The organism is Arthrobacter cryoconiti, from assembly GCF_020905375.1.
Classification (GTDB): Bacteria; Actinomycetota; Actinomycetes; order Actinomycetales; family Micrococcaceae; genus Specibacter; species Specibacter cryoconiti.
The window spans coordinates 1-56,669 of the sequence record NZ_JAJJBU010000017.1; the positions used below are offsets into that span (position 1 = coordinate 1).

At 57.2% G+C, this 56,669-nt stretch carries 56 protein-coding genes and 1 pseudogene (1 of these 57 running past the window's edge); 18 read left to right on the top strand and 39 right to left on the bottom strand.

Annotated elements, in window-relative coordinates; genetic code table 11:
- Nucleotides 1–174: 174 nt before the first annotated feature.
- Genes pgsA through LOH53_RS08945 form a run of 5 tightly spaced genes read right to left on the bottom strand, consistent with a single transcriptional unit; the run spans nt 175 to nt 7,479 of the window.
- On the bottom strand, nt 175–801 hold the full coding sequence (gene pgsA, locus LOH53_RS08925) for a phosphatidylinositol phosphate synthase (RefSeq protein WP_230067397.1): 627 nt from the start codon (nt 799–801) through the stop codon (nt 175–177).
- A 27-nt stretch (nt 802–828) separates the two neighbouring features.
- Nucleotides 829–1,395 carry an HIT family protein gene (locus LOH53_RS08930; RefSeq protein ID WP_230067398.1) on the bottom strand — a complete coding sequence of 189 codons (567 nt, stop codon included), beginning with the start codon at nt 1,393–1,395 and terminating at the stop codon, nt 829–831.
- Nucleotides 1,392–3,401 (bottom strand): threonine--tRNA ligase, encoded by a 2,010-nt coding sequence (gene thrS, locus LOH53_RS08935; protein WP_230067399.1) that lies wholly within the window; start codon nt 3,399–3,401, stop codon nt 1,392–1,394. The genes LOH53_RS08930 and thrS overlap by 4 nt, the downstream gene beginning before the upstream one ends.
- 36 nt (nt 3,402–3,437) lie before the next feature.
- Nucleotides 3,438–7,040 carry a DNA polymerase III subunit alpha gene (locus tag LOH53_RS08940; RefSeq protein ID WP_230067400.1) on the bottom strand — a complete coding sequence of 1,201 codons (3,603 nt, stop codon included), beginning with the start codon at nt 7,038–7,040 and terminating at the stop codon, nt 3,438–3,440.
- On the bottom strand, nt 7,030–7,479 hold the full coding sequence (locus tag LOH53_RS08945) for a DUF6504 family protein (protein WP_326832758.1): 450 nt from the start codon (nt 7,477–7,479) through the stop codon (nt 7,030–7,032). Before LOH53_RS08945 ends, LOH53_RS08940 begins: the two co-directional genes overlap by 11 nt.
- Nucleotides 7,480–7,748: 269 nt before the next feature.
- On the opposite strand from LOH53_RS08945, the gene LOH53_RS08950 reads away from it, so the two are divergent.
- From LOH53_RS08950 to LOH53_RS08960, 3 genes are all read left to right on the top strand, one after another.
- On the top strand, nt 7,749–8,255 hold the full coding sequence (locus tag LOH53_RS08950) for a GNAT family N-acetyltransferase (protein ID WP_230067401.1): 507 nt from the start codon (nt 7,749–7,751) through the stop codon (nt 8,253–8,255).
- 111 nt (nt 8,256–8,366) lie between these two features.
- The gene (locus LOH53_RS08955; RefSeq protein ID WP_230067402.1) at nt 8,367–8,834 is read left to right on the top strand and encodes a pyridoxamine 5'-phosphate oxidase family protein; all 468 of its coding nucleotides are present in this window, start codon (nt 8,367–8,369) and stop codon (nt 8,832–8,834) included.
- Between the two features lie 52 nt (nt 8,835–8,886).
- A complete protein-coding gene (locus LOH53_RS08960; protein ID WP_230067403.1) occupies nt 8,887–9,585 on the top strand; it encodes a response regulator in 699 nt (232 codons plus the stop codon).
- On the opposite strand, the gene LOH53_RS08965 is transcribed toward LOH53_RS08960, so the two are convergent.
- The 6 genes and pseudogenes from LOH53_RS08965 to LOH53_RS08990 all read right to left on the bottom strand — a co-directional run bounded on the left by LOH53_RS08965 (nt 9,579) and on the right by LOH53_RS08990 (nt 16,389).
- Nucleotides 9,579–11,360, bottom strand: a complete 1,782-nt coding sequence (locus LOH53_RS08965; RefSeq protein ID WP_326832759.1) for a GAF domain-containing sensor histidine kinase — start codon at nt 11,358–11,360, stop codon at nt 9,579–9,581. The genes LOH53_RS08960 and LOH53_RS08965 overlap by 7 nt on opposite strands.
- Before the next feature lie 79 nt (nt 11,361–11,439).
- Entirely contained in the window at nt 11,440–13,089 is a 1,650-nt protein-coding gene (locus tag LOH53_RS08970; RefSeq protein ID WP_230067520.1) for an HAD-IC family P-type ATPase, read from the bottom strand.
- Nucleotides 13,090–13,146: 57 nt separating this feature from the next.
- A pseudogene (locus tag LOH53_RS08975) lies at nt 13,147–14,118 on the bottom strand (HAD-IC family P-type ATPase); the annotation flags it as partial.
- Nucleotides 14,119–14,131: 13 nt separating this feature from the next.
- Nucleotides 14,132–14,584: a universal stress protein gene (locus tag LOH53_RS08980; protein ID WP_230067404.1), complete on the bottom strand. Its 453-nt coding sequence runs from the start codon at nt 14,582–14,584 to the stop codon at nt 14,132–14,134.
- A gap of 99 nt (nt 14,585–14,683) precedes the next feature.
- Nucleotides 14,684–15,571 (bottom strand): class II glutamine amidotransferase, encoded by an 888-nt coding sequence (locus tag LOH53_RS08985; RefSeq protein ID WP_268251064.1) that lies wholly within the window; start codon nt 15,569–15,571, stop codon nt 14,684–14,686.
- 101 nt (nt 15,572–15,672) lie between these two features.
- Complete coding sequence (locus tag LOH53_RS08990) at nt 15,673–16,389, bottom strand: SOS response-associated peptidase (protein ID WP_230067406.1); 717 nt, start codon at nt 16,387–16,389, stop codon at nt 15,673–15,675.
- A 98-nt stretch (nt 16,390–16,487) separates the two neighbouring features.
- Here LOH53_RS08990 and LOH53_RS08995 point away from each other — a divergent pair, with 98 nt between their 5' ends.
- From LOH53_RS08995 to LOH53_RS09005, 3 genes are all read left to right on the top strand, one after another.
- Nucleotides 16,488–16,745, top strand: a complete 258-nt coding sequence (locus LOH53_RS08995) for a mycoredoxin (RefSeq protein ID WP_326832763.1) — start codon at nt 16,488–16,490, stop codon at nt 16,743–16,745.
- A 160-nt stretch (nt 16,746–16,905) separates the two neighbouring features.
- Complete coding sequence (locus LOH53_RS09000; RefSeq protein ID WP_230067407.1) at nt 16,906–17,991, top strand: S-(hydroxymethyl)mycothiol dehydrogenase; 1,086 nt, start codon at nt 16,906–16,908, stop codon at nt 17,989–17,991.
- Nucleotides 17,991–18,599, top strand: a complete 609-nt coding sequence (locus tag LOH53_RS09005; protein WP_230067408.1) for an MBL fold metallo-hydrolase — start codon at nt 17,991–17,993, stop codon at nt 18,597–18,599. Before LOH53_RS09000 ends, LOH53_RS09005 begins: the two co-directional genes overlap by 1 nt.
- A gap of 62 nt (nt 18,600–18,661) precedes the next feature.
- Here the strand turns inward: LOH53_RS09005 and LOH53_RS09010 are convergent, their stop codons facing one another.
- From LOH53_RS09010 to LOH53_RS09025, 4 genes are read right to left on the bottom strand one after another with little or no spacing between them, the layout of a single operon-like run.
- Complete coding sequence (locus LOH53_RS09010) at nt 18,662–19,369, bottom strand: lipoate--protein ligase family protein (protein ID WP_230067409.1); 708 nt, start codon at nt 19,367–19,369, stop codon at nt 18,662–18,664.
- Nucleotides 19,366–20,184 (bottom strand): thioesterase family protein, encoded by an 819-nt coding sequence (locus LOH53_RS09015; protein ID WP_230067410.1) that lies wholly within the window; start codon nt 20,182–20,184, stop codon nt 19,366–19,368. Before LOH53_RS09015 ends, LOH53_RS09010 begins: the two co-directional genes overlap by 4 nt.
- A gap of 20 nt (nt 20,185–20,204) precedes the next feature.
- Entirely contained in the window at nt 20,205–20,783 is a 579-nt protein-coding gene (locus LOH53_RS09020) for a DedA family protein (protein WP_230067411.1), read from the bottom strand.
- Between the two features lie 55 nt (nt 20,784–20,838).
- Complete coding sequence (locus LOH53_RS09025) at nt 20,839–21,414, bottom strand: hypothetical protein (RefSeq protein ID WP_230067412.1); 576 nt, start codon at nt 21,412–21,414, stop codon at nt 20,839–20,841.
- A 260-nt stretch (nt 21,415–21,674) separates the two neighbouring features.
- On the opposite strand from LOH53_RS09025, the gene LOH53_RS09030 reads away from it, so the two are divergent.
- A complete protein-coding gene (locus LOH53_RS09030; RefSeq protein WP_230067413.1) occupies nt 21,675–23,321 on the top strand; it encodes an AMP-binding protein in 1,647 nt (548 codons plus the stop codon).
- A gap of 9 nt (nt 23,322–23,330) precedes the next feature.
- The gene (locus LOH53_RS09035) at nt 23,331–23,960 is read left to right on the top strand and encodes a class I SAM-dependent methyltransferase (RefSeq protein WP_230067414.1); all 630 of its coding nucleotides are present in this window, start codon (nt 23,331–23,333) and stop codon (nt 23,958–23,960) included.
- Here LOH53_RS09035 and LOH53_RS09040 read toward each other — a convergent pair whose 3' ends face one another.
- The 5 genes from LOH53_RS09040 to nrdH form a co-directional block, all read right to left on the bottom strand.
- Entirely contained in the window at nt 23,961–24,449 is a 489-nt protein-coding gene (locus LOH53_RS09040; protein ID WP_230067522.1) for an NUDIX domain-containing protein, read from the bottom strand.
- Nucleotides 24,450–24,509: 60 nt separating this feature from the next.
- Nucleotides 24,510–25,487, bottom strand: a complete 978-nt coding sequence (gene nrdF / locus LOH53_RS09045; RefSeq protein ID WP_230067415.1) for a class 1b ribonucleoside-diphosphate reductase subunit beta — start codon at nt 25,485–25,487, stop codon at nt 24,510–24,512.
- Between the two features lie 107 nt (nt 25,488–25,594).
- Nucleotides 25,595–27,715 carry a class 1b ribonucleoside-diphosphate reductase subunit alpha gene (gene nrdE, locus LOH53_RS09050; protein ID WP_230067523.1) on the bottom strand — a complete coding sequence of 707 codons (2,121 nt, stop codon included), beginning with the start codon at nt 27,713–27,715 and terminating at the stop codon, nt 25,595–25,597.
- A gap of 14 nt (nt 27,716–27,729) precedes the next feature.
- Entirely contained in the window at nt 27,730–28,212 is a 483-nt protein-coding gene (gene nrdI / locus LOH53_RS09055; RefSeq protein WP_230067524.1) for a class Ib ribonucleoside-diphosphate reductase assembly flavoprotein NrdI, read from the bottom strand.
- 213 nt (nt 28,213–28,425) lie between these two features.
- The gene (gene nrdH / locus LOH53_RS09060; protein WP_230067416.1) at nt 28,426–28,671 is read right to left on the bottom strand and encodes a glutaredoxin-like protein NrdH; all 246 of its coding nucleotides are present in this window, start codon (nt 28,669–28,671) and stop codon (nt 28,426–28,428) included.
- Between the two features lie 417 nt (nt 28,672–29,088).
- Between nrdH and LOH53_RS09065 the strand changes: the two genes are divergently transcribed.
- A complete protein-coding gene (locus LOH53_RS09065) occupies nt 29,089–29,685 on the top strand; it encodes a hypothetical protein (RefSeq protein WP_230067417.1) in 597 nt (198 codons plus the stop codon).
- Between the two features lie 63 nt (nt 29,686–29,748).
- Here LOH53_RS09065 and LOH53_RS09070 read toward each other — a convergent pair whose 3' ends face one another.
- On the bottom strand, nt 29,749–30,399 hold the full coding sequence (locus LOH53_RS09070; protein WP_230067418.1) for a maleylpyruvate isomerase family mycothiol-dependent enzyme: 651 nt from the start codon (nt 30,397–30,399) through the stop codon (nt 29,749–29,751).
- 315 nt (nt 30,400–30,714) lie between these two features.
- Here LOH53_RS09070 and LOH53_RS09075 point away from each other — a divergent pair, with 315 nt between their 5' ends.
- A complete protein-coding gene (locus LOH53_RS09075; protein WP_230067419.1) occupies nt 30,715–31,302 on the top strand; it encodes an RNA polymerase sigma factor in 588 nt (195 codons plus the stop codon).
- Nucleotides 31,277–32,311 carry a CU044_5270 family protein gene (locus LOH53_RS09080; protein ID WP_230067420.1) on the top strand — a complete coding sequence of 345 codons (1,035 nt, stop codon included), beginning with the start codon at nt 31,277–31,279 and terminating at the stop codon, nt 32,309–32,311. Before LOH53_RS09075 ends, LOH53_RS09080 begins: the two co-directional genes overlap by 26 nt.
- Nucleotides 32,312–32,476: 165 nt before the next feature.
- Here LOH53_RS09080 and LOH53_RS09085 read toward each other — a convergent pair whose 3' ends face one another.
- Nucleotides 32,477–33,394, bottom strand: coding sequence for a LysR family transcriptional regulator (locus tag LOH53_RS09085; protein WP_230067421.1), 918 nt, complete (start codon nt 33,392–33,394; stop codon nt 32,477–32,479).
- Nucleotides 33,395–33,467: 73 nt separating this feature from the next.
- Between LOH53_RS09085 and LOH53_RS09090 the strand changes: the two genes are divergently transcribed.
- Nucleotides 33,468–34,415, top strand: coding sequence for a DMT family transporter (locus LOH53_RS09090; RefSeq protein WP_230067422.1), 948 nt, complete (start codon nt 33,468–33,470; stop codon nt 34,413–34,415).
- A gap of 15 nt (nt 34,416–34,430) precedes the next feature.
- Here LOH53_RS09090 and LOH53_RS09095 read toward each other — a convergent pair whose 3' ends face one another.
- The 3 genes from LOH53_RS09095 to LOH53_RS09105 form a co-directional block, all read right to left on the bottom strand.
- Nucleotides 34,431–34,685 carry a hypothetical protein gene (locus LOH53_RS09095; RefSeq protein WP_230067423.1) on the bottom strand — a complete coding sequence of 85 codons (255 nt, stop codon included), beginning with the start codon at nt 34,683–34,685 and terminating at the stop codon, nt 34,431–34,433.
- Between the two features lie 317 nt (nt 34,686–35,002).
- Entirely contained in the window at nt 35,003–35,686 is a 684-nt protein-coding gene (locus LOH53_RS09100) for a DUF4166 domain-containing protein (RefSeq protein ID WP_230067424.1), read from the bottom strand.
- A gap of 2 nt (nt 35,687–35,688) precedes the next feature.
- Nucleotides 35,689–36,492 (bottom strand): SRPBCC family protein, encoded by an 804-nt coding sequence (locus tag LOH53_RS09105; protein WP_230067425.1) that lies wholly within the window; start codon nt 36,490–36,492, stop codon nt 35,689–35,691.
- A gap of 403 nt (nt 36,493–36,895) precedes the next feature.
- Between LOH53_RS09105 and LOH53_RS09110 the strand changes: the two genes are divergently transcribed.
- The 3 genes from LOH53_RS09110 (at nt 36,896) to LOH53_RS09120 (ending at nt 39,478) form a co-directional block, all read left to right on the top strand.
- Nucleotides 36,896–37,081 carry a phosphotransferase-like protein gene (locus LOH53_RS09110; RefSeq protein ID WP_230067426.1) on the top strand — a complete coding sequence of 62 codons (186 nt, stop codon included), beginning with the start codon at nt 36,896–36,898 and terminating at the stop codon, nt 37,079–37,081.
- A gap of 118 nt (nt 37,082–37,199) precedes the next feature.
- Complete coding sequence (locus LOH53_RS09115; RefSeq protein WP_230067427.1) at nt 37,200–38,228, top strand: S66 family peptidase; 1,029 nt, start codon at nt 37,200–37,202, stop codon at nt 38,226–38,228.
- 485 nt (nt 38,229–38,713) lie between these two features.
- Entirely contained in the window at nt 38,714–39,478 is a 765-nt protein-coding gene (locus LOH53_RS09120) for a formylglycine-generating enzyme family protein (RefSeq protein WP_230067428.1), read from the top strand.
- A 35-nt stretch (nt 39,479–39,513) separates the two neighbouring features.
- On the opposite strand, the gene LOH53_RS09125 is transcribed toward LOH53_RS09120, so the two are convergent.
- Both LOH53_RS09125 and LOH53_RS09130 read right to left on the bottom strand, forming a co-directional pair.
- Nucleotides 39,514–39,915 carry a hypothetical protein gene (locus LOH53_RS09125; RefSeq protein ID WP_230067429.1) on the bottom strand — a complete coding sequence of 134 codons (402 nt, stop codon included), beginning with the start codon at nt 39,913–39,915 and terminating at the stop codon, nt 39,514–39,516.
- A gap of 54 nt (nt 39,916–39,969) precedes the next feature.
- Nucleotides 39,970–40,761, bottom strand: a complete 792-nt coding sequence (locus tag LOH53_RS09130; RefSeq protein WP_230067430.1) for a hypothetical protein — start codon at nt 40,759–40,761, stop codon at nt 39,970–39,972.
- Nucleotides 40,762–41,204: 443 nt separating this feature from the next.
- On the opposite strand from LOH53_RS09130, the gene LOH53_RS09135 reads away from it, so the two are divergent.
- Nucleotides 41,205–41,606: a DUF1304 domain-containing protein gene (locus LOH53_RS09135; RefSeq protein WP_230067431.1), complete on the top strand. Its 402-nt coding sequence runs from the start codon at nt 41,205–41,207 to the stop codon at nt 41,604–41,606.
- A 47-nt stretch (nt 41,607–41,653) separates the two neighbouring features.
- On the opposite strand, the gene LOH53_RS09140 is transcribed toward LOH53_RS09135, so the two are convergent.
- Both LOH53_RS09140 and LOH53_RS09145 read right to left on the bottom strand, forming a co-directional pair.
- Nucleotides 41,654–42,469 (bottom strand): class I SAM-dependent methyltransferase, encoded by an 816-nt coding sequence (locus LOH53_RS09140; protein WP_230067432.1) that lies wholly within the window; start codon nt 42,467–42,469, stop codon nt 41,654–41,656.
- On the bottom strand, nt 42,466–43,530 hold the full coding sequence (locus tag LOH53_RS09145) for an NAD(P)/FAD-dependent oxidoreductase (RefSeq protein WP_230067433.1): 1,065 nt from the start codon (nt 43,528–43,530) through the stop codon (nt 42,466–42,468). Before LOH53_RS09145 ends, LOH53_RS09140 begins: the two co-directional genes overlap by 4 nt.
- Before the next feature lie 121 nt (nt 43,531–43,651).
- Between LOH53_RS09145 and LOH53_RS09150 the strand changes: the two genes are divergently transcribed.
- Nucleotides 43,652–44,236, top strand: coding sequence for a helix-turn-helix domain-containing protein (locus tag LOH53_RS09150; RefSeq protein WP_230067434.1), 585 nt, complete (start codon nt 43,652–43,654; stop codon nt 44,234–44,236).
- A gap of 121 nt (nt 44,237–44,357) precedes the next feature.
- Nucleotides 44,358–45,290, top strand: coding sequence for a LysR family transcriptional regulator (locus LOH53_RS09155; RefSeq protein ID WP_230067435.1), 933 nt, complete (start codon nt 44,358–44,360; stop codon nt 45,288–45,290).
- A 37-nt stretch (nt 45,291–45,327) separates the two neighbouring features.
- Here LOH53_RS09155 and LOH53_RS09160 read toward each other — a convergent pair whose 3' ends face one another.
- The 10 genes from LOH53_RS09160 to LOH53_RS09205 all read right to left on the bottom strand — a co-directional run.
- Nucleotides 45,328–46,773 carry an aldehyde dehydrogenase family protein gene (locus tag LOH53_RS09160; RefSeq protein ID WP_230067436.1) on the bottom strand — a complete coding sequence of 482 codons (1,446 nt, stop codon included), beginning with the start codon at nt 46,771–46,773 and terminating at the stop codon, nt 45,328–45,330.
- Between the two features lie 128 nt (nt 46,774–46,901).
- A complete protein-coding gene (gene metE / locus LOH53_RS09165; RefSeq protein ID WP_230067437.1) occupies nt 46,902–49,229 on the bottom strand; it encodes a 5-methyltetrahydropteroyltriglutamate--homocysteine S-methyltransferase in 2,328 nt (775 codons plus the stop codon).
- The gene (locus tag LOH53_RS09170; protein WP_230067438.1) at nt 49,226–50,200 is read right to left on the bottom strand and encodes a methylenetetrahydrofolate reductase; all 975 of its coding nucleotides are present in this window, start codon (nt 50,198–50,200) and stop codon (nt 49,226–49,228) included. Before LOH53_RS09170 ends, metE begins: the two co-directional genes overlap by 4 nt.
- 378 nt (nt 50,201–50,578) lie before the next feature.
- Nucleotides 50,579–51,343 carry a hypothetical protein gene (locus LOH53_RS09175; protein ID WP_230067439.1) on the bottom strand — a complete coding sequence of 255 codons (765 nt, stop codon included), beginning with the start codon at nt 51,341–51,343 and terminating at the stop codon, nt 50,579–50,581.
- Nucleotides 51,340–52,335 (bottom strand): vWA domain-containing protein, encoded by a 996-nt coding sequence (locus LOH53_RS09180; RefSeq protein WP_230067440.1) that lies wholly within the window; start codon nt 52,333–52,335, stop codon nt 51,340–51,342. Before LOH53_RS09180 ends, LOH53_RS09175 begins: the two co-directional genes overlap by 4 nt.
- On the bottom strand, nt 52,332–53,315 hold the full coding sequence (locus LOH53_RS09185) for a vWA domain-containing protein (RefSeq protein WP_230067441.1): 984 nt from the start codon (nt 53,313–53,315) through the stop codon (nt 52,332–52,334). The genes LOH53_RS09180 and LOH53_RS09185 overlap by 4 nt, the downstream gene beginning before the upstream one ends.
- On the bottom strand, nt 53,306–53,806 hold the full coding sequence (locus tag LOH53_RS09190; protein WP_230067442.1) for a hypothetical protein: 501 nt from the start codon (nt 53,804–53,806) through the stop codon (nt 53,306–53,308). The genes LOH53_RS09185 and LOH53_RS09190 overlap by 10 nt, the downstream gene beginning before the upstream one ends.
- Nucleotides 53,796–54,680, bottom strand: a complete 885-nt coding sequence (locus LOH53_RS09195) for a DUF58 domain-containing protein (protein WP_230067443.1) — start codon at nt 54,678–54,680, stop codon at nt 53,796–53,798. The genes LOH53_RS09190 and LOH53_RS09195 overlap by 11 nt, the downstream gene beginning before the upstream one ends.
- A 6-nt stretch (nt 54,681–54,686) precedes the next feature.
- Entirely contained in the window at nt 54,687–55,694 is a 1,008-nt protein-coding gene (locus LOH53_RS09200; protein ID WP_230067444.1) for an AAA family ATPase, read from the bottom strand.
- Nucleotides 55,695–55,853: 159 nt separating this feature from the next.
- Nucleotides 55,854–56,669, bottom strand: the 3' portion of a protein-coding gene (locus LOH53_RS09205; protein ID WP_230067445.1) for an ROK family transcriptional regulator. Its footprint extends 396 nt past the window's final position; 816 of the gene's 1,212 nt are visible here — the last part of the coding sequence; its start codon lies off the right edge, out of view; it ends in the stop codon at nt 55,854–55,856.

The following is a 56,669-nucleotide window of genomic DNA, read 5'->3' on the forward strand; positions in this document are numbered from 1 at the left end:
CATCTCAGCCATACCACGCTTAACGCGGCTACTGCCAGTCACCGGTGTTACATCGGATGTAGACACAAAAACCCCTCTGGGAACGAACGATAAATTTAGTCTGCACGGTGATCGTGATACACCACACAGGTGCGTTCATTGTATTCCAACAAACCGCCCGGGCTGAAACCGGAGTTACTTGGCGGCCGGCTGACTTCCCCTTTGTGCCTGACGGCGGACCGTGCCCACTCGCTGGAAAATGGTGATCAAGCTGGCAATAGCCAGTAAAACGAGTACGACGGCGAGGACGGCCTCCGGCACACCCAAACCAACCAGCCCGGTCGCCACGAGCACGACGACCAAGCGCTCGGAGCGCTCCGCAATACCGACGTTGGCCGTCATTCCAAGGCCTTCGGCGCGTGCTTTCGCGTAGGAAACAACTGAGCCAAGCACCAAACACGTCAGGGCCATAGCGGCAATGAAGGAGTTATGTCCACCCGTGTAGAACCAGATGACAATACCAGCGAACACGGCGCCATCACCCACTCGATCAAGGGTGGAATCAAGGAACGCGCCCCATGGTCCGGTGCGTTCAATCATGCGCGCCATGAGCCCGTCGACGATGTCAGAGAAGACAAAGACGGTAATGACCACTGTGCCCCAGAACAGTTCCCCCCTGGGATATCCGATCAGGGCGCCAGCCGCCACACCCAGGGTGCCGACAATTGTGACGGCATCCGGGGAGACCTTCAACCTCACCAGCAGTGCTGCCACCGGAGTGAAGATGGCAGCAAAGAGAGCGCGAGCATACTTATTCAGCATTGGGTGGGCCTTTCCAACGTCTGCTCCCTAGTCAACTGTGTTCCAGGCGGCAGCCACCTGCTCGCGTGTGTCCGCGAGTGTTTGCGTAATGGCTTTTGTTCCCGCGATGATGGGCAGGAAGTTACCGTCCCCACCCCAACGAGGGACGATGTGTTGGTGCAGGTGAGCGGCGATGCCCGCTCCCCCTGTCACTCCCTGATTCATGCCCAGATTGAACCCTGACGGGCTTGAAACGGATCGGAGTACTCGCATTGCCTGCTGGCTCATCGCAGCAAACTCCGCCGTTTCGGCCACAGTGAGATCCGTGTAGTCCGGCACGTGCCTGTAGGGACACACCAAGAGATGGCCTGGGTTGTATGGAAAAAGATTTAACACCACAAAACCCAACTTTCCACGGTGCACAATCAGCGACTGTTCGTCACTTCGCTCGGGCGCTTCGCAGAAGGGACAGTTATGTGAGCCCGTTACTTTCTCCTGGCCACCTTTGACATAGGCGAGCCGATGCGGTGTCCATAATCTCTGGAACGCATCCGGCACGCCGGGCAGTTCAAAATTATCCACCACCGGCTCCGGTGCCGCGCTTTGTTCACTCACTCCGTGCGGTTCCTCACAGCATCGACAATACGCGCGACGGCGTCCGCCACGGGTACGCCGTTGTCTTGGCTACCGTCTCGGAAGCGGAAGGAAACAGCGTTGGCATCGGCGTCGTCTCCCCCTGCAATCAACACAAACGGGACCTTGTCCTTAGATGCTGTGCGGATCTTCTTGGGGAATCGGTCGCTGGAAATGTCCACCTCGGCGCGAATCCCTTCCTTCTTTAGCTGCGCCACAACGTCAAACATGTAGTCGTTGAACGCTTCAGCCACCGGTATCGCAACCACCTGAACGGGAGAGAGCCAGGCCGGGAAAGCTCCGGCGTAGTGCTCGGTCAAGACCCCCATGAAACGCTCCACCGTGCCAAAGAGGGCACGGTGGATCATCACCGGACGCTGGCGGGTACCGTCCGCTGCCTGGTATTCAAGTTCAAAGCGCTCGGGCAGGTTGAAGTCCAGCTGGATGGTTGACATCTGCCAGGTCCGTCCCAGCGCGTCCTTGACCTGCACGGAGATTTTAGGGCCGTAAAACGCCGCCCCTCCCGGATCTGCCACTAGTTCCAGCCCGGAGGCTTCAGCGACCTCAGCTAGGGTGTTGGTTGCTTCCTCCCAGGCGTCGTCGGAGCCCACAAACTTTTCCGGATCCTTGGTGGAGAGTTCCAGGTAAAAGTCTTTCAGCCCGTAGTCCTTGAGCAGCGATAGCACAAAGTTCAACGTGTCGGTGAGCTCTTCCTTCATCTGCTCCCGAGTGCAGTAAATATGAGCATCGTCTTGTGTCATGCCACGGACTCGGGTCAGGCCATGGATGACACCTGACTTCTCGTAGCGGTAGACGGAGCCGAATTCGAAAAGACGCAGCGGAAGTTCCCGGTAGGACCGGCCCCGCGAGCGGAAGATCAGGTTATGCATGGGACAGTTCATGGGCTTGAGGTAGTAGTCCTGGCCGGGCTTGCGCACGGTGCCGTCCTCATTGAGTTCCTCATCCACATGCATGGGGGGGAACATCCCGTCCCTGTACCAGTCCAGGTGTCCTGAGACTTCATACAGGTTGGACTTGGTGATGTGCGGGGTGTACACAAAGTCATATCCCGCCTCAACATGGCGCTTGCGGGAGTAATCTTCCATCTCTTTACGAATAATCCCACCCTTGGGGTGGAAAATCGGCAGACCCGAGCCCAGCTCGTCCGGGAAAGAGAACAGATCCAGCTCCACACCTAGCTTGCGGTGGTCGCGACGCTCGGCCTCGGCAACGCGCTCCTGATACGCTTTTAGCGCTTCCTTGGTGGGCCAGGCCGTGCCGTAGATGCGCTGGAGCTGCTGGTTTTTTTGGTTGCCCAGCCAGTACGCGGCAGAGGTACGGGTCAGTGCGAAGGCATTGGAAATCAGTTTGGTATTGGCCAAGTGCGGTCCCCGACACAGGTCACACCAGATCTCCTCACCGCTCTTGCGGTCAATATTGGCATAGATGGTGATCTCACCCGCACCGACCTCGATGTTCACACCTTCGCCAGCAGAGTCCGCTGTGGACTTTTTGCCGAGCAATTCTAACTTGTAGGGCTCGTTGGCCATGGCCGCGCGGGCTTGATCTTCCGAGACCACGTTGCGGGCAAACTTTTGGTTCTGATTGACGATCTTTAGCATCATCTTCTCAAGCGTCTTCAAGTCTTCCGGCGTGAAGGGCTCGGCGACGTCAAAGTCGAAGTAGAAACCGTCAGTAATATAAGGGCCGATGCCAAGTTTGGCATCCGGGCGCAGTTGCTGGACGGCCTGAGCCATGACGTGGGCGGTGGAGTGACGAAGCACGTCCAGGCCGTCCGGAGAGTCGATCGTGACAGCTTGAACATCGGCGTCGGCAGGAATTTCGGCGCTGAGGTCCTTCAGCGTTCCATTGACGCGCATGACAACAACGTCGCGACGTTCAAAAAATAGCTGCGCACCTGTGGTGCCGGGGGCCACCGTGGTCGTCTCGCCGTCTACATACAAAGTGATCTGCGTATCCACTGGCACTGGTAACTCCCTGATTCGTTATGTACGGCTCCTTGTCTAAGCAACGTACGGGGGTTGCTGTGAGCCACCATGATCGTATCGGTTTCCCGGTGCGCCAACCAACACCGGCAGTGTCTGCGGCTGGGCCAAGTCCCAGGCTTCCAAAGCCTGCAGGCTAATACCCCGCGGACCGGTGCGCCGGGTAAGCCCCCGAATCAGCAACATACGCGTGCCAAAGAGCAGCGGGCCAGACCTTTCCTGTGCCTCCGTGAAGAACGTTGCATCCACGCAACCGGTGCCATCATCAATGCTGATGAACACCACCCGCTTACCCCCGCGCATGGGCGGAGTCTGTGTAGCCACACGCACCCCCGCCACCAGCACCTCTGTGTTGTTGCGCAGGCCCAGCAGTTCTTTTGCCTTCCGCACTCCCAACCGCTCCAACAGCGGCGCGTAACTCTCCATCAGGTGCCCTGTGACATCAAGGGAGAGCAGGTCAAGTTCGGTGCGCACGGTTTCGGCCAGAGTCGGCGCTGGTAGCTCCGCTTTGAGGGTGCCAAGTTCCAATTCTCCCAGGGGCAGGTGCAGCTGTCCCTCCATGGGCTGTTTAGCTTTGGAGAGCCTCGACGCCGGCAAACTATTCACATGAGCCACCAGGTCTGCCCGGTTGGCGGTATTGGCGGTGATCTGCGCAGCGGCACGTTGCAAAGAATCTAGGGCTCCTAGTTGAGCCAACCGTTTCAAGACCGGCCGTGACACCCGGGCTCGATCACGTAGATCCGCCAAAGAGTCATAGGGCTGTCCGGCCACGATCCGTTTCAGTTCGGTACCTGAAAGCCCATAGATATCCGCAAGGCTCAAGCGGATGCCTATCAAAGAAGCGCCCTTGGAGATGGTTCGCTCAGCCCGGTAATGTCCTGTGCTGGCGTTGATGTCCAGCGGCAGGATGGGGATACTCAGGCGTCTGGCTTCGGAGACCAGCAGGCGGCGTGGATACATCCCAGGATCGTGTTCCCACAAACCGGCCAAAAACTCGGCCGGATGATGGGCCTTGAGCCAGGCCGACTGATAGGTGGGCACAGCGAATGCCGCCCCGTGCGCCTTGCAGAAGCCAAAGCTGCCAAACGCTTTCAGCGTCTCCCACACCTCTTCAATAACATCGTTCTCATAGCCGCGCGCCTTCGCCTGAACGCGAAAATACGCTTCGACGACGGCTTCCCTTTCCGTTCCCAGGGCACGCCGGTACTCGTCGGCACGGGAGAGAGAGCAGCCTGTCATGATGTGGAGGGTCCGCAGCACCTGTTCATGGAAGACCGTGACGCCGTGCGTTTCGGCAAGAGCAGATTTGAGGTCCGGATGGGCGTAATGCTCCGGGGCGAAGCCATGCCGATTTTCTAAATATGGTTTGACCATGTTCGATTTCATGGGCCCGGGCCGGAATAAGGAGATGTCGATGATGAGGTCGTTGAACACGCGTGGGGCCATCTTACCTACGAGTTCACGCTGACCGGGAGACTCAATCTGGAAGCAGCCAAGAGTGTGGGTGCTGCGGATCAATTCAAAGGTTGGTTCATCATCCAGCGGGACAGCGTCAAGATCAATCAGCCCGTCCTCCCCCACATAGGCGGGGCCGTTTCCATGGCCGTCCACTGGATGGTTACCGGCGGCTACGGCATCCGCTTTGGACGGGTGCAGACGCACCACTTCGCGCACGGCATAGGCCATCGCGCTTTGCATGCGTACCCCGAGTACGTCGAGTTTGAGCATGCCCATGGGGTCCATGTCATGTTTATCGAACTGACTCATGGGCAGGCCTAGTCCGCTGGGCTGGACGGGGGTGCGGTTAAGTAAGCTGGAGTCTCCCAAAATCACCCCGCACGGGTGCATGGAGATGTGACGTGGAAGCCGATCCAGGCGCTCGGTCAGATCAACCAGCATGTCCAGTTGCGCACCACTGCCAGATTGGAGAGCTTCTGCCCCCGAGTCGGTTTCTACCCGGGACTGTTCTACTCGTGCGGCGAAGTCGCGCAGTTCAGGTTTTTCTGCCATAGCTTCGCGGAAGGAGCTTGCTGAAAATCTCCACAGTTGCTTGGCAATACCATCTACTTCCTCCGCCTCCATGCCCAACGCTAGTCCGGCGTCGCGCACGGCACCGCGGGCCCGGTAGCCATTTTGCATGCTCATCAGCGTCACTCGTTCCGCGCCAAAGCGCTCGAAGATGCGCCGGTACACGTTGTGCCGTTGGGCGCTTTCAACGTCAAGATCTATGTCCGGCAGGGTAGAGCGGTCGCGGGAGAGGAACCGCTCAAACAGGAGATCGTTGGCAATGGGGTCCACCGCACTGATTCCTAGTAGATAATTCACAAGCGAGGACGCCCCCGATCCCCGCGCAGCCCGCCGCACCCCCATCTGCGCGATCATCATCGATACTTCGGCCACGGTCAGAAAGTATGAAGCAAAGCCGAGTCCGTTGATGGTCTCCAATTCCGTCTCTAGGCGCTCATGCACCGTATGCAGCCTTCTGCCAGACAGACCCGGGAAACGCCAGGCAAGTCCGGCTTCCGCTCGTTGGGCAAGTTCGACGCCGGATTCCAGAGAGAGACCTAGCACTTCAGATTCAGGAGTTACGGGCTTTTTCCAGCCCAAGTCCGATCCTGGGTCGAGTCGACATTTATCCGCCAGTTGGTGAGTGTTGGCCCACAGCTGTCCCAGTTCCGCGGCGCCAAGGCCTCCCTGGTGCACGATTTCTTGAGCCATGGCATGCATCTGTGCTGCGCCCTTCAACCAGCTTTGGCCCGTGGGTTGCAGATTGGATACGTGCCGCATGGGTGAGATAGCTCTGGCAGCATCAAGTACATCGGCGGTAGGGGCGTCATCAGCAGCACAGTACCGCACTGCATTGCTGAGAACGGCCGGTACGCCAAATTCTTGTGCCAGCTTCACCATGCGTACCGCATGGCTTGTACTCAAGGCCGTGCCCGGCTCACTGAAGTGGCTAATAACTTCCACCGTCAAAGTCCCTGCCGGCATGGTTTGGACCCACTCCTGAAACCTTGTCCGTGGCAGCAGATACTTGCGTCCGTCCAAGGCCTTGCCCACATTGGAAAACGGCCCAAGCAACACCGTGAGGGCAACTTCCCCGGTCTCCGGGTCAAGCACACCAGCGGCCAGCTGAGCCAGCGTTACTCCTACGGGCCCTTTGGACCGAGAGTGAGCCACTGAAATCAACCGGCACAAAGCAGCGTAGCCCGCACCGGCGGGCAGGGTACGGCTGCCGTGGGCCAAAATAACGACTCTTCCGGATTCGGCTAGGAGTTCGGATCCGCTCTGGCTTGTACGCATTCTGCCGCGGGTCACCCCATCGGGTTCAAGAGCACCAGATTGCTGCACGCCTGTCTCCGTCACCGTTGTCTGCGTCACCGTTGTCTGCGTCACAGCAGATCCAAGAACAGCGAGATTAACCCCAAGGATGGGATCAATCCCGGCAGCCATACAGGATTTGACATGCTTGACGGCCCCGTAAAGCCCATCCCGGTCCGTGGTAGCTAGAGCGTCTGCGCCATCAGCTGCCGCGGCCTGCACCAAGTCTTCCGGCCAAGACACTCCGTAGTGGGCGCTATAAGCCGAAGTGGAGTGTAAGTGTACGAAATTATGCGCCACGACCGGTCCTTTCCACGGCATCCGAGTGCATCGCCGTCGCTTTTTTCCCCGCAGATGCCTGCACCGCAGAAGAATTTCGGATTATTTGTTCTCCGTTCCCCACAGGAGAGTCTTCGCCCGTTCCCGCCCCGGGTGCGGCGTCATGAATCCTCATGATCCGCCAGTGATTTCTTGGTACATACCTCGCCAAGTCAAAGGTCAATAACTCTGCTCCGGGGGCGGCATTGTCCGCCCGGACTTGCACACGCCAGATTTCCCGCTCCACCAATCCGGCTCCGGTACCGGGTGCCGCGCGGGTTTCCTCATCCCACCAGTTGCGCCGCTCATACCAACGCAGTGGTTCAGCCGCGATGGTGTATCTGCGTCCATGCCAGAGCAGGTGTAGCGGTACCCCCGCGGTTGTCGCCACCACTTCCACGGCCTCACTGAATGTACCCATAACTCCTCACCTCCACCTGCTAGCGCACACCACGCCTCTGTACGCGGCATGAAATTCTTATAGAACATATATTCTATAAGAATTTCAGTGTACGCTCAGTCCACACGGCAAGAAAGCCGTCAATTGGGAAGAACATTCGCCAGGCGGGCATTGTTTAGCGCCTCGCGACGTTATATGGATAGCTGTCAGCGCACAGGACGTCTAGCATGGCCTTAGAGTCATCGACGTAATCACGGCGCTGGTGGACAAACGACTTTAAGGAGCGCTCCATGACTGACATGGTCACCCTCATCGCACAGACATCTCCGCTCGAGCGAGAGCTAAGAACAGCGTCCCGGACGGTGGAAGAATCTGATCTGCCCCGCTTGGGTGAGCTGTACTTCACCGCCTATGAGCCCGGAATTGCCGGAGAATCCCTACAAGCAGCCAGGGAAGACATTAAGTCTTCGATGGCTGGAAAATATGGGCAATTCTTGCCCAAGGCATCCCACGTTGCGTTGGATGAAAACGGTACTGTCGTCGCAGCCGTCTTGGTGGTGGAGCGCGCCATCGGCGATGACACTCCCGAGGCCCCCTTCATCATTGAACTCTTCACTGACAGGGAGCACCGCCGCCGCGGCCTGGCCGAGGACTTGGTTCTTGCTACCATGGATGCCCTCTTCAACGTAGGCCAAAAGCACGTCGCACTACGCGTAAAGGCAAGTAACTCCGCGGCCCTTGCCCTGTACCTTTCCTTGGATTTCCGCCGCTGGTCCCCGGAAGAAAACGAAGACTAGAGCGGTCCTGCAACCGACAATCGCAACTAAAAGACAACTAAGGGGCATCGAGATGTCACTAGGGTCTTTGGCCCCTGTCAGCAAAGACCTAGCGGCGGTAGTCTCACAACCATGGATACAGTTGGCAAGCAGGAAGTTGAATCCCTAGGGAAGAAAGAGTGCTGGGAAATTCTGGCCAGCCACGTCGTAGGGCGACTAGCCGTGATCGTGGACGGTCACCCGGACATCTTTCCTGTCAACTACGTCGTAGACGATGGTTCAGTGATATTTCGTACCGGGGCCGGAACGAAACTTCAGTGGTTGTTGGAGCCTCGACCCGTAGCTTTAGAAATTGACGGCTACGATCCCCACACTGAGCTTGCCTGGAGCGTGGTGCTACGCGGTTCTGCCCGTGAGATCACCCGGGCGCAAGGCCGAGCGGACGCCAAAGCCCTCCCCCTTGATCCCTGGCAAGGTGGTCCCAAGGATCACTTCATTAGGGTCGGTAGCCTCAACCTTAGCGGCCGCCGTTTTCACGTGACCAAAGCAGACATTTGGAAAACACCCCTTTCCGATCCCCGATTGGCGTCCTTCGAATGAGAAACCATAAGCGCAGTCTCCGGACAATCCTCACGGCTGGAGGATGAGAGCAATGGATTCGCAACCCACGCTGGAATCAAGGACGCCCAAGCCCCGGGTTGAGCCCATCACGGTGTTCATTCTCGATGACCACGAGCTGGTCAGGCGTGGGTTGAAGGAATTGCTAGAAGGCGAGGGTTTCAGGGTCATCGGTTCCACGGGTTCAGCTCTAGAAGCGACCCGCCGCATTCCTGCTTTACACCCCGATGTCTGTGTGCTGGACGCACGACTTCCAGACGGCACAGGCATTGAAGTCTGCCGCGATGTCAGAAGCGTTGATCCATCCTTGCACTGTTTGATACTCACCAGCTACGACGACGAACAAGCACTGCGCGGGGCAGTCCTTGCCGGGGCGGCTGGCTACGTTCTCAAAGAAATTGACGGTACGGACTTGTTGACGTCCCTGCGCCGAACCGCTGACGGGGAGACGCTGTTTAGTCCGGAAATCATGGCAAAGGTAGTTCTTGGCCTAACCGAACCAGAGCGCGTGGATCCACGGCTGTCAGTACTGACTCCCCAAGAAAGCCGGGTACTCAAGCTCATCGGGTGCGGGCTCACCAACCGGGAGATTGGTGCGGAGATGTTTCTGGCGGAGAAAACCATCAAGAATTATGTTTCCTCACTCCTAACGAAGCTGGGCTTCGAGCGGCGTACCCAAGCTGCAATTTTTGTTACCGACAAAAGCTGGATGACGCCGCCAACCCATCACTGAAACTCCTTCACTGGGACACACCAGACTAGACGTGTGCCCTTATTTTCCCCAGTTTCAATCTCTAGGGAACCGTCAAGGAGTTCGGCCCGCTTGCGCATATTCGCCAGCCCACTGCGATGCAGAGGCTCGCCCAAACCGACGCCGTCATCCTCGATGATGACTGTGACATTCGCGGTTGTCACATCCACAGAAACCCCAATGGTCCCCGCGTCTGCGTGCCGGACAGCATTACTGAGTCCCTCCGACAAAACCGCCAGCAGATGCTTTGCGATCACATCAGAAACTGCTGAATCAATGGGCCCGGATAAATTGAGCCGCGGTGCGAACGGCAATGGATTTGATGCGTTACGAACGGCTCTTAGAACCAGGTCGCTGAGCAGCTCACTCTGGCTAGAAGTAGCTTGCAAAGAATATATTGTGCTGCGCAAGTCACGGATGGTCCCATCAAGTTCGGCCGTGACCGTTCTGATGCGCTGCGCTGCTTCCTTCTCGGTAACAAACCGTTGCAAGCTTTGCACACTCAACCCCGCAGCAAAAAGCCGCTGAATGACAACATCGTGTAAGTCCCTGGCGATGCGGTCGCGATCGGTAAAGACCATAATTTGTTCTCGCAAGCGATGGGAGCGGGCCAGCTCCAGGGCGAGTGCGACGTGTGAGCCAAAGACCGCGCTCATCTCCACTACGATTTTGGAGTAGCTACCTGACCCCTGGCCCTTGGCTAATATCAAGAGGCCTTGGTTGGTCCCTTGAGGCCCAAGCGCTATGACAATGATCGGCCCCAAAGCAGGTCCATCCACTTCACCAAGGAGGTCTGTGGCGTCATCGAAAACTGTCGGAACACCCGTTTTTAGTACTTCCGCGATGGCAGGAGTGTCCAACGCCAGTGACCGGCCGGCCATGGCTGCCGCCCGCTCCCCTGCAGCGGCGGCTATGAACAGCTCAGGACCGTTATCTGCAGAAACCCCAATCAGGGTCAGAGCAGAATCCGACTCCCGCAAGGCGGTTTCAGCGATCATGTCCAAGCTGTTTTCGGTGATGTCACGTTCATCGTCCATCATGCGCCCGGTCACATACATGCATGCTTCCAGCCACCTTGAACGGCGCCGGGCATCCTCAAATAATCTGGCATTTTCAATGGCAACGCCCGCTGCTGCCGCCAGAGCCACGGCTAATTCCTGATCTTCAAGAGTGAAGTCTTGCCCATCTACCTTTTCCGTCATGTAAAGGTTTCCGAAAAATCTCCCACGGACACGCACCGGCACGCCTAGAAAGGACTTCATGGGCGGATGGTGCTCTGGAAAACCAACGGAGGCTGGATGGTCGTGCAAATCATGCAGACGCAAAGGACGAGGATCGCTGGTCAGCGTTCCCAGAACACCGTGACCGGTAGGCAGAGGGCCTATCTGACGAATCAATTCTTCATCAATGCCGACAGTAATGAAATGCGTCAAGGACCGATCCTCCCCAATCACCCCCAACGCTGCGTAATCAGCACGAAGCAAGGTGCGGGCAGATCTCACAACTCGCTCCAAGACTGCGTCTAGGCTCAAATCCTCGGCTACGGAGACTACAGCGGATAACAGGCCACGCATGCGTTCTTGAGTGAGGAGTAGTTCGTCTGCCCGGGCCACGAACTCCCGGAGTAGGTCCTCAATCCGTAATCCAGCAGCAGGAGCCAAAAGCGGCTCCCCTGCTCCTGTTTCGGAACCGTCCACATTGCCACCCATGATCATGAAGCACTTGCCATTGATCGGCACTTCTTGCCCGTCGGGCAATCACAGGCTATCCTTTCTTCCCGATAGATGCCCTAGAAAAGAGCTGTAGCGAGCAAGAAAATTTAGTGAGCCGCGCCGCTCAGTGCTGATTGAGAGTGGTGGCCGCGCTAAAACGGGCCGCACGGCGGTGTATTCGGTGTGCGCTTCCACGGATCCGCTGCCTTGTTGGTTCTTGCGACTGACGGGCAAAGAACCAATGCTTGGCGAATTCAATCAACACCAAGTACAGCACCGTCATGGCCAACAAAGCCAAGAAGAACGGGATGGGAAGCGGATCGAAGCCCAACACGGCACCCAGTGGTGACAACGGCAAATAGATTCCGAGTCCCACCACGCCCAATGAGGCCCAGAGCAGCCCGCCGGAGGGCCGACTGCGAAAAAATGGTACCCGCCGCGTTCGAATGGCAAAGATGATGAGGGTTTGGGTCGCGATTGATTCGATAAACCAGCCAGCCCGGAACTCTCCTGGTGCTGCGTTGAACACATAGATCATGAGACCAAAGGTGGCGAAGTCGAAGAGCGAGCTGATAGGGCCAAACAAAAGCATGAAGCGGCGGATGAACGCGATGTCCCAATGCGACGGCGCCAGAAGTTGCTCTTTGTCGACCCGGTCCCCGGGGATGGCCAATTGACCGGTGTCATAGAGCAGATTGTTAAGCAAGATTTGTCCCGGCAGCATGGGCAGAAAGCTGAGCACCACGGATGCCGCGGCGGCGCTGAACATATTGCCAAAGTTGGACGATGTCCCCATCAAAACGTACTTGATCGTGTTAGCGAAAATCCGCCGGCCTTCGCGAACTCCTTCGGCGAGTACGCCCAGGTCCTTATCCATGAGAACAATGTCGGCTGCGTCTTTGGCGACGTCGGTGGCGCTCTCCACAGAAATGCCGACGTCGGCCTGATGCAGGGCCAAAGCATCGTTGACGCCGTCGCCCAAAAATGCCACGGCGCGGCCCTGTTGTCGCAAGAGACGGATGATTCGGGCTTTTTGCTCGGGTGACACACGGGCAAAGATGCTTGATTGCCCAGCAGCTGCCGTAAGTTCGGGATCGGACAGCCCGTCGATCTGTGTCCCCAGCAGTGTCCCGCCGGACTCCAGACCTAGATCACGGCAGACTTTCTGTGCAACTCTGGCGTTATCGCCGGTCGCGATCTTGACACTGATGCCCAGTTCCGCCAATTCCACCAAGGATTCCTTTGCATTGGCTTTGGGCTTATCCAAGAAGACGAGAAAACCTGCCAGCACCAATGCTTGTTCATCTTCGGGTCCAAGGGCGCTCATGTCCTCGGCGGGACGGGATGCTACCGCAATCACCCGGGCACCGGCGTCGTACTGCACATTCAACAGGGCCTGCGCTTGATCCGGGATGTTGATGCACCGAGCCATAACGTCCTCGGGGGATCCCTTGGTAACTATTTTCTGCGCACCGCCAGCATCTGCGACTAGGACACTACTCATGCGGCGGGTGTGATCAAACGGAATGAGCCCGAGCCGCCGGTGCCGCTCCGGTTCGAAACCGACAGCCTGCGGCGCCTCCCACAACGCGGCGTCCAAGGGATTCTGGCCCACCATTGAAACAGTTCCCGACGAATAGTCTGCTTCAGTGGAAACTAGCCCCAAAACAAAGAGTTCGTCCTTGCTAACCAGCGGATCTACCGGAAGTGCGCAGGTGAAGCTGATGCGGCCCTCGGTCAAAGTCCCTGTCTTGTCCGTGACCAGGACATCCATGTCGCCTAGGTCCTCGATGCATACCAGCCTCTTGACCAGAACCTTCCGCTTGGCCAATGCACGGGTACCGGCGGCAAGGCACGTACTGACGACGGCGGGCAACAGTTGTGGAGTAATACCAACTGCTATGGCAAGAGAAAATAGTAAAGAATCCAACAGGGGGCGGCCCAGCAAAAGGTTAGCGATGAAGATCAGCGACGTCAGCACAACCGCCACTTGCAGCAGCAAGAAAGAGAATCATTTGAGCCCGCGCTGAAATTCCGTCTGGGGCGAGGACTCCCCCAAACCCAGGGCAATCCGCCCGAACTCCGCACGTGCGCCCGTAGCAACAACTACCCCGCTGCAGCTACCCGTCTGCACAACGGTGCCCATGAATACGCAGCTCGCCAAATCACCCAGAGAGACATCTCCTGAGATGGGAGCGGCATCTTTCGCCACGGGGAGCGATTCCCCGGTAAGAATGCTCTCGTCGCACATCAGACCCACAGCGCTGAGCAATCTAATATCCGCTGGAATGATGGTTCCCAGAGATAATTGAACGACGTCGCCGGGCACCAACTTCACCACGTCGATTTGGCATGCAGTACCGCCGCGAAGGACGACTACCGTGTGCGTGACTCGCGAATGCAGTGCCTCGGCGGCGCGCTCGGCGCGGAATTCATTACTGAACCCAAGACCCACGCTCACCAACAAGATGACAGCAATGACGATCGAATTCGTTGCAGCCCCCAGAAATAGGGACAGAGCGGCAGTGACCATCAAAAGGATCAGGATGGGACTGCGAAGCTGCCGCCCCAATACTGTCCAAGGGTTTGCTTTGTGTGAACGCAGAGCATTGGGTCCCACCGATACGAGACGATTTGCTGCCTCTGTTTCCGCCAGACCTGTCGGGCGGGAGCGAAGTTCCTCGAGCACTTGCGCGCTGCTCTGCCGTGCAGCTTGGGCAACGCTCAGAGCTTGTGCGCTTGAATCGGGCGCCGCAGTGGTCGCCGGCAGGCTCATGGGCCCTGTCACACCCCCACTGGGCATGCGCTAATAGCTTTCACGGGCGTTTGCTTTTCTCTGCGTGGACAACCAATACGGGACACACTGCGTGCTCTGCACAGCTGGAACTAACGGACCCGAGTAGAAGCCCGGCAAAACCGCCGTGCCCACGCGAACCCACGATCAGCATTTTCGCCTTCTCGCTGGCCTCAATCAGAACTTGGGAGGCCTGGCCGCGGAACGTCCGGGAAATCAGGCCTTCCGGCACGTCATCGCCAAACGCCTTGGCCAGTGAATCTGTCAGGATCTCTCGGGCAATCGGTTCAGGGTCCCAGTCGGGTATCTCATACGGTCCCATGGCAGTCTCCATCCGCCAGGCGGAAACAGCCATAATGCTGGCCCCAAGGGTCGGGGCCAGGGTTTGCGCCCACTGCAAGGCCAAAATAGATTCCGGGGAACCATCAACCCCCACCACGATGTGGACTGCGGCACTACTTTTTTGCTCTGTCATGGCAAAGACCGTCCTTTCAGAGTCAATCTTTCCCGCTTAGATGGCCGGCGCACAGGGCCTAAAGGCCCTAAGGAACAATTCAGTGGCGATGACCTCCGGCTAGAGGTTAGCTCCATAGGGATGTTGAGATGCCGCTGCCGCAGGATCCAAGTCTGCCAATGTCAGTAGCCGAGCTGGAACTTCCTGTAGGGGGAAGCTGGACTCCACGTTCAGCGCACTGTCCACGTGAAGAAGTTCGCCGGAGCTCATCAGTCGCCATCCGGGGTCCGCATCCATGCGCACGCTGGCCACCACCAGTGAGTCGTGTTGGGCCAAGTCGGGGAAATGTGCGGCGATTCTCGCACTGGCGGCATGAAGTTGACCTTCGCCGGTCCCACAGTGACCACCAGCGCAGCGTTCTAAAACGTGGAGCCCATGTGTCTGTGGGTAACGAAGCGCCCACAGTTCCGACTCCGTGGTGAGGATGAAGTTCAGCGCATATACGGGTATGTTTTGTGCTATCCAGGTCAGCGCGGCGCTCAGCCCTGCTCCCACGTCTCCATCGTTGTGCCGAATTTCTGCCGTGACGAGCGCAAAAATCCTTTCGCTGTCAGTTTGGCCGCGCACTAGTCCCGCGCCGCCACGGTCAGCAATGCGAACATCGAGTTCCGCAAGTCCGTGCACCACGCCGTTGTGCGCAAAGAGCCGCTGGTCTTGCTCAAAAGGGTGGGTATTTTCTAAGGTGTGTGATCCCGTAGAGGCGTACCTAACGTGGGCTAGAAAATTCGTGCCTGTCAGAGTCTTGGCGGAGCAAGCAAAGTCGGCATCCTCCCAAGCCGCCATAGGCTGCTTACTCACAGTAGGTGCGCCTACGCCGTTAAAGACACCAATCCCTGTGCCGTCCGGTGCTTCTCGGCTCTGCAGTGCCAGGTTGTCGGGGGCTTTCAAAAGCCAGAAGGTGGCTTTCACGGACTCTGTCCCCGCATGAAGCCCAAAAAGTCGGCACATCCGACACCACCTTTGCTCGTTCCCCGGTGCGGCTGATACCGCGACGGCGCACGGCCCATCCGCGCAAGTGACCCCAGTATGGCAGAGGCACCCACCAGCTTTCAGACCCGGGGAACAATCAGCTCTGCGGAATTATTGCGCACATTCCCTACCTCTGGCCCCACGGGATCCAGCTGCCAGCCATCGGCCACACCGTAGGCCTGTGCAAGGACAGTGTCCAAAAGTTCTACATTCCCTTCCCCCGGGCTCAACCATTCCGTGAGAGCGCTGCGACAAAGTGGGACCGGGAGACGATCGTGCAGTGTGGCTAGTTCTCCCTCGGGAGGAGACGCCATGGTCAAGATAGTGCACGAAAGCAGCCACTGGTCCACATCGCCGTCTAGCTTTTGCGGATCTTTCCACCATTCATAGAGCCCAGCAAAAGTGATAAGTGAGCCATTCTTCGAGTGTACGAAGTAGGGCTGCTTTACCCCGTCTGGACCTTTTTTCCACTCGTAGTAGCCATCAACAGGGACCGCGCAGCGCCGAGCTTTGGCGGCAACCCTAAAGGTGGGCTTTTCAAGTACCGTCTCGCTGCGGGCGTTGAAGGAGCGCACAGCAACGGAAGAGTCTTTAGCCCAACGTGGTACGAGTCCCCACTTTGCGACGTGGACTTCCCGGTGTATCTGGCCCTCGATGAGGCGTTCCAAGACAATAGGTACATCTGTGGTCGGTGCAACGTTCCAAGAAGCCCGCAGTTCTAAGTTGGCGTCAGCCTCTGCCTCCAGCTCAGCTACCAAGTCCCCCACAGCTCTAGCCATTACGTATCGTCCGCACATGCCACCATGCTGCCACGTTGGCTTCGCCGATGGCAGGAATAGTGTGGCGCGTCGGTAACGTTGTACACACCAGATACGACTTAGCCAAGGAGCAAAAATTGGAATATACCCCAGAAGCTGGCACCATCACCATGTTTTCCACCGTTTGGTGTGGTTATTGCAAGCGACTTAAAAAGCAGCTTGAGGCCAAGGGGATTAGCTACACGGAAATAAACATTGAGGATACTCCCGGCACCGCCGTGCTGGTCGAGAACCTCAATGGCGGCAACCAAACAGTCCCCACCGTTATTTACCCGGATGGCAGCTCCGCCACCAACCCGTCGCTGAAGGACGTCATGGCCAAGTTGGGCCTCTAGAGTCCGAAGCGTTCCGCGACGGTATCTGGCCGGACACCCCCCGGTGTCCGGCCAGATACCGTTCAACGCTCAAAAGTCACCAAGAAGCGGCCCCGGCGGGCTTTTTCTCAGCCCTCGTGATAGACAGACCTTAGTCGATTCCCCAGCCAAGGAGCACCCCATGATTCACAAAGTCAAAGGCGCTGTAGTCCGCGCCAAGAATGCCCCCGTCACCATTGAAACCGTCCTGGTCCCGGACCCAGGTCCGGGGGAAGTCCTGGTTGACGTCCTCACCAGCGGGGTCTGCCACACAGATCTGCATTACAAACAGGGCGGCATCAGCGATGACTTCCCCTTCCTTTTGGGGCATGAGGCAACAGGCGTGGTCAATGCGGTGGGGCTCAACGTGGTGAACGTGGTACCCGGAGACCGCGTGATTCTCAACTGGCGGGCTGTGTGTGGCAACTGTCGGGCCTGCGCTAAAGGCCAGCCCCAGTACTGTTTCAACACCGCAAATGCCACCACCAAAATGACTCTCGAAGATGGCACAGAACTCAGCCCAGCCTTGGGCATAGGTGCCTTCATTGAAAAGACTCTGGTGGCCGCCGGACAGTGCACGAGAGTGGATGAAGATGTCGATCCCGCAGCTGCCGGACTACTGGGGTGCGGAGTGATGGCCGGCATAGGTGCCGCCATCAATACAGGCGCCGTTAAGCGTGGGGACTCTGTAGCGGTGATTGGATGTGGTGGAGTTGGTTCGGCGGCCATTGCCGGAGCCGCGCTCGCCGGAGCCACCACTGTGATCGCTGTGGATCGCGATCTCAAAAAGCTTGATGGGGCCCGTAAGTTCGGCGCCACTCACACAATTGATTCCACAGCAGTGGATGCGGTGGAAGCAATTAGGGAGCTGACCGGCGGCTTTGGTGCTGACGTAGTCATTGATGCGGTGGGTCGCCCAGAGACGTATAAGCAGGCCTTCTACGCCCGTGACCTGGCAGGCACGCTCGTCCTGGTGGGAGTGCCCACCCCAGACATGGTTGTTGAGCTACCACTCTTGGACGTCTTTGGCCGAGGTGGCTCACTGAAGTCCTCCTGGTACGGGGACTGCCTGCCCTCCCGTGACTTCCCGATGCTTGTTGAGCTGTACAAGCAGGGGCGGCTGGACCTGGATGCCTTCGTCAGCGAACGCATCGGCATCGAAGACATTGAGGCGGCTTTTACCAAGATGGGCGAAGGCTCAGTGCTGCGTTCGGTTGTGGTGCTCTAGTGGCTGCGCGGATCCAGAACATCGTCACCTCAGGAACGTTCTCCCTCGACGGCGGAACCTGGGATGTAGAAAACAACGTATGGATGGTAGGCGATGACGCAGAGGTATATGTCATTGACCCGGCGCATGACCCTGGAGCCATTGTTTCCCTGGTGGGAACCCGCCAGGTCAAAGCAGTGTTGCTCACACACGGTCACGACGATCACATCCGATACGCCCGCGAATTTGCAGGGCTCGTCAACGCTCCGGTAATGATGAACGCTGCGGATCAGATGCTCTGGGAGATCGTTTACCCGGGCACCGTCCCAGACAGGTATATCGAAGATGGTGACAGCTTTGAGGTTGCCCAAACATCGTTACTGGCGCTGCACACGCCCGGTCACTCCCCCGGTTCTACCTGCTTTTACGCACCTAGCTTGAACGCCGTATTTTCCGGGGACACGCTTTTTAATGGCGGGCCCGGTGCCACGGGGCGTTCCTATAGCGATCATCCCACGATCATCAAGTCCATCAAGGAGCGCCTCTTGGTGCTTCCACCGGATACCGTGGTCTACACCGGCCACGGAGACACCACGACCATCGGCGCGGAGGCGTCTGGAATCAGCTGATCCGAAGCTTGTACACCGTTGCATCAAGCAGGCGCTCCATCAAGGTGCAGAGCTGACGTGTCTTAGTCAAAGTCGACGTGGGAGCTGTAAGCAGCCAGTACCGCGGCTTCCACGTCGTCGACTGTGATACCAGCAACCAGGTCCTCCGCGGCACCTGCCGTGCGCGGGTCCCAGACCAAGTCAAGGGCATCATAGGTGTCCACAAGAACGTCACGGATGGGTGCTGAGCGTTCTACTACGATCACGGAACTAAAGAACCAGGCTCCGGAAACAACCCGCTGGGCCGTACCGACTAACTTCAGCGGACTAGGTGTACCCCGCCCAAACACGCTGAACTCGCCCGGGCAATACTCTCCCGGTATCTCACCAACCCCTGCGTCCACACCCAAGGAGCGGAGAGCTTCAGAAAAGAGATCTCCAAAAAAGCTGAACCGTGTTTTCGCAGCCGCGATGGCGTCTTGTGCTGGCTGGATGTGATCCACCACCAAAGTGCCTTGGTGGTAAGCGGCTGCGCGCCCGCCAGCACGCCGAACCGCTGGGAAAAAGCCGTGCGCACGGCTGGCGGCTTGCGCACCAGCGAAGCCTGGCAGCCGAGTGTCACGCTGACCGAACGCCACGGTGGGCTGTGGACGGTACATGCGCAGTAGCGCTGGGCGCTGCCCATTTTTCACTTCCGCAAGCAAGTCCAAGCCGTGGTTGAGGTCTTCTTCTGCCCCCAAGGATTGTTTCTGGCGAAAGATCTCAAGGACCGGCGCCAGTTCGACGCTCACTTGCTCGGTGCAATGGGCCGAACGGTTAGAATTTGCTCAGCACGCCCGAAGGGACCTTGGGAATCGTGCAACACGGAGGCTGTCAAGCCGATGCCGTCCCCGGCAAACGTGACGCGTGTTGCCAAGCCCAACCATTCTCCAACGGGTTCGCGGTACACATGAATGGATAAGTCGACGTTGGGGAACATGTAGCTACCCTGGCCAGGCGTCACTCGTGAGGAGACGCCGTTGGCCGCGTCGACAAGACCAAGGAGGCGCACGAGCGGGCTGGACGGTTCGCCGTCAACCATAGGGTAGTTGGTCCGCAGCCAGGCCAGTCCACGCCCCGCTCGGTGTTCGGGGGCTGTGCGGGCCTCTAGTGAAGCGATGAACCCTCCTGGCCAAACGTTCATGCCTTCCCATTCCACGGACTCTTCCACGGGCGGCATGGGATCGTCCTCGCATCCAGCAACTTCCGCTGTTTCAAGGGTCTTCATGCGCCATGCCGTCAGCCGAACGGCTGTCCGTCCGCCAGCGACCATTTCCGCTTGCAACAACTCGATGGTGCGCCCCGGGCGAAGAACCGTGGTGTTAATGGAAAACTCACCAGCCGGTATCAGACCAAGAATGTCAAAGTTGAAACGCGTCAGGCGCATGCCCTCCCGTGGCTCGAACGCCTCCAGCTCTCTGACTAGAAGGCCTGCTACTGGTGCCATGTGCTGTTCGTGGGCGTTCCAAGCGCCTTGCGCATGGATCGTGGATTCAAAGCGGTTGCCGCCAAGGTGCCTGTAGTACGCAGACACGTCGGAGGGGACCGAGGAAGTGGATGCTTGCATGACTAAAACTCTACAGTCAGTTAGGGATTGATAACTGACGGAGAGGCTGCAGCCTCAGGATTCATGACCGGGCAGTCATTGAGTGCGGCTACATCAAGCTTTCGGCGCCGAGAGACGCGGATCAGATGAATTGCTAGCAGTGCAGCGCCGACAGTAAGGAGCAAAATAGCCAATGCCCACGGGGAACCCGCCGCAGCGGCGATCGCCGCGTCAAAGGCTGCCAGTCCGATCGTTGCGTAAATACCAGCCCACGCCATTGCACCGACCACGGTGGCCGGAATGTAGCGTCGTAACGGCATCCGTCCAAAGCCTGCCGCTAGATTGACAGCCGTTTGGAAGCCGATGGTAAGAAAGCTCACGCTGACGGCCGGGGCACCCCAGCGCGCTATTGACTGCTCTGCTCTCGCGACCGCTGGTGAGTCAAGGTACCTTTGCATCCGCGTTTTACGCCCACCGGCGGCAATGCCACGGCCAGCCCAGTAGGTGGCGTTGGAGCGGAGCATAACTATGCAGAATAGAATCACATAGGCCCACAGGAATGGTAGGGATGCGATGCTTTCCATCACGAGCTGGCTACCTCCTGGAGCAAAGTGAACCATAGAAATATTTCCTTATGGCTTCTATGCAATCTTATCGAACGCCTGTCAGTATCCCCTAATGGCCATCCATAGTGCAGTGAGCGGAAATCCAGTCGGTCAGCTCAGATTCACCCTGGGTAATCACTGGATCGTCGATGGGAGGCATCTCATGGGCATGACGAGCAATGGCTGAGGACAACGAGTTCAACAACGCCTTCAGGTCGGTGTCTGTTTGCAGATCGCTGATGTCCTTGATTGATTTGGCTACCGTAGTGGGCAGCTCGCTTCCGCTGGTTCCTGTGCCGGGAAGGTGGAGGGCTACAAGTGAAACACCGATAATCGGCATTTGAACGCACGTCCGTCGCAGTTCTGGGGCAAGACTTTCAAACCAGTCAAATTCAGCATCATCACCGGGTTCTACTTCGGCGTTTGCTGCTTCCTCAAGCTGCGCCCGCTGCGCTGGTGTCAGCTGCGCTTTCCATTGATCGACAGCCTTATTGAAGGCGGCTTTTCCAGCGTCCGTGTAGATGTCGTAGTCGTTCCCGCTGGGGGCCGGAGGCGCGTCTGCGAGTAATAAGTTTGACGAATTATCGCTGTCATCCGCTTCGATAAAGTAGCCGCTGGCTTGGCCCGTTGGGCTCTGAACCGGCATCGGAGAACTCAATACACTCGAGGACCCCGCCCCCGCAAGAGAACTTTCCTGCGGATCGGCTTCCGGCGAAGAGCATCCGGTGAGCGCTATCCCTCCCAAGCTTAGAAGGACGGATAGTGAGAGCATTCGGTGATGTATAGCCACGCGGCCAGCCTACCCAAAGACGTATCTCAATGTGAAGACCGCGCATGGTGGGTGATCTATGACCTTCAGAATGTGAGTTAGTACACATTAACTCACGGAGGTACTAGCATCGCCTTATGACCTCCGATGTTCAGTCTTCTTACACGTCAGGTACCTCCACCACGCCGTTGCTCGGTGACACGATTGGTGCGAACCTCCTGCGCACAGTGACAAAATTCCCGGACCGGGAGGCACTTATTGACGTGCCTTCGGGTCGGCGCTGGACGTACACTGCACTAAATAGCGACGTCGATGCCCTGGCCCGCGGCTTACTCGCCGTCGGTGTGAGTAAAGGAGACAGAGTCGGTATCTGGGCACCGAATGTTCCCGAATGGGTGCTCATCCAATACGCCACCGCAAAAATCGGTGCCATCCTGGTCAACGTCAACCCGTCCTACCGCAAACATGAGCTCAAGTACGCTGTCCAACAGTCCGGCATGCGCATGATCGTGGCATTACCCCAGTTCCGTGGCTCGGATTATGCTGCCATGATTGAGCAGGTTAGCCCCGAATGTCCGGGGCTGACCGAAGTCGTCTATATCGGTACAGCTTCCTGGGAAACGCTCGTAAAGGGTGGAGAGGCGTTCCCCGCTTCCGCCGTCGAGCAGGCCATGGCGAGCCTTAGCGCAGATGAGCCCATCAACATCCAATACACTTCCGGGACGACCGGATCACCCAAGGGCGCCACACTCAGTCATCACAACATCCTCAACAACGGCTATTTTGTCACGGAGACTCTCAACTTCACCGAGCAGGACAGATTATGCGTCCCCGTGCCGTTCTACCACTGCTTCGGGATGGTCATGTGCAATTTGGGCGCCACCTCGCACGGAGCCGCAATCGTCATTCCAGCCCCCTCATTTGATGGCGCAGCAACATTACAGGCCGTCCAAGATGAACGCTGCACCACGCTCTATGGTGTTCCGACCATGTTCATTGCCGAACAAAACTTGGAGAACTTTCACTCCTACGACCTCTCCAGCCTTCGCACCGGCATCATGGCCGGTTCCCCGTGCCCGGTGGAAGTCATGAAACGGTGCATGAGCGAAATGCACATGGGGGCGGTATCGATCGCCTACGGCATGACCGAGACCTCGCCTGTTTCCATGCAGACACAGCCGGACGACGACGTGGCGCACCGGACCGAAACCGTGGGCCGGGTTCACCCTCATCTTGAAGTGAAGATTGTGGACCCGGTGACAGGTCTAACAGTTCCACGCGGGGAGCCGGGCGAATTTTGCACGCGCGGTTACAGTGTGATGCTGGGGTACTGGAATGATCCGGAGAAGACCGCCGCAGCCATTGACCCGGCCCGGTGGATGCATACGGGCGATCTTGCCGTGATGTTTACTGACGGGTATGTCAACATTGTGGGCCGCATCAAGGACATGGTGATCCGTGGCGGAGAGAACCTCTATCCTCGCGAGATTGAAGAATTCCTCTACACCCATCCCGATGTTGCCGATGTCCAAGTCATTGGGGTCCCAGACACTAAATATGGGGAGGAACTATGCGCCTGGATTCTCATGAAGCCCGGTGCAACACCTTTGGATTCGGCCGCTGTGGCGCAGTTCTGCGAGGGGCATCTTTCCAGATACAAGGTACCGCGCTACGTTTTGGTGGTGGATGAGTTCCCGATGACAGTCACTGGCAAGGTGCGCAAGATGGATATGCGAGCCACCACGATGGAATTATTGGGCCTTGGCCTGCCCGAAACCCGGTAGCCTTGGCGCATGAATAGCGAGAACTTGTGGGTGGCGAAAAATCGTACGAACCCTGGCCATTCGGCTTCTTTCATGGCTCGCTTTGCGAATCTGAAGGCCGACGGTGTTGACGTGGATGGCGAGGCTCGGTTCGCCGATTCATTGGTGGCCCCGGCGTCGCGCATCTTGGATGCAGGGTGCGGCATGGGTCGGATTGGTGGGGAACTGAGTAGGCGCGGGCACACGGTGATTGGCGTTGATCTGGACGCCGAGCTCATCGATGCCGCACGTCAGGAACATCCCGGTGCCAGCTGGCGTTTAGGTGACCTGACCGAACTGAACATCCCAGGAGAGCAATTCGACTTAATCGTGTGTGCCGGAAATGTCATGGCGTTTTTGGCGCCGGGTTCGGCACCAACCGTACTCACTCATTTTCGGGAGCACCTTGCCCCGCAGGGCCGGGCAGTCGTGGGGTTCGGGGCAGGCCGCGGCTATGGTTTTCCGGACTTTTTCGCAGACGTAGAAGACGCTGGTCTCTTTGTCACGGGGAATTTTTCCACGTGGCAGCTGCATCCGTTCACGCCCGAATCTGATTTTTTGGTGGCACTTGTGGGTCCGGAATCCACAGCCGGCTATGAAGGGGCATCAACCACCTGTTAGCTAGGAGTTCAGGATATCTTCGAGCCTTTTTCGCAACGTTGGCCATGCTGTCACGAACCCTGGGTGCAGCCTCAACTGATCAACACGGTGCAGCGGGACCCACTCAAGCGCCAGGCTCTCCGGGTCGCTGATAACGGCTTCAAAAGGTGTCACCACGCTCACAGCAACGGTGGTGTAAGTCCAGTAACCAACGTCATAGACGGACGTGAAAAGAGTTTCCACGTTCTCCGCAGGAACTAGAGCCTCCTCCCAAGCCTCGCGCAGGGCGCCGTCAACGGCGCTTTCATGTTGGTGGCGGGCCCCACCAGGAAGACCCCAAGTGCCCCCGTGATCGGACCAGATGGCGCGGTGTTGGAGCAACACCCCCCGGTCGGCGTCGAACACCAAAAGACCAGCAGAGCCGAACCGGCCCCAAAATTTTCCGGCTTCCCCGTCAACCCAAGCATCCCCGGGGTCGCGGTGGCCAGTGACGGGTCCTGGACGCACCACAGCTGCAGCATCCCGGCTGAATCGGGCTGCTGCAGCTGTTGGATCAGATGTGGACAAGGGCTAGAAGTCCCAGTCGTCGTCTTCGGTATTGACCGCTTTGCCGATCACGTAGGAGGAGCCTGACCCGGAGAAGAAATCGTGGTTCTCGTCAGCGTTCGGTGAAAGAGCGGAGAGGATAGCAGGATTGACGTCTGTCACGGCGGCCGGGAACATGGCCTCGTAGCCCAAGTTCATCAGCGCCTTGTTGGCGTTGTAGTGCAAGAACTTTTTGACGTCTTCGGCTAGGCCAACGGAATCGTAGAGGTCATGAGTGTACTGAACTTCATTCTCATACAGTTCGTACATCAGCTCGAAAGTGTAGTCCTTCAGCTCCGCTTTGCGCTCCTCAGACAGGCCTTCCAGACCCTTTTGATACTTGTAGCCGATGTAGTATCCGTGTACAGCCTCGTCCCGGATGATCAGGCGGATCAGGTCTGCCGTGTTTGTCAGCTTTGCCCGTGAAGACCAATACATGGGCAAGTAGAAACCCGAGTAGAACAGGAACGACTCAAGCAGTGTCGAGGCGATCTTGCGCTTGAGAGGGTCGTCCCCGTAATAGTAAGACTCAACGATCTGAGCCTTCTTTTGCAAGTTCACGTTCTCCACCGACCACCGGAAGGCCTCGTCAATTTCCTTCGTGGAGCACAGCGTGGAGAAGATTGATGAGTAGCTCTTGGCATGCACCGATTCCATGAACGCAATGTTCGTATAGACGGCTTCCTCATGCGGGGTGATGGCGTCCGGAATCAGCGAGACGGCGCCCACGGTGCCCTGCAAGGTGTCCAGCAATGTCAGGCCAGTGAACACGCGCATGGTGAGCAGTTGCTCCTCCGGTGTCAGAGTGGCCCAGGACTGAATGTCATTGGACAACGGCACCTTCTCGGGCAGCCAGAAGTTGTTGCACAGGCGGTTCCAGACTTCTACGTCCTTCTCGTCCTCGATGCGGTTCCAGTTGATGGCCACAACGTGGCTCGCCAACTTCAGCTTTTCCGGTGTCATCGTTTTTCTCTCTCCACTAAACCTTGGGACTCCGCAGAGCCTACGTTTATCCTAAGCCGAAGGTACGACGGCGGGTGGTGCCCGCCGTCGTGCTCTTCAGTTATGCGTCACAGCATGCAGCTGACGCAGCCTTCCACTTCTGTTCCTTCTAGCGCAAGCTGGCGCAGACGGATGTAGTAGATGGTCTTGATGCCCTTCTTCCACGCGTAGATCTGGGCCTTGTTGATATCGCGCGTGGTGGCGGTGTCCTTGAAGAACAGCGTCAGGGACAGACCCTGATCCACGTGCTGGGTGGCGACCGCGTAGGTGTCGATGATCTTCTCAAACCCGATCTCGTACGCGTCCTGGTAGAACTCCAAGTTATCGTTCGTCAAGTACGGAGCCGGGTAGTACACGCGGCCCAGCTTGCCTTCCTTGCGGATCTCGATCTTCGAAGCCACAGGGTGGATTGAAGACGTGGAGTTGTTGATGTAGCTGATGGAACCGGTGGGCGGGACAGCCTGGAGGTTCTGGTTGTAGATCCCGTGCTCCATGATGGAAGCCTTCAACGCACGCCAGTCATCCTGCGTGGGAATCGTGATGCCGTCAAAGAGTTCCACAACACGCTGGGTCGAAGGGACCCATTCGCCATCCGTGTACTTGTCAAAGAACGTCCCACTTGCGTAGCTCGACTTCTCAAAGCCAGCGAAGGTGGAACCTGTCTCCATGGCAATCTTGTTCGATGCAAGGAGGCAGTGGTAAACCACGGTGTAGAAGTAGATGTTGGTGAAATCCAAGCCCTCTTCCGAGCCGTAATGGACCCGCTCACGGGCCAAGTAGCCGTGCAGGTTCATTTGGCCAAGACCAATGGCATGCGATTGATCGTTACCCTTGGCGATCGAGGGAACGGAACCGATGTGGGACATGTCAGAGACAGCTGTCAGGGTGCGAATGGCCGTATCAATGGTGCTGCCGAAGTCCGGAGAGTCCATGGTCTTTGCAATGTTCAACGAGCCCAAGTTGCAGGAGATGTCCTTGCCCGTTTCGGCGTAGGAGAGATCATCGTTGTACTTGGTGGGCGCGGAAACCTGAAGAATTTCCGAGCACAAGTTACTCATGATGATCTTGCCGTCGATCGGGTTGGCCCGGTTCACCGTGTCTTCAAACATGATGTAGGGATAGCCAGATTCAAACTGGATCTCCGCGAGGGTCTGGAAGAACTCGCGGGCCTTGATCTTGGTCTTCTTGATCCTGGCGTCGTCCACCATTTCGTAGTACTTCTCCGTGACAGAAATATCGGAGAACGGCACGCCATAGACTTTTTCAACGTCGTATGGAGAGAACAGGTACATGTCCTCGTCACGCTTGGCGAGCTCAAAGGTGATGTCCGGGACCACAACACCCAAGGAGAGCGTTTTGATACGGACTTTCTCATCAGCGTTCTCGCGTTTGGTGTCTAGGAAACGGTTGATGTCGGGGTGGTGTGCGTGCAGGTATACGGCGCCTGCACCCTGACGTGCGCCGAGCTGGTTGGCATAGGAGAAGCTATCTTCGAGGAGCTTCATGACAGGGATGACGCCGGAAGACTGGTTCTCGATCTGCTTGATCGGAGCACCCACTTCGCGGATGTTTGTCAGAGCGAAGGCCACTCCCCCACCACGCTTGGAAAGCTGAAGGGCCGAGTTGATGGAGCGCCCGATCGATTCCATATTGTCTTCAATGCGCAACAAGAAGCAGGACACTAGCTCGCCGCGCTGTTTCTTCCCGGCATTGAGGAAGGTTGGTGTGGCCGGCTGGAAGCGACCTCCGATGATCTCATCCACCATCTTCAGCGCCAGTTGCTCATCTCCTCGGGCCAGATGAAGGGCCACCATGCATACGCGGTCCTCGTAGCGCTCCAGGAAACGGTTGCCGTCAAAGGTTTTGAGCGTATATGAGGTGTAGAACTTGAACGCGCCCAAGAAGGTCTCGAACCGGAACTTTTTCTTGTAGGCGTGGTTGTACAGGTCACGGATGAAGTTCATCGTGTACTGGTCAAGGGTCTCGCGCTCGTAGTACTCGTTCTTCACCAAGTAGTCGAGCTTCTCTTCCAGGTCATGGAAGAAGACGGTGTTGTTGTTCACGTGCTGCAAGAAGTATTGACGGGCAGCGGCGCGGTCAGCTTCAAACTGGATTTTACCGTCCGCGTTGTACAGGTTCAGCATGGCATTGAGCTCGTGATAGCCCATGCTTTCCCCTCCCGTGGGCATAGCTTGCGACTTCTTCACTGCTGCGTCTGATTCAGAGACAATCGTGTCCAAAATTCTTCCAATCCTTCGTGAACGCGGTCCACGTCTTCCGACGTGCCCATCAATTCAAAACGGTAGAGATGCGGTACTTGGCATTTGACCGAGATGATGTCCCCGGCCAGACAATACGTTTCACCAAAATTTGTGTTCCCGGCCCCGATAACGCCACGGATTAGGGTACGATTTTGTGCAACATTGAGGAACTTTATGACCTGTTTAGGAACTGCTCCGTGCCCTGAGTCTCCGCCATAGGTAGGCAGGACTAGAACAAAAGGCGCCTTGGCCAACAGTGTTTCATCGCGCGTGTACACCGGCAACCGTGCCGCTTCCACGCCCAGTTTTTTTACAAACCGGTGTGTGTTTTCGGAAATCGAGGAAAAGTAAATCAACTGGCTGCTGGTGCTCGGGCCAATTTCCAGGCTGGTTGCTGATGTCGCTGCAACGGATGAGGGTGTCATCGCTTCCTGCTGTCCTGACTTTACGTGCTCCTGCTGTTGTGGGGCCAGCCATTTGACGGCCAGCCCCACGCTTGCGCCGGTCGGCGCTAATGAAATTCTTCGACGAGCGAGTGTTTCCCTACGTACTCATTTAGGAAATCCCTGATTCCGTTCCTGGGAACGGGATCTCTCAGTACGAAGTTCCAAGGTGCGACGGAGTTTTTCCGCCACGGATCACGCTACGTTCGCGGCGACACCTTGGTTAATTGCGGCAATCTTATCTGGACGGAATCCCGACCAGTGGTCGGCGTCAGTGATGACGACCGGCGCCTGCTGGTATCCCAGACTCAGTAGCTGTTCAAGCGCGTCAGCATCTTGTGTGATGTCCACGCTCTGGTAAGTGATGCCTTTTTTGTCCAACGCCCGGTAGGTGGCATTGCACTGCACACACGCAGGCTTGGTGTAAACCGTAACGGTCATGATCGAGATCCCCTTTTATACAAAAATTCATGTCCACAAAGCTGGCCTTTGCGTCCCTTTCGGGTCGCTCGCTGTTGGTGTGGCCTGACAGCTGCTGCTAGGGCCTCGCCAGCGATTTTGGGAACGTTTTTCACGTTTTCCCGTAACGCTTGTTTTGCTGTACTCGATACTACATGTTGTGATCGGACATGGAGGCAACCCCAACATGATGTATTACAAGTATGTCATTTTATGCACCAGTAGTCCACAGTTTTTTTCTCCGGAAAAGCGCGAGAATCCAATGTTTAAGCTCACGATGTCCACAGCCTGTGGAGTACTTTCCCACTTAATTTCAACGGCGTGTCTTGCGTTTGCGGCGTGTCGGCTCTGGTGGCGTTCTTGGCTATGCCAGCGTGCTCATTCATGGATAATAGCGCCATGAATGAAACTGATCAGGGTTCGCTTGTAATCCGTGCTCGAGGCATCCAACGGGTGTGGGACCCCAGGGTGTGGGGAACCTTCATTGGGGCAGCCGGGGCAACAGTGTTTGTCACGGCCTACCGTGGCGCCTTGCCGGCTCTCTGGCCCGTGGTGTCCATTATTGTCTGGGCCGTGACGTTGCTGGCCTACCTGATCGCAGTGTTTGTTATACCGAGAACTTTCCCGAAGACTTCTCGCGTCAGCGCAAGAAGCGGTTTCATCTACCTAGGTAGCGTTGTGGCAATGCTCCTAGTGATCCGGCTAGGCACCTCGCTGCTGGAGAACACGGGCCATGCCGAACTACGGTCAGCCTTGATAGTGGCCGCCGTCGGACTGCACTTCTTGCCCTTCGCAGCCGCCTTCCACACTCCCATGTTCACGTCCCTGGGAGTCAGCATGGCAGTTCTGGGTGCAATAGGACTGTTGTTGGGCTGGTTCTGGGATCCCCGAGCCGCTGCAGCTCTAGCAGTGATCAGTGGAGTTGTGATGCTGGGCATCATCGCCGCCGACGCCGTCCGAACGTTTCAAAAGCCTCTGCCCCATCCGATCGGGTGACGGTAGGTCATTCTCAGCGGAAAGGCCGTGCCGGGAGAGTTACGTTGCTTCTGGCCGGGACGACTACGCTGGGGAGCTTTCCAACCGTGAGCGAAGAGCCTCCACCCCGTGGCCTTGCAGATCCTCAAGGTACTGCCAGCGTCCGGCCATCACCATGACTAGAGCGATTGTTGGCCCAGTCACTCGTGGACCCGTCCCGGCGCTAAAAGGACCATCGTCTGCACTTAGGTGCAGCCCTTTGACACGGGTACGGCTGGCAACCGCAAAGTTTCGATTCGCGTAGAATTCCGCGACCGCCGTCGATGCCTCAATGCTCGGAGTATGGGGTAACCCCAGCACGCGGCGTATGTCCTGAGCATGAACTAGCACTTCACCCAGATAGGCCGAGGTATGAGAGGAAGGAGCAATGTTGCTGTTAATGACAGCCCTGAACCTCTCCAGAGTGGCGGCCGAGGTATTGCCGCGGTGTTCTTGGAGGCGCCGCTGGTTATGCACGTCGGGTTGAAAACGAGCCATAACCATACTGCGGAGCCATGGCCATTGAGTCAGGCTCGCTGCAGCGGTCAGATGCGCAACGACGTCTTCCACGTCCCACCGTCCGCAGAGACTCTGGTGGTGCCACTGCTCCGGTGTGAGCGCCGCCAGCTCCCGCGCAAGTGCAGCGCGTTCAGTATGCACTAGCTGCCAGAGGTAGCCATCAGAAGATTTGACCATAGCGAACGTTTCCTTGCTTCGGACTCCGTATTAGGTTATTACTTTCACTTTCGCTTGCGTGGATCCAATTCTATGCTGCCATTTTGACCTCTTACGGGACACTTTTGCATGCTATATGTGGGAGGCGTAGAGGTTTCGAATTCTAAGCAGGGCTCCTTGCTAGGGTTGGAACACTGAGAGAGTCGGGCCGGTCTGGTCCACGTACCCACTCACTTCCCGCCTATTTGGCGGCTTTTTCGCTCGTTTTCAACACCACGATTGTAAAGGTTTCTACTTCCCCGTGAACTCTTTGCCGCCCAATGGGTAATACATAGTGTGACTACAGACGCCGACATCATTCGCAGATCCAGTGAAAGCCCTCAAGCCTTCACCGAGCTCTACGACAAATACGCACGAATGATCCACCGGTACGCTGCCCGCCGCGCCGGTGAATCGGCAGCCGAGGACGTCATGGCCGAAACCTTCCTCGTCGCCTTTGAGCGGCGGGACTCCTTCGACCAGACCTGGAACGACGCTAGACCCTGGCTCTTCGGCATCGCAACGAACCTGCTGCGCAAACACCACCGGGCCGAGGCAAAAATCCTCAAAGTTCTCGCCAAATCCTCTGGCCGTGATTCCTATGCGGACAGCACAGACAGGATTGCCGAACAACTCGATGCTGCGGCAGCCACCTCAGTCTTGGCTGGTGCGCTGCGCGGACTCTCTGCGGCTGATAGGGAATGCATCCTTCTCTACGCCTGGGCGGAGCTGAGCTACGAGGGCATCGCCCTGGCAACCAAGGTGCCAGTCGGCACTGTGAGGTCACGACTCAACCGGGCCCGCCGCGTCCTCAAGGATGCGGCCGGACCTTTCCGAAACGAGAACGAGGAGGCAGAGCATGGACGAGCTGAAATTGCTACGTGAGATGAACAGTGACATTCCAATCGTCAAGGATTCAGTGATCGACGTCGGTCGTGATCAGCTGATGTCTCGCATGACCACCGCGGGCGTCAAGAAGAGCAAACGACGTTACCGGAAGACCTTGCGCATTACCGTCATGACGGCGGCAACGTTGGGACTTGTCACCACTCTGGTGGCTGGCAACGTGATTGGTTTGGCAGGCTGGCGGGGAGCCGCTAGCGCCGAGGCCGCCGAAGTCCTGAACAACGCTGCGGCCCTGACTATCCAGACGGTGGATCCCGTCGTGGGGCCGGGCCAGTACCTGAAGATTGATAGCACCAACCTGTGGCTGAGCGCCTACGGTGTACAGGACCCATCGGAAAGCGTTGGTTCGAACACCACGGTCCAGTGGCTCGACACCGAGAAGATGTCCATGTATGTGCCGGCGAACCACGACGACGAATGGGTTTGGGACCGCTCGGGGCGGATACCTACGACATTTTTCAGCGAACAGGCCAAAGAAATAGCCCTTCAACAGGCTCAGCAAATAGGTAACACCTCCGAGCATCTCAAGGCAGCCAAAGGTGCGTTCTACGACTCAACAAGCACCTTTCCCAGTAAAAAAGAACTGGCTGGATATTCTAGGGATCCAAGCATGCTGCTCAATGGGATCTACCTGAAAACTCTCGGGGCTGGCCAATCCGTGGACGGCGAGGCCCTGGTCTACATCGCCGACATGCTGCGCACAGGTTTGATTCCTGCCGATTTGCGGGCGGCACTTTACAAGGCGGCAGCACTGATCCCAGGGGTCGTGGTGACCGAAAATCAGGCTACGCTGGACGGCCAAAATGGGGTGGCAATCGGCCGGGTTGAAGGCGTATCAAACGTTCGCCAAGACATCATCATCGACCCGTCCAACGGCCAGTTGATCGGCGAACGGCAGCTCACTATGGAGGCAATGGGCTCCGTCCCGGCTGGCGCAACTATCAGCTGGACCACCATCCGAACCACAGTTGTTGACTCGGCGCCCTAATCAGCGTCAGGAACCACAGTCCACAAAAAGACTTGCCTGTGCGAGTGGTTCACGAACGGGACCACTCGCACAGGCAGACTCACGTCTAGCCTGCCCTACTTCTAGCCTGTCTTACCTCTGACTGTCCTTACCTCTAACTGTCCTCACCTCTAACTGTCCTAACCTCTAACAAGGAAGGGCTTGCGAGGTGATGCTGGCGGTTACGACTCGCAGTTGGGCTAGAACATTTTTCACGTTTGCGCGCTCTAGGGTTTCCGGACGGATGAGGCAGTCCACGTGCCGGCCTGGTTCAAGGCCGGTGATCCGTTTGAGAACCAGATTGGGGTGCAGACGCATGTCAGTGGTGTAGCGGGGCATCAGTGCGACGCAGTCGCTGGCAGCAACCACAGTCGCAGCTACGAAAAACTCGTTGATCCGATGTGCAATGCGTGCTTCGACACCTCCGATGCCGGCAATTTGTTCAAGAGCGTTCTGCAAAGGGAATCCCTCATGAACGGCCACCCAGGTTTCTCCGCGAAGGTCTGCAGGGGTGACGGAATCCTGTGCTGCCAATCGGTGGTCCTTACGAACTGCGAGGTCCAGAGGTTCAAACATGAGTGGTTCGACGCGCACCGATTCTGGCCACGGAGGACTGCCCGTTAGCCGGTGGGCTATGACCAGGTCATGGTCCTGGGTGAGAGCGGGAAAGCGTTCTTGGGCCACGTCGAAGTCGCTAAGAGCGACGACGGGGTTGCCATGGTCCATCATGTTGGCTAAAAGCGGGCTAAAAAATGCCAAGGCGGCGCTGTGGAAAGCAGCAACTGTCACAATTCCCTGAGGATCTCGGCGGAACTGCGCGAGAGCTTCCTCCGCCCGTTCAAGCGCTACCTCAACATCCACAACTGCCAAAGCCAACGCACGCCCGGCATCCGTTAGCGCGGTTCTTCGTCCGTCTTTGAATGTTAGTGGAGTCGCTGCACGGCGTTGCAGCGCACTGAGTTGCTGGGAAACTGATGACGGGGTGACATGCATCGCTGCAGCCACTGCAGCGATACTGCCCCTGTCACCTAGTTCTCTCAAAGCGCGAAGCTGGCCCAGTTCCATTAGTTCAAACTAATCCATTTCTAACAATATTGCACCCTAGTGCTAATGCTCATAGGCGGGGAATGATATGCCTATGGGTATATTTCTCTCACGGTTTCGTGTTGATCTTCTTCTTTTGCTAGTCGCCGCGTCTTGGGGATCGACCTACCTAATAGCGAAGGACCTGGTTGCTCCGGGCAAGGTGCTGGCTTTACTTTCAGTGCGGATGCTCCTTGCCGCTGGGGTCATGGCAGCCGTCGTGGGCCTACGGCGCAAGTCCCTGACGCGTGCGGAACTCATTGCGGGCATACCCATAGGGGTACTGTTGGCGGCTGTTTTTGGATTCGAAACCTTCGGAATCTTACATACCTCCGCCACCAATGCTGGACTGATCATTAGCCTCACCATCGTATTCACTCCGATCCTTGAATCCATGCTGTCGAGGAGGGCGCTACCTGCCAAATTCTTCGTAGCCGCTGTGATTGCGGTGCTGGGCGTGATCCTACTTGCCGGAAACGGGACCTTCGATTCCCCTAGTGCCGGAGATCTACTGGTGCTGGCGGCTGCCGGTTTGAGGGCGGCCCACGTTGTCTCCATGCATAAACTCACCGGGGGTAAGTCAATGGACTCCTTACACCTGACGACTGTGCAGTTGAGCACCTGTGCGATTCTCTTTACAGCCGGTACATTTCTCTACGGAGAATCAGTACCTCATTACATCTCCGATCTGAGTCTCGGGCAAGGAATCATGTTCCTCTACTTGGTCCTGGTCTGCACAGTCTTCGCGTTCTTCGTTCAGATCTGGGCGGTAAGGCGGACTTCTCCATCCCGCGTAAGTCTTCTTCTCGGTACGGAACCTGTGTGGGCCGCCGTCATCGGAGTGAGCATCGCCCGCGACCAACTGGGCATCCTCGGGTATTGCGGCATTGCACTCATTCTCATTGGAACTAGCTGGGGCCGTTCCGTAGAGCAGCGCCACCGCCAGGGAGCGAGGCAGCGCGGCTCGGAACAATTCCAGATATCGACAGACGACTACGTGTAAAGCTCACATGGGGTGTTAGCCGCCCACCGTTGCGAAGCTAGCCGAACAATCGAAATAGTTGGGAATGTTCAACTTTTCGGACAACGGTGCTACATTGCCCAGCACGATTTCTACTCCAAGTCTGACTTCACTATTGGATAAGATTTGCGGGTTGTCGTTCGGACTAGCAACTGCGGGCGCGTCATCGTCGCGAGCGATTAATTCTAGGATGATCTTCGAGCCTTCCACTTGGAATAGTGGCACACGACCGGCGAGCCATTCGTGGGCCATGCTAAATTCTGACGGCTGGATTCCGAAGGCAAGGTGATGGATACGTTGACGATTTTCGTTCTTGACATACCTTCCCTTCGAAACTGGGTTTACAGGATGCCTAGGGGTCAGAGACGAAAATATTGTTAACTTAGACCAGCCTGGTTCTTGTTTTCCGGTGCCGGAGCCATCTCCTAGCAGAACTGCTGACCACGTTCCTTGCGGTGACGACATCTTAACGACTTCACCGGTCCAGGTAACTTTTTTCGTGGGGTGTATTCAGCCGCAAAGATTCGCTACAATCCGGAGCTGATGAAATTGCCAGATCCGTTCGTTAGCTACTCACGTTTTTCTTCCCGAACAGGTCTAAGGCCTGCCGGCGTGACGTCGCCGACAGCAGCCGGAAATCGGCAGGTAAATTCACCTTTGTACCCGAAGAGGAAACCAAAGTGTGGGTTCCGTACCTGCATCTGAATTTTGTACACGCCGCGATCCTCGTCGTAGCTTTCGTACAGGTCAGCCGTACCCGTTAAGACCTCAGGAAAGTTGAATGCCACGGGTCCCTCATAGAACCGCTGCCCGCTCGTTTGCAGGTGGAGAGAACCATCAGGAAGGACTTCCAGACGAAGATCCGTGGCAAGATGCTGATGAGTACCCAGGTAATCGACAATGGCACCTCGCTTCTCGTTACGAACCATTGTCGCGTCAAAACGGCGTTTCTTGCCGCCGGGCATTTCCAGAGTCCGGATAAAGGTGACAGTATCGCGGCCAAAACCGTCAATGTAGGGATAATTCTCGATCGTGAATGGGATGTTTGTTCCATGGTCTGGAAATAGAATATTGCGGAAGGCCCCTAACCGCAGAAACGGCACTGTCCACCACGAACCTCGTCGGACTTCGAAAAAGACACCTGTCCCCACACAGGCATAGCCTGCTTTCACGTCGACGCCAAAGCGTTTCTGCATCATGGGATGCAGCCGATGAAAGTCTTCTCCCAATTCAATTTCAAAGATTGAGGCCATACCTATTCCTTCGACTTCGGTTGCTTGTTGTCAAAAACCACATGATGGGGCATCCGGAGGCCCGAAAGTGTCGAGGGAGCACGTGCTGATCTTTCATCCGGCGCTTGACGCAGGCATCTTCTGGCCCGTGGGACCGACCAATGGGGCTTCAGAAAGCAAGAAATCGCGGCTGATGCAACACCTAATGCTGCGATCCCCGGACTGAGCTTCGTCAGGGCCAAGCGAAAGAGCCCAATTGCTGCCAATACGCCCCCTAGCCGGCCACCCACGTCCAAGAACCAGCGATTCCTTGAGTACCGGGGGTCTAGATCCGATTCGGCCCACAGCCTCAAGCGGTCAAAGCTTAATGCGGTGGCCCATCCCACTAACGGACGAATAACTTTGCCATCCAAGAGTTTTCCCACCAGCCCCATGCCAGGCTCGTAGTTATATCCAGTAATGAACCGGATTCCACCGTCCGTCGGGATGTAGCGCCAATATCCCGACCCTGGGCCAATAGGTGAGAGGGCATCTGCCGTATCGAACTTGAGTACTGAAGTTGCCTGCCCATCCCTGCGGTACCGGTTTCCTAGCGACGTGCCCGTCCCCTTGATCGTGCGCAGTGGAAAGCGAAACTCGTAGTAAAAGCGGACCTGGCGCCGCTGGTCTTCGTCGATCGGAACAATACGCGAGAATCGAAGGTCCCAGCGAGGGTGCGACTGCGGATCCTGGCTCAACTCCCACACGCGCTCCATGGATGCATTGATATGTATTTCGATGTAGAGCGGCTTACGAGCCGACGCGCTTGCCCCCAATTTATCCCCCATCGAATCACCTTAGACTCAGAATATACATTGTCGGATGCCGGAAGTCTGCGGTACTTCCACATTCAGCCGCACGTTCAGGCCCTGCCAGCAACCGTGTAGGTGCACAATGAATGCTGCTATCCCATTACATCCGGACGTGGCGTCGGCAAACCGGCATCTTACACATAGCAATCATCGACTCTTTTCCAGACCACTATGAAATTCTGACAGACTCATCTGATGGATATCATCTGGCTCTTAATCGCCCTTATTCTCATCGTTCTTTTCGCGAGCATAGAGTCCGTCCCACGATCTAAAGAAGCACCGACCATTCGACGTCGGAGGCCCCCCGCGCGCAACTTCGGCGCGATAATCTACCCATATGGACGGATGCAAAGTAGAGATGAATTCGAGAGGCCAAGCTATGACCGATACCGTTTCATACCCTGTGGGGGCACCCCAACGAGTGGAAGAGAGGGCGCTCCAACAATCCCAGAGCGTCCATGCTGGAGTCGTCTATGACGTGGAGGCCGACACCACGTTTCATACAACGGATGGGCGCGCCCGTGTCGTTGCGAACCAACTCACCGTCGATACCTGGTCTCCTTAGCCTTTACGTGGGAAACAGAAAGAAGCGGTGAACGCGAGGAGTCCTGTTTTGCAGAGGAGAAGACGGCATCATCATCAGTTCGTTTTGGGTCCTCACGGCTACATGCGAGTATGAGATTATGGAGATGCGCTACCCCTATCCGTTAGTACCGGGCGACGTCATTGGCGTCACATCGCCGTCAAGCGGTGTAGCCGAGCCGTTGAGGGGACGCCTTGACTTTGCTATACAGCATTTGCGTGACCGCGGTTTCGTGGTTGAAGTGGGCCACTGTCTGGACGGCTCCAAACACATCAGTGCACCCGTTGAACAGCGCGCCGAAGAGCTCATGAGGATGCTCTTGGACCCGAATGTTAGGGCCGTTATCCCCCCATGGGGAGGAGAAACAGCCATCGACCTGATTCCCCACCTCGACTTCGATGCCCTCGCTCACGCCGAACCAACGTGGTTTGTGGGTTATTCCGATATTTCAACCCTGCTCGTCCCGATCACTCTCCTGACAGGAATGGCAACACTCCACGGGAGCAACCTCATGGACACTCCGTATAGTGTTCCGAAGTCGCTACTTTCATGGATCGATATTCTCTCGCTTCCCGCCCAATCGAGATTTAGGCAAAGCTCCCCGGGGGTTTATCGCGTCAACGACTGGGACGATTGGGAGAACAGGCCCGAAGTAACCGAACATACGTGGAACGGAAACGGCGCCTGGGAAAGACTCGATCGGGGCCAGGAGGCCGTCAATGTTACGGGCCGTTTAATCGGAGGGTGCATTGAGACATTGGCGAATCTTGCCGGGACCCCCTACCTCAGCACCGCCCGCCTGCGGGAAAGTTCCAGTGATTCCTTGCTCGTCTATGTAGAAGCTTCCAGCGTTGACGCCACAACGATTTGCCGTCACCTCCACGGCATGCGCTTGTCCGGTTTCTTCGACGGCGCAAAAGCCGTCATTGTTGGACGAACCGGAGCTCCCGCATCTCCCCACCTGTCCCAGTCTGATGCGGTTCTCGATGCACTTGGAATGCTCGGGGTTCCCATCATCACAAATGTGGAATGCGGCCACGTGCCACCGCAACTCCCAATTGTCAATGGAGCCCAAGGCCTCTTGGTGTTCAATAAAAACGACCAATATCTAGAACAGGCATTGCTGTAAGTTGACTAACCGACCGACGTCCAGCCACTGCTCAAAGTTCACTACTACTCACTCTAAATGTCGTGGGCTGTCCATGTCGCTGTGGCGGCCTCATCCGCCTTGTAACCTTCATCGGTATGCCACACTAGAGAAAACCCTTCGATATACCAAAGACGATTTCGAGGAACGGAGCAACGATGAGTGAAGCTACCCCCCAGGCACCATCAAGAAGGCGGAAGGCTCTACTTTCCGCATCAATTTTGACCGCACTCTTTCTTATGGCGCAGTTAGTTATCGTGCCCCTTGTCATTCAACGAACTCCTTGGGATCACACCGTATTCATTCTTGTTTGCGCAGTAGCTGTTTTTGTGGCCACGTTCATTGTCTTCAATTACCTCCAAGGACCGTTTCAACACTTGATGAAGAAATAGATCCGAGCCGGGAAGGGTCAAGAACTGACCACAACGAGCGCGACCCCTAACGGGTTGAAGAGGCAGAATAGGCTGGTGACTATTTTCGACCTCAAGCCTTTACCGCGTGGCGACGTCGAATTGCACGACGCGCGTCGCCAACGTCGATGGAGCGTGAAACTTGAGCCGTTCCATATCTCCGCCACACCTGTCAGCGAGGCACAATATTCAAAGTTTCTACCAACTGGAAGCAAAGATCCGCTACTGCCCGCAGTAGACGTCAGCTGGTTGGATGCTATTCGATTCTGCAACGATGCATCGCAAAGAGAAGGCCTCACGCCCGCATACTCTCTCGAAACCAGCCACGTGACGTGGCACACTGCCAGATCCGGCTTCAGGCTGCCGACTGAGGCCGAGTGGGAATATGCCTGCCGCGCGGGCGCCTCTGGCCCCCACTACGGACCACTTAGCCAGGTGGCTTGGACGGCACTGGATGAAGTCGAGCATCCTCAAATAATGGGCTCAAAAGCAGCAAATCAGTTCGGACTCTTCGACACCCTCGGAAACGTGTGGGAATGGTGCTGGGATTATTTAGACCCCGCCCGATACGGTGATTATCACGTGTTCCGCGGCGGAGGATACGCGGACCAAGAATGGAGCGTCCGTGCTTCGACACGACGGGGCGGTGCGCCCGGCATGAGTCATCCCGACGTCGGCTTCCGCATCGCTCGTGGAGGCTTCAGCCACAGCGGGATCGTACAGGGCTGGCATGCTGAAGCGGACACTGCCCGCAGCGAAATCGCTACGGCGCTGCCCTCTGGATGGACACCACTGCCAAGGCAAAGTTTTCGAGTTCCATAAATGTCTGTTGCAACACTCGCCTTAGTTGCCAGCGACTAAATTCCGTACCCGTGGCGTGCTTGGCCAATCAACCGTTGAAGATACGCCACCCTGTTGAAAACTTCTGCCCGCTGGTAGGCATTCCGTACTGGAATCTGTTCGGTATATGACTGCGGGCCCGCTTGGATGTGAACTGCCACATATCCCTGAACACGGGTCTCTCGAGCCAGTAGAAAAAGCAGGCTCAGCAAGAAGAACCAAATGAACACAATCACTAACACGATGGCCCACCCTGGGGTATGCGTCGTGGTTGAGGTCTGATCAATGCTGGTGACATTCACCTGGGCTAAAGGCCATGTACCTGCCGGGGTCATGACCTGCTTTTCGGTGACATGTACGTTGCCAAGGCTCATCAAAGGCTGAGCCCAGTTATCAGGGAAGTTGGGCACAAGGGTCATACTTGCAGACTCTAGCAGCACGCTAGAGTACGTTCACGGGCTAGGGAGAAATTGTTAAGAGGTGTGGGTACCTGCAGCAGCCTTCTTGGCGGCACCACCCTTATGCGCCTCGATGTTCTTGATGGTGGTCTGGATCTTTGTCCCGTACTCGCCTGCCTCCGCAGCGGACTTGATCTTGGCGGCCTGCGCATCAGCATCAGCAGGGGAAGCATTTTTCAGCGCCGTAACATCGGATTGGAAATTGGCTGGCAACTTTTCGAATGCTGTGGAATTGCCGCTGAGCTTGAGTGCAATTTTTTGCGCATCCACGCCGGAGTTGCTTGTCCGGGTCGTGGCTCGCAAAAGCGCCCTTTCACCCGCATTGCCCGGGTGAGCGGCCTCGTTTTGAGCTTCTGTGGCCTTTTTCTGGATAACCGCACCATATCCACCAGCCAACGCCGTCGTCTTAATCTTCACGGCGTCCGTTATCCGATCCGCACCCACGGCGTTCTTCTCGGTGGTGATGTCTGCTTGAAGATTGGCCGGCAGCTTGGCAAATCTGCTGGTGTGCTCAACAAGTCTCGTTGCAGCTTTTTCTGCCCGGTCCCCCAAGGCTTGTTTGCTTGTGGCACTCACGCGGACAAATATGCCAATTGGGTTCATGTGCCCCCCTCCGGCTTTAGCTGTTGACGCAGCGGTAGAAGTAGTGGCTAAGCTTCCGGCGTCGGGAGCGGCCGACGCTACACCTGCACCAAGTACACCGAGCAGGCCAACTGTGACAATGGTCGCCGAGCCGATTCCCAGACGGGTTTTCAGCGACTCACGGGATTTTTTGACCGGGGTAGAGCTCAGCTCAGAGATGTTCATCGTGCAGTCCTTAGGATGGCAGTCTGTGGATAGCCCGTAACGGCTATCCACTGGTGTTTTGAAGCTATTTTTCCAGCCTTGGTAGAACCTGTGAGAACGGAATGTAACCCTTATGTTTTTGGGCAGCATGGGCATCGAAAAGGCTAGCCTGGCCCGGCTATAGAGCTTGGCGAGTTCTTATTCCGCGCAATATGCAAGCCTTCTATTTTGAACCAGGACCTCATTGGATGGGTCTTGCTTGGGTTCTAAGGGTTGGGTTAACAGCGGCGCTCGTCGCATGACTGCGCCTTCGGAAGCCCTGCGACGAGCGCCAACAAAGTTGAGCCTGGAATCCGGCGAACGGACCTGCTAGAGCCCCTCCACATTAATAACTGGGCGTGTGCGAATAAACTTTCAGCAGTAAACAGCAACTGGACCCACATGAAAGAACGAGTCATCACAATATGCAAGTAATCGCCCTCATTTTTGCCGTCCTAGCCGCGGGTCTTCACGTCTACATCTTTGTCATGGAATCTATAACGTGGACTACGCCCAAGACACGCGCGACGTTCAACATTCCTTCACTGGAAGAGGCAAACATTACAAAACCATTGGCCTATAACCAAGGGTTCTACAATTTGTTTCTGGCAATCGGAGCGCTCATTGGCATTCTGTTCGTCGGCTTTTCCAACTCATACGGGAGCGTCATAGTGGGCTGGACACTCCTTTTCACCACCTGTGGATCTATGTTGTTAGCGGCACTTGTTTTGGCCCAAACCGGAGGGAAAAGCGTCCGTTCGGGCATCATCCAAGGCACGACGCCGCTTCTCGCGATCCTTTTTGGGCTGCTCGCCGTCGCTCTTTAGCCCAACCGCTCGCAGCTACTAACTCGCCCACTCGCCGTCCATGACGCCTAGTTCGTGGTCCTCGTGGGGGTTGCCACCCAGAGCGTTCTGCTAGTCCGTGGATCCAGCGCTAGCTCACTCGGGAGCCCCTGCGCCAGAACTTCGAGTGCTGCACGCTCATCCGCTGTCAGCGCTTCCAGACGAGAGAAACGTGAAAACCATTGCCGCGCGTACTCCCGTGCCGCTGGGGTGACTGTGGCAATGGTTGTCACCTCAGACTCGATGACAGCAAACCCGGCGGCTTCAAGAGCCGTTGTCCAGTTCGGGTGCTGGTTCCACCCTTCGGCTATTGCTGCGGCGTGACAGCGTTCCTCAAGCAGCCTTCCGCTGCCTTGGCTAAAGAAAGTGGGCAAGCCAGCGAGCTCGACGACGGCCAGAATCCCTCCAGGGGCTAGCATTCGACGAGTCTGCGTCAAAAGACGTGCAGGATCTCCAAGATGGTGAATCGAGGACGATGCCCACACGAAGTCAACTGATCGCCTCGGCACGGACTCCCCCGCACCCCAGTACTCTGCAAGGGCGGGGAAGCCGTTCTCCAAGTCCGCCTGGACCGCTACGAAACCCTGCCGGCGTAGCACAGCGAGCATCTGCGGATCGTTGTCAACGCATATCACCTCCGCGTCGGGATACCGCTGACGCAGCATCCTGCTCCCGGCGCCGGTTCCCGCGCCAAGGTCAACTATCCTCCGCGCATTTCTTACCCCCGCACCCTCCAGAACTGCTGAAAGGTGCTCACCAAACACTTCAGCATCCAAGTCCAGGATAAGTGATTCGTGACTACCCAATTCTTGATGATGCTGGTGATCCTGGTGATTCCTCATCATTGTCCATCTACTGCCGGTGTAAGAGACGTTTCATCGCTTTTCTGCCAACCAGCAAACCCGTGCGCCCGCTCACCCATGACGATCTTCGAGAGAGATGCCTCGGAAGCCGCAGAAAATGGGCCAAAGTGACCTTTCACAGCCCATTGGGTTTCCTCTTCGATCAGATCGGAGTTGATCCTCGCTGCTGCCATGACTCCCTCGGCTGCAGCAGTAATCACTTGAGCCATCAAGTTGGAGACATTTCCTGCCGTATAGACGCCAGGGACGGCAGTTGAGCCGGTAGCATCAGCCTCGATGTACTTTCCGGCTCCCGAAGCGTGCGTGTGGGAATTTAGCCCCAACGATTCAAGAAGCGAGGAGCTGGCTTCCATCTGTGATCCGACAGCTAAAGCCTGAATGCCAAATGAACGGCCCTGACGGAGAGTGACTCCGCTCAGGACACCATCGTTCGTGTCAACTGAAGCCACGGCTCCCTCCACAACCGCGATCGTACGGGCAGCGAGCTTTTCCCACTCCTCTTCACTGGGTACCACGGTGTCATTGAGGAAAAGAGTGATCTCGGGTGACCACTGTCTAAACAACAGTGCTTGATGGATAGACATGGGCCCCGTACCAAGTACCCCGATGCGTTGCCCTCGAATTTCCCAACCGTGGCAATACGGGCAGTGCACAACGCCCTTTCCCCATTGAGCCGCTAACCCGTCGATGGCAGGGAGCTGATCGATCAAGCCGGTCGTAACAAGGAGGCGTCGTCCGAAGAACTTGCGCCCGTCTGTTACAGACACCTCGAATCCTTCGAGGGTCCGCCGCACCGAAACGGCTTCCGCATCAATGATGGTCCCTCCATAAGCGCGGACCTCCTTACGTCCTATGGAAAGAAATTCGACAGGACTGATGCCATCCCTCGATAGATAACCGTGGATTCCCAGCGCTGGGGCGTTGCGCGGTTTTCCTGAGTCTATGACCGCTACTGAGCGCAGTGCCCGGCTCAGGGTTGTGGCGGCGCTGAGTCCTGCGGCTCCTGCACCAATAATGAGAACTTCATACCGTGCGGTGTTCATATTCTTATGTCCTTTGTCGCGTTGTACACGTCAGCCGGCAATGTTTTTGCTTGCTCATATCAGCCTTCATCAAGCCGTCCAGAATTGACAAATTTGTTTGCTGTTATGGCAAACTGGGAGCATGGCAGACGAATTAGACAGTATTCTCGGGGCAGTTGGTCCTCGCCTTCGCGCGCTCCGTACTCAACGGAACCTGACCTTGGAAGAGGTTTCAGCTTCATCCGCAGTCTCGATTAGCACCCTCTCCCGTCTGGAATCCGGACAGCGCAAGCCGAACCTTGAAATTCTCTTGCCCTTAGCAAGGCTGTACGGTGTCCCCCTGGATGACTTGGTGGGCGCTCCGCCCACCGGGGACCCCAGAATTCACCTCAGGCCCATCATCCACGCGGGCATGACAGCCGTGCCCCTGACTCGGCGCCCTGGCGGATTGCAAGCGTTCAAGATGGTTATCACAGGTGAGGACCGAGGATCGGAGCCTGATCCGCGCGTCCATGAAGGCTACGAGTGGCTCTACGTCCTCAACGGACGGCTTCGGCTGGTGCTGGGTGAGAAGGACTTTGAACTTTACCCTGGCGAAGCCGCAGAATTCGATACTCACACACCGCACTGGTTTGCTAGCGCTGACGGCAACCCGGTGGAACTTTTGAGCCTCTTCGGACAGCAGGGTGAGCGGATGCACATACGCGCGCGCCCCAAGTCCACGTAGGAAGGAGATGTTCCCTCCGATGGCACCCATCGAGTACTGGCATTAAACGGCGCATATGCTTGCATGAGTTATTGACAATGTAGCTAATGAAAGAAACTTTGAGACGAAGAAGGAGAATACGGTGATCAACCCGATCCACCTAAAAACTCTGCTGGAGGTGGTCCGTCGGGGGTCATTCGCCGCGGCCGCCGCGACGCTCGGGTACACGGCATCGGCCGTCTCTCAGCAAATGTCCGCCCTGGAGCGCGATTCAGGAGTTGCATTGTTCCAGCGCTCGGCGCGCAGTGTTCTACCAACAGATGCAGCTGTCGTCATGAGCCGCCATGCCATGAAGGTTCTCACCGATATTGACGCTCTCCTTGCTGCAAGTGCCCGGACCCAGGAAGGAACCAACCAAGAACTCCGGCTGGGCATCTTCCCCTCCTTAGCCACCTATGCTCTCCCCCGGTTGCTACGCAATCCCCAGTGGCCAGATCTGGGCATTGCTCTCCACGTGTCCGTAGGCGAGCCCCAACAAACCATGAGTGGATTGCGAATTGGCGGGGAATTGGACCTTGCTTTGGTGTACCAGGTGGGGCAGGCAGGCTTGGCTTGGCCGCACACCCTAAACCGTCAATGGATCGGCGACGATAATTTCCGCGTCGTGCTGCCAAAGAACTGGGGCATCCAACCGGGAGCCCAAGTTGCCGCCTCCCAGCTCTCTGACATGCCGTGGATCATGCACCACCCTGGGACAAGCGACGCAACGGTGATCGAACGCCTCTTTGCCAGCTGCAACCTCTATCCGCGCGTAGCCGCCTACAGCGACGATTTCAACGCGAGCCTGCAGCTTGCCTCCGTAGGTTTAGGAGCAGCATTGGTTCCGGATTTGGCGTTGACTCACCGGCCGGAGAACGTGGTGGTGCTGGATGTACCGGAGATTCGGCTGGCCAGAAACATATTCGCACTAGTCATTAACGAAAAGCGCACCGCCCGCATTGAGGTCTTCGTGGACCAGCTCGCCAGCATTCTCAGTGAACTCAGCAGCACCAATTCCTTGGGCACCGGAACGTGAGCGTCCACTTCCGACTAGAGACCCGCACCCACCGCGGCTAACCCTTCTTGAACTTCTTTGCTGGCGCCACAAAACGCTTGATGATCTGTTTAGTCAACGACCCAAACGGTGGGTACACCAAAGACAAGGTGTCTGGCGAGAGTGCTTTTTCCAGCACAGCTTTGCGGTGAGAGAAAGTCTCCACTGAATGCCGCCCGTGATAGCTGCCCATGCCGCTCTCCCCCACCCCACCAAACGGCAGTCCGGGAACCAACAAGTGCGCCACCGGAACACCGAAGGTTAGTGCGCCCGACGACGTCCGCTCCGTAAATGCTTTCCGCACCGTTTGGTCCTCGCTGAAGACATACAAGGACAAGGGTTTCTCGCGTGCAGTGATGAAAGCGATGGCATCTTCGACTCCAGCAACGGTCACCAAAGGAAGAACCGGACCGAATATCTCCCCCTCCATTAAGGCCGCTTCCGCGTCCACATGAACCACAGTTGGCTCAATATAGCGTGTGGCAGCATCGGTGTCGCCACCGCTGACCAGCACCGCATCTCGGTTTTCGCCCAAGTCAGTAGCCAGAAGACCGGCGATGCGCTCGAAGGCGCCGTCACTGATCATGCGCCCGTAGGCCAGGCTGTGAGAGGGCTCCGCACCATAAAGTGCGTGGATTGCCCCGGGCAGCTCCTGCGCCAGGCTCGCCAGCGCATTCTCGGTGCCTAGAACGTAGTCAGGGGCCACGCACGTTTGTCCGGCGTTCATGAACTTGCCCCACGCAATACGTGCCGCCGCGGCCGCCATATCAACGCTCTCGTCGACGTAAACCGGGGATTTTCCGCCTAGTTCAAGGCTGACTGGAGTCAAATGCTTAGCGGCTGCGGCCATTACGATTCGTCCCACGCGGCCGTTGCCGGTGTAGAAGATGTGGTCGAAGCGCTCCTCGAGCAGCGCAGTGGTCTCTGGAATTCCGCCCTCAACAATCGTGACCGCCCCGGATAAATAGTGCGGTACCCACCGGGCCAGCGCCGAAGAACTTGACGTGGCGATCTCACTAGGTTTAGCCACCACGGTGTTCCCCGCGGCAAGGGCGCCGATCACAGGTGCCAGAAGCAATTGGATGGGATAGTTCCACGGCGCTATCACCAAGACCACCCCAAGTGGCTCCAGGATCGTTGAAGCCTTCGCCGGCTGCAAGGCGAGCGGAACGCTGACTGAGCTTGGCGCGAGCCAGCCACGCAGATGCTTGATGGTGTGAGCAATCTCTGCGGTGAGGAACCCGATCTCGGTCAGCCACGATTCCGAAGGATGCTTACCCAGGTCTGCAGCAAGTGCATTGGAGAACTCCACTTGGTGTTCGGTGAGCATCCTGTTCATGGCCTGCAACTGTGCCAGCCGCCATTCAATGGACCTGCTCACGCCCGAGTCAAAGATCTGGCGTGCTGCCAAAACAGTGGCTTTGATAGCTGGTGCTGTGTCAGTGGTGCTCGGTTGCTCGCTCATGGCCCCAATCTACTCGCATGAGCTACACCTAAAGCAAAACGAGTCCGAGGAACACGACCGCAACCCGGGTCCCGAAGTGGCGTTGGCGTTCACACGGCAGCACTACGCCACTCCGGTCCCGGAGCCGGCTAGTCCACGCTGCTCGTGAGGAGTTGGGCGCGGACTTCCTTGGTTGCGTTGACTAGATTACGCAGTGACTTTTCAGTTTCAGCGTAGCCGCGAGTCTTGAGACCGCAGTCAGGATTGACCCAGAGCTGACGGACGGGCACGTGTTTGACGGCGGTCCCCAGAAGTTCGGTGACCTCGCCTTGACCGGGGACGCGCGGGCTGTGGATGTCATAAACGCCCGGGCCCACACCGCGGCCGAAGCCGTGGGTTTCTAGATCGTTGACGACTTCCATGCGGGAGCGGGCCGCCTCAATCGAGGTGACGTCGGCGTCGAGTCCGTCAATGGCGTCGATGATGACCCCAAACTCTGAGTAACACAGGTGCGTGTGGATCGACGTTGCATCTCCCGCGCCCGCTGTTGCCAGGCGGAAGGAGTTCACAGACCAATCCAAGTAGCTGGCCTGGTCAGCATGGCGCAGCGGTAGCAATTCACGCAGGGCAGGCTCGTCCACCTGGATGATCTTGATCCCGGCGGCTTCCAGATCTGCGATCTCGTCACGCAGAGCCAGTCCCACCTGGTTGGCTGTTTCACCCAAAGGCTGATCGTCACGCACAAAGCTCCAAGCCAGAATCGTAACCGGGCCAGTCAGCATTCCCTTCATGGGCTTATCGGTCAGAGACTGTGCGTAGCGGGCCCATTCAACCGTGATGGGCGCCTCCCGGGTGACATCGCCCCACAAAATGGAGGGGCGCGTACAGCGGCTCCCATAGGACTGCACCCAGCCGTGGACCGTGACGCTAAACCCCTCAAGGTTCTCAGCAAAGTACTGAACCATGTCGTTCCGCTCGGGTTCGCCATGTACCAGCACATCAAATCCAATGTCCTCCTGAAGGTCGACGACGCGCTTGATTTCCGCCTTCATCAGCTGCCCATATTCAGCCCCCGTAATGGTCCCTTTGTTAGCACGAGCCCGTGCGCTACGGATTTCACTGGTCTGCGGGAATGAGCCGATTGTGGTGGTGGGCAAAGGAGGAAGGGCTAGTGCCTCCTCCTGGGCGGCTTCGCGGACTTCATACGCCGAGCGGTTGAAGTCAGCGGTCGTCAGGGCCGCTAAGCGGGCCCGTACTGCTGGCCGATTGACTCCGGGCGCGGCTGCCCGCGAAGCGATGACTGCCGTGGCCTCGGCGATGGCGTGAGCGGCCGACGCCGGATCGGCCAGGTACGCTGCCAACGTCACCACTTCGGCGGCCTTCTGGTCCGCGAAAGCCAGCCAGCTGCGTAGCTGCGGGGAAAGCTGGGACTCCTGTTCGACGTCGTACGGAACGTGCTGGGTGGACGTGGACGTAGAAACAGCCACACTCAGCCCAGCCGCCTTGAACGCATCCAGGCGCGCTGCCGACGCTGCGAGATCATTGCGCCAGATATTGTGACCGTCCACGACCCCGGCCACCACCGTCTTACCAGCTAGCAAAGCCAACTCGTCGGCGGACGGAACCGCGCCTTTGAAAGCATCCACGTGCAAGGCGTCAATGGAGGAGGCAGCCAGCGTGGGTAGCAGTTCGTTTAGAGCACCGAACGGCGTTGACACCAAAATGGCAGGACGCTTACCCGCTGTGAGAACTTCATAGCTGCGAGCCACTGCATTCTGGATCACGGCGACGTCCACCTGCTGGTCCGCCACCAGAGCCGGCTCATCGAGTTGGACCCACGTGGCGCCAGCGGCTGCCAGCGCTGCCAGCAGTTCTGCGTAGACAGGAAGGATGTCCTCCAAGCGGGACAACGGTGAGAAACCAGCCGGCGCATCAAGCGAAGCTTTGGAGAGCAGTAAGTACGTTACCGGTCCCACCAGATACGGGCGGGTCACAAAACCGTTGGCCTTGGCGAATTCGAACTGTTCCACGATCCTTTTGGACGTGAGAGAGAAGTTGGTCTCCGGACCAATCTCGGGGACCAAGAAATGGTAATTGGTGTCAAACCATTTGGTCATTTCCAGTGGCTGCACTTCCGCAGTCCCCCGGGCAAGAGTGAAGTAGGCGTTGATATCCAGTTCACCGGCCGCGTTGCGCAGGTCTCCAAACCGGGACGGTACGGCGCCTATATGGGTGCTCACGTCCAACACCTGATCGTAGTAGGAGAAGGTGCCTGGGATGGCGGCATCTTCGTTCAGTCCTAGATCGGATAAGCGGCGGGCTGTGACGAGTTGAATTTCCTTAGCGGCGGTGTCCAGAGCCGCTTCGTCGATGCTGCCGGACCAGAACGCTTCAATGGCCTTTTTTAGCTCACGACGGCGGCCGATGCGGGGGTACCCCAGCAGGGAGGCAGTGGGGAATACGGGCGTAGTACTCATTGGATGTTCCTTACGGGTAATGGTTGTGAAAATTCTTTGGGTGCGCCGGGACGAGCTGGTCGCAGGAGCTGGAGTTTGTCCAACACCTCCAAGGCCGCGGCATGTTCATTGAAGGTGTACAGATGGATGCCGGGGGCACCGGCGTCGAGGGCAGCGCGGGCCAAATCTACCGTTGCGTCCACACCTATGCGCCGGCTTTCGCGTGCATCCTCCGCGCGGCCCAAGGCCTCCAGCAGCTTCGGGGCTGGGTCCACTCCCGTCATCACACCCAGCCGCTGCACTCGTCGAAGACTAGTAAATGGCATGACACCCGGGATGATTGGGATGCTAACTCCGGCCCTACGGGCACGACGAATCAGGTCCTTATAGTGGTCGGCATGGAAAAACACCTGAGTGATGGCAAAATCCGCACCGGAACGTTGCTTGGCTAGAAGGACCTCGACGTCATGTTCGATCGACGGCGACTCTGGGTGCTTGGCCGGATATGCGGCAACCCCAATCGCCACTTTTCCGGCACACAGCAGTGCCGAACGCCGCTGCTCCACGCGTCTTATGAGATCAATGAGGTCCTGCGCGTAACTCAGGGAACCTTCTTTGCTGGCGCTGGAGCCATCTTTGGGCAGATCACCGCGCAGCGCAAGGATGCCCCGCACGCCGTGGTCAAGCAGTTCCGAGATAATAGCCGCCAGCTCGTCAGCTGTGTTCCCTACACAGGTCAAGTGCGCCAGCGGCCGCAGAGAGGTTTCGCTCAGTAGTCGATTCAGCAGTTCCACTGCCGTGTCACGGTTGCTGCCGTTGGCTCCGTAGGTCACCGAAACATAGTCTGGGTTGGTGCTCTCAAGCTCTCGAATGGTATTCCACAGGGTCGCCGAAGCAGACGCATTGCGTGGCGGGAAGAGCTCATAGGACAACGCGATGGGAGCCGTCGTAGATACCGGGGAGACGGCCTGGATAAGGCTAGGTGGGGACATTTGCTGATCCTTGACAGTGGAATGCCCTACATGCCGGGACCTCTAGAATGACGCCAGCCAGCAAGGCAATTTTCATTAGGGTGTGGTGGGAACGCCAAACAAGCCACGGATACGCGCTGGCTGTGACGTTCCACCAAGCAAATGTCAGGCCCACATGGGGGCACCCACACCCTTGAACTAACGAAGGGTCGCTGACACACGTTGAAGAATAACGTGCTTCTTACACTACTGGCCTGTGGGTGCTAATTCCAACTGAACATCGAATTACGTCGTCCCTTTACGGAATATGTCCGACGAAATGCCCTTATTTTCAATAGGTTCCTAGCATTAGTCGAATTAGTTGGCGATTCATCCTTAAGTAGCAACGCGAAGGGCCGCCTACCAAGGCTTGGCGTAGGGCTTCGGCGGTGCGTCGGAGAAGTTATCTTTCAGGCTCCCGCTCTTGCTGCGTTCCTGCTGCGCGTTCTTCCCGCGCTCCTGAAGCTGATCCAGCTTGCTTTGCGCCGGCGTCTTAGCTTCCTCAGGCGCCTTGGCATCCTCGTCTGGCGTGTTGGTCTTGGATAAGTCTTCTGGTTTTTGTTTCGCTTCCAGGCGTTCCTTAGCCGCCTTAAGCTGATCCCCTTCGCCATTCTGATTGGATTCGCTTTCTGGTGCGAAGCAACCTGGAGGGGCGGCTTGGATAATATCCGTACCTTCCTTGTAGAAAGCGTCAGCGCCAGCAGTATCCTTTGCTTCACCTTTTGCATCGCCCAACTTTTCCACACTGAGTACCAGGTTCACGCGCACTTTGCAGGATTCCTTGGCACTGACGCCCCCCAGCGCCTTGAGGAACTGTGTACGTGCGGAGCCAAAGTCCCCTCGGAGAGCGTACCCATCACCTAGTGCAAATGGCGCTTTCCAACCCTCGACGATGTTCAACACACCCATTCCCTGTGCGGCCCGACCCACCCCGTCGCCGTCGTTCTTGGCGAAACTCTGGGCTCCCTGGCTGGCGAAGACGGGAAGGCTGAGCAGCTTTATGGCCACCAAAAGTACCACGAGGAGTACCGGAAGTGAGCCCAGCAGTAGCCGTCGGCGCCGTCTGAGCGCCGCGGTACTGCGTGCCCGTCCGTGAACCGTGTCAGCATTGCTGTTCGCTCTCATCGTTCACCCTTTTGCACAGTGCGTAGCTGAGTCAGGGCGCGCCCAGAATCTCGGAGTTGCCACAGTGCCAGCCCGAAAGCGCCAACCGCCATAATCCAAAAAAATTCGATGCGCCCCTTGCCTGCCTGCTCGCTGGACGTAGACGAACTTACCTTCGGCGCCGCATCGACCAGAGTTGCAGCAATATCGCCTGGCTTCACACGGTGCGTATAAGGAACGCCCAATTGACCAGCGATTCCCCGCAGCGATTTCTCGTCTATAACGGAGACCGCTGGGCTGCGCTCAGGGGTGCTCCTATCGATGATGTAGCCTGTGGGGTCATCAGTACCCAGGCTGAAATCGTGCATCTTGGCGCCGCCAGATGTACCGTACCCCAGTACTGCACCACCGTCGATGAGTTGGACACCGGCGGTAAAAGGAGCAGGCGCCTGCGCGGCCGTTTGCTCACCATCGCCTAAGTAAAACACTAATCGCGGACGCTCCGGATGCGTTTTTGCTGCGGCCTCTAAACGTTCGGCCAAGACGTCTTTGGCGACGCTGATGCTGCTGCCTTGGGACGAGTAGCTTGCTTGCGGCCTCATCACCTCTGTCAATGTCCGCAGGGCTGTGGCGTCTGTTGTCAAGGGCAGGACCACCTTGGCCTTGCTGTCAAAGCTGATGAGTGAAAACCGGGCGCCCGCAAGCTCGGTTGCCATTTTGTTGATGTCATCCTGCATTCCTGCCAGGCGTAGTTTGGTTCCGTCGTAGTCACCAGCGCCGGAGCTCGCGGAGGTGTCAACCACAAAGAAGACATTCAGATCCGAGTTCGCCACGGCAGCAGACCCCCCAGGGAGCCCAGGGCGGGCACCCGCCATAACTACCAGAAGGACCAGCGCCGCGTAGCGCCACCGGGAGGCGGACCGTGCCCGAACCAGCAGAATGATTGCCCCGGCAAGCAATATGACAGTGAGCGGCCAGAACAGCCACGATGGAAGGATAGGCAGCAATGTCATGGACGCACCTTCAACGTTGCCGCTCCCAATCCCAGCAGTCCCAACATGGCCAGTCCCAGCGGTACTGCTGGTTGATCCACAACCGTTTTAAGCGGTGCTCCCTTGAGCTTGGCAGCTTCCGTGTCCTGCACTTTCTTTACAATTGATTTCACGGCAGAATCACTTTTAAGCGGATAGTAGGCTCCACCAGTTGACTCGGAGGCGACCTTTAGTTCCGTCGCAATCTGATCAGGATAGCTATCGGTGCTGTAGTCGTTTGGGTTGAGGGAGTAGACCCGTATGTGGCCGGTCTTGGCCAGGCTGGCCGCTTCCGGGAGCGTCAAGAGAGGGTGTCCTGCCAGCATATTGTCCGTGGCAAAGACAACCGAGCGTGAGCGTTGAACCCCTGCTTCTTGAGGGAATCCGCTCACACAGCTGGCCAGGCCGTCACCTATCAGCGAGGAACCGGGGACCTCATAGGTTCCGTCAAAGAAGTCGAAATTGCCGCTGTCAATATTCATGGCGTTTTTTGCGATTTTCAGTTGCTCTGCCACAAAGTCGTAATCGTCGGTCAGGGGAAAGACTTGCACGGCCGTGGCGTCAAAGATCGTCAGGGCAATCCTTTCACCCTTGAATTCGGTGACAAGTTCAGAAAAGTTATCTACGATTTCTTCGTCAGTGTCCATCATGGAACCGGAAACATCCAGACACAAAATGATGTCGCGATTGCTCGTCTGCGGGATATGGTTCGTTTCTTGCACCGGACGTGCTGCCGCCACCAACAGGGCACCGGCCATCAAGAGCAGGCTCGCCACTGCTACGGCCAACCACTTCTTTTGTGCGGCAAGCGCTTTTTGGTAGCGGGGAAGAGAGGTCAGTCTGTCGGCATGTGCCACGGGTACAGCCGTGTTTGCCTTATGGGTGCGGCGCCACACCAGTAGCACCACCATGATCATGCCAGCGATTCCTAGGGGAAGTATCCACCAGAATTTCAACTCCAAGTTGCCACCACAGTCCTAGCAGCGTTGGCTGATGCGCCAACGTATGCTTGTCCGTCTGGCCCGGAGCTAATATTCGGAGCAAATTCGCCCGGATAAAACCCGGCGACTGCCTCAGCGACTAGCGGTAGTTGCCGCTGGCGCAATTCCGCCAAGGTCATGTTTGCAGCCTTGATACCCGTCATCTCAAAGACAAACGACCGCACCGCCGCGCTAAGCTCACGGTGACTCTCCCGCTCACCTAAGCGTCCGGCGTCGTACCCGTCCTGAACACTGTCAATCAGTGCCAAGTACTTCCGTTGAATCGTGTCCCGAGTCCGCGAGGGGATGAAACCTGGAATATCGGCATGATTGCTAGCTCGGGTGGAGAGCCACACCCACCCCACCCAGCCAAGACACAGCAAGATCAGCGCAGTGCCGAGTATCGGCCACCAGATCGAGTAGCTCACAGGTGCGTAGAAATCCCCCGGAGCCGCACTTGTCCTAACGAGCACGGCGGTGCCGTTCCAGGAGCGCAAAGATACGACCCATCACTTGCTCCGTATGACCTATTCCTGCCATGGCTATGCGGTTTGATCGAAGCACCTCAGAACGCCTGTTTGACCTCTCCGCGACGGCGTATGCATAATCTCTTGCCAATTCCGGATCACCGGCAAGCGCGCTGAGTACCGGGGAAAAGTCAGCCACGTCGTAGCTGACGCCGGCAAGGGCATCAACGCCTGCGAGTTCTGCGTCTTCAATGTGAATCCATAGGATCTCATGCTGCGCCGCAAGCCTGCGCAGCACTTTGGCAGACCGGGCGTTTATCTGTTCGTCGTCGGCAAGCACCACCATCAGCGTGTGCCGTTTGACATGGGAGGCAGCATATTCCAACTGGGCGCTCAGGCTACTTTGCCCTGCCGTGAGGACTGCCGTGGAATCGACGCGGCGCAGCAAGGTTTCAAGATGACTTTCCGTGCCTTGTGCTGGCATGGCCTGCGTGCCGCGCTCGTCACCATGGATCAAGGAAACCGAATCTCCATGGTTGAGAGCTAGCGTTCCGATCACTCCGATAACCATGACGGCAATGTCTTTTTTCGATTCTCCGCCTTTAGCGAGTGCAGCCATGTTCCGGCCGGTGTCAGCGACAAAAAGGACCTGCTGTCTGCGCGTTGCCACGTACCGTTTAATCAGCGGAGCACCAACACGGGCGCTTGCCTTCCAATCGATGTCACGGACAGCGTCTCCTGGCACGTAAGCGCGGAGGTCATCAAAGTCTAAACTGTGCCCTCGGAAGACGGACGCGTATTCCCCGTCCAGCATGCCGCGTGCCTTACGGTGTGCCGCGATAAACATCTTCGACTTCACTGCGGTCAAAAGTGAGGGCACGGCTTCCTATGGCGTCTGAACTGAAGCGACGATGGCATCAATAACGGTTTCCACCGCAATATTCTCCGCTACCGCCTCGAAGCCAAGAATGATCCGGTGCCGCAACACCCGGGCTGCCAGCGCCTTGATATCTTCCGGAATCACATGGTCCCTGCCCTGCAGAAGCGCCAATGCGCGCGCTGCCTGGGTGAAAGCGATACTGGCCCGAGGGCTCGCTCCGAACTCTATGAGAGCGGCCAACGACGGGTCAATATATTTTTGTGCATGGCGAGTGACGTACACCAAGCCCACGATGTAGTGGATGAGAGCCGGATCAAGGTAGACGTTCTTGACTACGCGTTGAATCATGCGAACGTCATCCAGCCCGGCCACCGCAGTGGGAGTGGCCTCCGCGGAATACACACCGGCATCGATACGCCGGATCATCTCCGCTTCCTCCACAGGGCTGGGGTAGTCAAGGACTTCCTTGAGCATAAATCTATCCATCTGGGCTTCGGGCAACTGGTACGTGCCCTCCTGCTCGATGGGGTTCTGCGTGGCAAGGACCATGAACGGTGACGGTAGAGGATAGTTTTGACCACCAATGGTGGTTTGTCTCTCCTGCATGGCCTCCAACATTGCCGACTGTGTTTTGGCGCTGGAACGGTTGATCTCATCAAGTAAGACGATGTTGGCGTGCACCGGCCCCAGCTGAGTTTGAAAAGTGCCGTGGGAAGCGTCGTATATCTGGGTTCCCACGATGTCGCTGGGCAGGAGGTCCGGGGTGCACTGAATGCGGTGAAAAGCTGCGCTGATGGAATCAGCAAGGGTCTGCGCCGCCGTTGTTTTGGCTAACCCGGGCACCGATTCAAGCAGAACATGGCCCCCTGTGAGCAAGGAGATTAGCAGTGTTTCACGCAGCCGCGTCTGTCCCACTACTTTCGCTTCAAAACTACGAGAAATGCTACCTACGATTTGTTGCACCCGGGACAGTTCAGCGAGATCTATCCGGGATGTGATGCTAGCTTTCAGCAATTCTCTTGGCCTTTCCACGGCACGGCACAGCGTTTAGTGCCTTTAGTGTTCCTGACCAGTTCATCCAATAAAGCGGTGAGTTGCAATGGGGAGAACTTCCCATAGTCCTTTTCGCCGCTGCGCAGACAAAAGGAACAGACTTCGCCGGTGTGCCTAGAATCAGCGCTGTGGTTTGGGATCCAAGAGTAGCTGGCCAGCGCTCGGACCAAAGGTCTTTTCCATGACCAGGCATGCGGCACCGAAGGCTTCTTCACCCGTGCAAACCCTGGTCCCCACTACGCTCACCGAGTGGACGTCGTTGGTCACACTGTAGCGTTCCAAATGGCCCGGCACTTCCGCCAAATAGATTTCTGAAAGTGCTGGCCAGAACGGTCCCCCGAAGACAACTTGATCCACGTCTAATAGATTCGTCAAGGCCGATACCGCGCCGGACATGCGCGCTGCGGAGCGGGTGAGAATTCCGGTAGCTTGCTCGTCGCCGTCGGCCGCCAGCTGCGCCAAGAGCGCTAGCTCATCCGGTCTGGCCACCGGGTTTGGGGATTCAGCGGGGGGTAACAGTCCCAGGCTACGAGCCTCCGCCAGTAGAGTCTGCGGCATACACGTGACTTTGACGCAGCCACGCCGTCCACAGTCACATTCTGGTCCATCTGGATCGGTGATGATGTGCCCGATCTCCCCCACGTTGCCTGAAGATCCTCGGACCACCTCGTCGCCCAAAACCAGACCGGCACCAATGCCGGTGCCCATATAGACGTAAATGAAGTTACTTGCGCAACCTGTAGTACCAGTCCACAGCTCAGCTACGGCCGCCGCTGTAACGTCCTTGTCCATGACCACGGGAAGGCCCGTTTCCTCGGCAAGGATATCCCGTAAAAACACCCTGTTCCAGCCGGGCATATGGGGTGGTGCCACGACAGCTCCGCTGGCGGCATCCACTGGTCCGGGCGTTGCCACACCGACTCCAGCTATACGGCC

What these genes read in the sequence shown, in the direction of transcription:
- nrdF (WP_230067415.1), bottom strand. Translation starts at nt 25,487, where the DNA reads ATGACACCGGAAAAGCTGAAGTTGGCGAGCCACGTTGTGGCCATCAAC.
- LOH53_RS09095 (WP_230067423.1), bottom strand. Translation starts at nt 34,685, where the DNA reads ATGGCCCACGAATGGCTCGCCGGTCGTGTGCCACTATTCCAAGTGGAA.
- LOH53_RS09085 (WP_230067421.1), bottom strand. Translation starts at nt 33,394, where the DNA reads ATGGAACTGGGCCAGCTTCGCGCTTTGAGAGAACTAGGTGACAGGGGC.
- LOH53_RS08945 (WP_326832758.1), bottom strand. Translation starts at nt 7,479, where the DNA reads ATGGGTACATTCAGTGAGGCCGTGGAAGTGGTGGCGACAACCGCGGGG.
- LOH53_RS09035 (WP_230067414.1), top strand. Translation starts at nt 23,331, where the DNA reads ATGAATAGCGAGAACTTGTGGGTGGCGAAAAATCGTACGAACCCTGGC.
- LOH53_RS09105 (WP_230067425.1), bottom strand. Translation starts at nt 36,492, where the DNA reads ATGGGGGATAAATTGGGGGCAAGCGCGTCGGCTCGTAAGCCGCTCTAC.
- pgsA (WP_230067397.1), bottom strand. Translation starts at nt 801, where the DNA reads ATGCTGAATAAGTATGCTCGCGCTCTCTTTGCTGCCATCTTCACTCCG.
- LOH53_RS08950 (WP_230067401.1), top strand. Translation starts at nt 7,749, where the DNA reads ATGACTGACATGGTCACCCTCATCGCACAGACATCTCCGCTCGAGCGA.
- LOH53_RS09180 (WP_230067440.1), bottom strand. Translation starts at nt 52,335, where the DNA reads ATGACATTGCTGCCTATCCTTCCATCGTGGCTGTTCTGGCCGCTCACT.
- LOH53_RS08960 (WP_230067403.1), top strand. Translation starts at nt 8,887, where the DNA reads ATGGATTCGCAACCCACGCTGGAATCAAGGACGCCCAAGCCCCGGGTT.
- nrdH (WP_230067416.1), bottom strand. Translation starts at nt 28,671, where the DNA reads ATGACCGTTACGGTTTACACCAAGCCTGCGTGTGTGCAGTGCAATGCC.
- LOH53_RS09015 (WP_230067410.1), bottom strand. Translation starts at nt 20,184, where the DNA reads ATGCAAGCATCCACTTCCTCGGTCCCCTCCGACGTGTCTGCGTACTAC.
- LOH53_RS08970 (WP_230067520.1), bottom strand. Translation starts at nt 13,089, where the DNA reads ATGGATGTCCTGGTCACGGACAAGACAGGGACTTTGACCGAGGGCCGC.
- LOH53_RS09025 (WP_230067412.1), bottom strand. Translation starts at nt 21,414, where the DNA reads ATGCCGGTTCAGAGCCCAACGGGCCAAGCCAGCGGCTACTTTATCGAA.
- LOH53_RS09020 (WP_230067411.1), bottom strand. Translation starts at nt 20,783, where the DNA reads ATGGTTCACTTTGCTCCAGGAGGTAGCCAGCTCGTGATGGAAAGCATC.
- LOH53_RS08980 (WP_230067404.1), bottom strand. Translation starts at nt 14,584, where the DNA reads ATGACAGAGCAAAAAAGTAGTGCCGCAGTCCACATCGTGGTGGGGGTT.
- metE (WP_230067437.1), bottom strand. Translation starts at nt 49,229, where the DNA reads ATGAGTACTACGCCCGTATTCCCCACTGCCTCCCTGCTGGGGTACCCC.
- LOH53_RS09160 (WP_230067436.1), bottom strand. Translation starts at nt 46,773, where the DNA reads ATGAGCGAGCAACCGAGCACCACTGACACAGCACCAGCTATCAAAGCC.
- LOH53_RS09130 (WP_230067430.1), bottom strand. Translation starts at nt 40,761, where the DNA reads ATGAACATCTCTGAGCTGAGCTCTACCCCGGTCAAAAAATCCCGTGAG.
- LOH53_RS09140 (WP_230067432.1), bottom strand. Translation starts at nt 42,469, where the DNA reads ATGATGAGGAATCACCAGGATCACCAGCATCATCAAGAATTGGGTAGT.
- LOH53_RS08985 (WP_268251064.1), bottom strand. Translation starts at nt 15,571, where the DNA reads ATGTGCCGACTTTTTGGGCTTCATGCGGGGACAGAGTCCGTGAAAGCC.
- LOH53_RS09090 (WP_230067422.1), top strand. Translation starts at nt 33,468, where the DNA reads ATGGGTATATTTCTCTCACGGTTTCGTGTTGATCTTCTTCTTTTGCTA.
- LOH53_RS09135 (WP_230067431.1), top strand. Translation starts at nt 41,205, where the DNA reads ATGCAAGTAATCGCCCTCATTTTTGCCGTCCTAGCCGCGGGTCTTCAC.
- LOH53_RS09175 (WP_230067439.1), bottom strand. Translation starts at nt 51,343, where the DNA reads ATGAGAGCGAACAGCAATGCTGACACGGTTCACGGACGGGCACGCAGT.
- LOH53_RS08955 (WP_230067402.1), top strand. Translation starts at nt 8,367, where the DNA reads ATGGATACAGTTGGCAAGCAGGAAGTTGAATCCCTAGGGAAGAAAGAG.
- LOH53_RS09170 (WP_230067438.1), bottom strand. Translation starts at nt 50,200, where the DNA reads ATGTCCCCACCTAGCCTTATCCAGGCCGTCTCCCCGGTATCTACGACG.
- nrdI (WP_230067524.1), bottom strand. Translation starts at nt 28,212, where the DNA reads ATGACACCCTCATCCGTTGCAGCGACATCAGCAACCAGCCTGGAAATT.
- LOH53_RS09030 (WP_230067413.1), top strand. Translation starts at nt 21,675, where the DNA reads ATGACCTCCGATGTTCAGTCTTCTTACACGTCAGGTACCTCCACCACG.
- LOH53_RS09150 (WP_230067434.1), top strand. Translation starts at nt 43,652, where the DNA reads ATGGCAGACGAATTAGACAGTATTCTCGGGGCAGTTGGTCCTCGCCTT.
- LOH53_RS09145 (WP_230067433.1), bottom strand. Translation starts at nt 43,530, where the DNA reads ATGAACACCGCACGGTATGAAGTTCTCATTATTGGTGCAGGAGCCGCA.
- LOH53_RS09065 (WP_230067417.1), top strand. Translation starts at nt 29,089, where the DNA reads ATGAATGAAACTGATCAGGGTTCGCTTGTAATCCGTGCTCGAGGCATC.
- LOH53_RS09100 (WP_230067424.1), bottom strand. Translation starts at nt 35,686, where the DNA reads ATGGCCTCAATCTTTGAAATTGAATTGGGAGAAGACTTTCATCGGCTG.
- nrdE (WP_230067523.1), bottom strand. Translation starts at nt 27,715, where the DNA reads ATGCCCACGGGAGGGGAAAGCATGGGCTATCACGAGCTCAATGCCATG.
- LOH53_RS09110 (WP_230067426.1), top strand. Translation starts at nt 36,896, where the DNA reads ATGACCGATACCGTTTCATACCCTGTGGGGGCACCCCAACGAGTGGAA.
- LOH53_RS08990 (WP_230067406.1), bottom strand. Translation starts at nt 16,389, where the DNA reads ATGTGCGGACGATACGTAATGGCTAGAGCTGTGGGGGACTTGGTAGCT.
- LOH53_RS09000 (WP_230067407.1), top strand. Translation starts at nt 16,906, where the DNA reads ATGATTCACAAAGTCAAAGGCGCTGTAGTCCGCGCCAAGAATGCCCCC.
- LOH53_RS09080 (WP_230067420.1), top strand. Translation starts at nt 31,277, where the DNA reads ATGGACGAGCTGAAATTGCTACGTGAGATGAACAGTGACATTCCAATC.
- LOH53_RS09115 (WP_230067427.1), top strand. Translation starts at nt 37,200, where the DNA reads ATGGAGATGCGCTACCCCTATCCGTTAGTACCGGGCGACGTCATTGGC.
- LOH53_RS09125 (WP_230067429.1), bottom strand. Translation starts at nt 39,915, where the DNA reads ATGACCCTTGTGCCCAACTTCCCTGATAACTGGGCTCAGCCTTTGATG.
- LOH53_RS09070 (WP_230067418.1), bottom strand. Translation starts at nt 30,399, where the DNA reads ATGGTCAAATCTTCTGATGGCTACCTCTGGCAGCTAGTGCATACTGAA.